Source organism: Segatella copri (assembly GCF_009494395.1).
In the GTDB taxonomy this organism is placed as follows: Bacteria; Bacteroidota; Bacteroidia; order Bacteroidales; family Bacteroidaceae; genus Prevotella.
The window spans coordinates 1-45898 of record NZ_VZCB01000022.1; the positions used below are offsets into that span (position 1 = coordinate 1).

Sequence of the window (45898 nt, forward strand, 5' to 3'; positions counted from 1 at the left end):
CTCATAACCTTTTCATTTTTAGTGTATTTGGTGAATGGTAAAAAATAGGTAAAAAATAAATTAATAATGTTCTTGCGTCTTTCCCTACAATTTTGTACTTTTGCAGCGGAAATTAAAACAAACAACAACTAAAAAGTTGAGATTATGAAGAAATTGTTTTTAATGTCAGCCTTTGCGCTGATGGGAGTTGTGGCTAATGCTGCTGAGCATGTTGGAACAGTTGTAACTACGTCTTGTGGAAAACAAATCATGACAGTAGCACCTGAGTTTTTCTCTAAATCAGAGGAATTCGTTGACTATATAGAAGATTTGAACGAAACTTATTGCGGAGAAAGAAAAGGTGCTCATGCTGAAGCACGTATAAATAATGTAAAATAGAGGTTTGCTTATGGATAAAATAATTGTATTTTTGTGTATTTCCGTTATTGACAAATGCTCAAACTATATCTGGACCTTTGGCAAATGAGCCTGCAAAGCTAGGTACGAAAAAAATAGTTGATTCTAGTATTATAGAATGTATCTACAACTATCGCGTCATCGACCATAGCTTAGGTGATATGAGAGAGTATCATGCTATCTTAGAATTAGGTGATTCATTTTTTAAATATGAAAGTTATGGCTCATATAGATTGGACTCTGCTCTTGTTGGCAAGCAACAAATGACTCTTGGAGAATATTTTGATTTCTACAATAAGTATAGTCCCGACTTTAAAGAATTCTTGCTAGAAAATGTAAATGCGAATAAATTATCTTATTATGGTAAGGTCTCAATAGATAAATTTATGTATCATGAGGAGGTTCCTCATATAGATTGGGCTTTATCCGATAGTACGAAAGAAATATGTGGCTATTTATGTCATCAAGCAACAGCTACTTTCCGTGGACGTAATTGGATAGCTTGGTATTGTGATATACCTAAAAGTGTAGGACCTTGGAAGCTAAATGGATTGCCAGGGTTAATTCTTGCGGCGGAAACAGAAGATAAAGAGCATACTTTTTCTGCGATTTCTGTTCGCAAATCAAGTTCACCAATTACTGTCAACGACAAAGAGTATTTCAAGACTACTCGTGAGCACTTTAATCAAGCTTTGGCTGATTATAAGTCTAATCCAGCAAAGTCTTGGAAAAATTCTCCTTTAGCTCCTAAAGATATGAATGGAAAACCTATGCCTATGCCAAAAAGGAAATTGTTCTATAGTCCTTTGGAAAAGGAATAGCAGCAAGGCAGTTTAATAAAAAGTTGCGTATTTTCTAATAAGAATAAGTATGTAGGAAACATATAAAAGAGATATACAATGGAAAAGAAAATGATGAAACAAATGATGATGGCGTTGCTTTTGGCGATGATGCCTTTTGCAGCAAGCGCACAGGAAACTCCTGTCGTACAGGAACAAGCAGATAGTTTGCTGTCTCCTAGTATAATGGTGAATCGACATTTCTATGTCAAGGATTTGCCTTTGGATGTATCGAAGGTGAAGTATATGTCAGCCATCAAGTATGGAGAAAATGGCAACTTGATGGTTTTTACGATGTATCCCAACTTTACTATGCCTAAGGAATGGGAAAAATATGAGATACCTCGCAGTAGAGTGAAATCTCTATCAGAGATAGAAGACCGAATAGAGACTTATCAGCAGATGTTGTCTTTGACGAGGCATAACGAGAATGCTGACGCATTGAGTGGCAAACCGTTGCCAGGTTCCTTTGCTTTGCACGATTTGAACGGAAAACTTTGGACAGAACAGTCGCTCAAGGGACATAAGGTAGTAATCAACGCATGGTATTCAGGCTGTGGACCTTGTTTGCGAGAAATGCCTATCCTTTCGGAGTGGAAGAATAAGTATCCTAATGTGATATTTCTCTCTGTAAACTTCGAGAAAGCTGATAAGGTAAGGAAGATAACGGAGGCACGTGGCTTCAATTGGACTCATCTTTATGGTGATAATTATTTCGTGAAATTTGTTGGCTCAGGCGGTTTTCCTCTCTTCATCGTCCTAGGTGAGGATGGCTTGATACGTTATATGGTGAATGGTACCAATGAGAAGATACGTCAGGATATTTTGAACGTTATTAATAAGTAGTAAAAGCCAAAGGGGGCATGAACACAAAATGCCTCCTTTGGCTTTTACTACTTATTCTATACTGCTAAGATTATTCTTCATCATCCTTGTTGTCTGCCACAACCTGCGGACCTCTTACTTTGTCCTTCAGGCTCAGACCCTTCTTGATTTCGATGTTCACACCATCGCTCAATCCGGTGGTTACTTGCTTGCGCTCGTAGGTCTTCTTCTCGCCGCTGCCCTTTACGATATAGACAAAGGTGCTGTCGCCGCTGAATTCGATGGCACTCTCCGGAACGGTGAGAACCTTCAGAGCCTTGGATAATACTATCTCAGCATTGGCACTGTAGCCGGAACGGATCTTGCCGCCCTTTACTGAGCGGACGGCAGCCTTTACCTCAAACTGGTTGGCACCATTGTTCTCTACAGCCTTTGGAGAAATGTACTCCAGGTCGGCATCAAACTTCAGGTCCTGCATCGCTCCGATGGTAATCTTCATCGGCATTCCCACTACCAGATTACCCACTTCGGTCTCGTCGATGTTGCCACGGAAGATGAGGTCGTTCATGTTTGCCACACTGGCGATGGTGGTTCCATCATTGAAGGTGTTGGCAAGAATCACGGAGTTACCTACCTTGACAGGAATATCGAGGATAATTCCCGAAATGGTAGAACGGATGAGGGTGGAAGAGGCGCTGGCATTGCTCTTGGAAACACCATCACGAACTACTTCGAGCGCATCCAGGGCGGCAACCTTCTCCTCCTTTGCCTGCTGTAACGACTGTTTCACTTTGTCAAACTCATCGGCGCTGACCAGCTGCTTCTTGTAGAGTTGTTCCTCGCGACCATAGTTTACCTGTGCCTGCTTCAGGTTAATTTCGGCAAGGCGCACACGAGCCTGCGCCGAACTGAGCTGTCCCATATCCGGAATCACCTTTACCTTGGCGATTACCTCGCCTGCCTGCACGAAATCGCCTGCCTGCTTGCAGATTTCGGTGATGATACCGCTGATCTGAGGCTTTACGTTCACCTCGTTGCGAGGCTCAATCTTACCCGTAATCACCGTGGTCTTCAACACATCGCCCATCTTTGGGGTAAACTCGGTATATTCCACAGGTTTAGGCTGTGATTTCTCATAAAGGAACACGAAGGTTCCGATGAAAATCAAGGCGACTATCGCCGCAACTATCAACTTTGAATACTTCTTATACATTGAACTTTGAATTTTGAACGTTGAACTTTATGATTACCTGATGAACTCTGAGATATTGACTTGAAGCATTTCATAAAGTTCAATGTTCAAATCTCAAAGTTCAAAGTTATTTATTCGTCTCTCATTGCATCTACTGGCTTGATGCTCATGGCTCGCCACGCTGGGGCAAGTCCGGCTAGGCCGCCTAGAATGCAGATGAGGATGGCTGAAGAGATGGCTGTCCAGAAATCTACCTGGAAATGGGCGGTGAGAATGCCATCCGTGGTGTTCGCCATCTCCAGCATCTGCAGGATGGCTACTCCGAAGATGATGCCGCTCATGCCTGCCACCAGGGTGAGAAGAATACTCTCTGAGATGATTTGCGAGAGAATCATCTTCGGTGTGGCTCCGATGGCTCGGCGAATGCCTATCTCGGTGGTTCGCTCCTTCACTGTTACCATCATGATGTTGGAAACTCCGATGGCACCGGCGAGAAGGGTGCCGATACCTACCAGCCAGATGAGGAAGTTGACGCCCTTAAACAGGTTGTCGAGCATCTGGAAGAGCACCTCCGTATTGAATACCATGATTCCTTTTTCATCCGAAGGGTCGATGTTGTGGGCCCTGGCTATGGTTTCACGCATTCGCTGGGCGATGCTGCTCATCACCACGCCCGGCTTACCGGTGGTGGCGATGATGTCGATGGCGGTTCCGCGGTTGTAGGCGGTGCGGAGCACGGATTGCGGAATGGTGATGGTTTCGTCGGCTCTACCGCCGAAGTTGATGCCATTTCCCGAGCGGTAATCTACACCCACCACCGTGTAATAGGTGGAATCCACTCGTACACTCTTGCCGCACGGGTCACCGCCGCCGGGGAAGAGGGTCTTGTAAATCTGTTTGCCGATGACGCAAACCTTGCGCTGGCGGCGCACATCCATCTCGTTGATGTATCTGCCGTAAAACATTTTAGGTGCGGAAACCTGGGCGTAATCGGGATTCACGCCCTGCGTGCTGCCGCTGAATTTCTTGTCGCCAAACACCACCGACTTGTTGCCTCCGAAGAGCAGCGGGGTAATGACATCGAGTTCGGGCACCCTGTGGCGCAGTCGCTCCAGGTCTTTCTCTTCCATCTGCCAGGATCGTCCCTTGTTGAATCCCTTGTAGGGTTTGGTGGTGTTCTGTGCCCAGATGATGGCGGTGTTGGTGGCAAAGCCTGTGAAGTTGTTCTGCAGTATCTCCTTCAGTCCCTGGCCGCCACCCATCAGGGCGATGAGCATAAACACGCCCCAGAACACGCCGAAGCCCGTGAGCAGACTGCGGCTCTTGTTCCTCGTGATGGTGTCGAGTATCTCTTTATATGTATCTAAATCTAATCGCATAATAATAATTTATAGTTTATTCTGCTCTCAGCGCCTCTATCGGTCGGATTCTTGCTGCCTTGATGGCTGGGATGAGTCCGGCGATGGTGCCTGCGATGACGATGGCGATGGTGGCGCCGATGCAGGTGCCGAGGCCCACCGTAGGGTTCACAAACATGGCGGCTTTAAACAGTCCGGTATCTATGGTGGTGTGACCGATAGTTGCGTCCATGATTTCGTTTGCTGCCACGCCGCAGACCATTCCGATGTAGCCGAAGAACGAGGTGATGATGATGCTCTCGGTGATGATGAGCTTCAGTATCGACCAAGGTTTGGCACCGATGGCTTTTCTTACGCCAAACTCTCGGGTTCGCTCCTTCACGGTGATGAGCATGATGTTGCTTACGCCCACGATGCCGCTCAGCAGGGTGAACAGACCTACTATCCAGAGTGCAGTCTGCATGATGCCGATTCCTTGGTTCATCTGGATATTGTCCATGTATCGGTTCCAGAGCCAGATGGTGCGGTCGTCATCAGGGGCTGCCTGATGGTTATTGTTGATGCTGGCACGATAGTTCTTCTCAAACTGCTCGTTATCCTCCTGGGTCTTCAGGTTCTTGATGGTGAACTCCAGGCTTCCTGCATCATCGCCCTTGGCATAGATGGTCTTGATGGTGGAGTAGGCGATGAAGGCTTCGGTATTGTTGCGCGATTCATCATCCTTGTAAATTCCTACCACCTGGAAGTTGAGGTTGCTGATCTTTACGTTCTTGCCCACCAGCGAACGGTAGTCTTTGCAGAGTTCCTTGGCCTGGCTTCGGCTCAGCACCACATTCTTGCGCTGGTCCTTCATATCGATTTCGTTGATGAATCGTCCGGCAATCAGCTCCGTCTTGTCGATTTTGGGATGTGTAGGAGCCACACCCACCAATGACTGGCTTGCCACATAATTATCGCCGTAGTTGATGTTCACGTTATACTGTTCCAATCTTCCACCCACATCATCCACGTACTGGCCGTAGGTCTCGTTGCTGATGAGGATGTCCCTGTCGTTGAGCGTGATGCTTCTGCCTTCCTTCAGTCCCTTGTAAGCCTTGGAGGTTTCGCCTGGGAATACTCGCATGGAGTTGGCTAGGAATCGGGTGCTTTGCTGCAACTGGGCATTAATCAGTCCGTTGCCGGCGCCCAGCAGGAATATCAGCATGAAGATTCCCCAGGCAACGGCAAATCCCGTGAGCGAAGTGCGGAGCTTGTTTCGCTTCGACGTGCTCCATACCTCTGAGAGGAGTGAAGAGTGTAGAGTGAAGAGTGAAGAATTCATATGCATTGTGTATTGTTTTAAAAATTAATAACCCCGAAGAGATGTCAGAGAAAGACAATTGGATTCTTCACTCTTCACTCTTCGTTCTTCACTTACTTTACGTAGTCTTTCGATACGAGATGATGGTCTCTGTTGTCTTCGATGCTTCCGATGAGTCCGTCCTTGATATGGATAACCTTATCGGTCTCGTTGGCAACACCGCTTTCGTGGGTTACCACCACGATGGTCATTCCCTCTTTCTGGTGCAGTTCCTTCAGCAGGTCCATCACTTCCACGCTCGTTTTGGAATCGAGAGCTCCGGTAGGCTCATCGGCAAGGATGATTTCCGGTTTGGTGATGAGGGCACGGGCGATGGCTACACGCTGCTTCTGTCCTCCCGACATCTCGTTAGGATAATGGTTGGCCCATTGCTTCAAGCCCAGTTTGTCGAGATATTCCATCGCCAGTTCGTGGCGCTTCTTGCGGCTCACGCCCTGGTAGAAGAGTGGAAGCTCCACGTTTTCCACCGCTGTCTTGAATGAGATGAGGTTGAACGACTGGAAGATGAAGCCGATCATCTTGTTGCGGTATTCGGCAGCACGGGTTTCCGAGAGGTCTTTGATGAGCACATCATTGAGTCGGTATTCACCCGTATCGTAGTTGTCGAGAATACCCAATATATTTAATAAGGTGGATTTTCCCGAGCCGGAAGCACCCATGATGCTGACGAACTCGCCACGTTCGATGTCGAGGTCGATGCCCTTCAGCACATGGAGTGGCTGAGCACCCTGGTAGGTCTTGTTGACGTCTTTTAGATGAATTAATGACATATAATACGTTTGTTTATTGCTATGAATTTTAAACGTTAGACGCTTGCAACCTTCTGAAAGTTGCAAGCGTAACTCTTTTTTTAAAACGTTATTACATACACCTTATTATATATAAGGCAAAGACAGAAGCTATAAATATATATTTGAGGATGAATAGTGTCATCATATCTTTATCTTTTTGAGATTCTTCTCCAACTCTTCCTTCACTTCATCGATGGAGATGTCGAGAAGCTGCATTTGTCGGGCGAGTTCTGGGAGTTTTTCTTTCATAAACTCCTTTTTGCGGGTCTTCTTGATCTGCTTCTTGGCTCCCGCGGAAACAAAGTAGCCCAGACCTCGCTTGTTGTAGATAATCTCATCGGTGGCAAGCAGGTCGTATGCCTTCACGGCTGTGTTGGCATTTACCTCCAGCAGCACGGCGTATTCCCTGACGCTCGGTATTCGTTCGTCCTCCTTGTACTTGCCTGCCAGGATTTCATCGCTCAATCGCTCGGCTATCTGTATGTATATTGCTTTATCGTTACTGAAAATCATAATACTTTTGCTTTAAAGTTTTATCATTCTTATCGATATTTTCTTTTCATACTTCTTTTCTTCTCCTAGATGTTGATCCACTTGTTGCAGATTACCTGCATGCGGGTGAAGAGCTTGTAGGATGCCCAGAGGCTGAAGGCTGCCAAAGCAAGGAAAACGACCGACCAGAAGATTGCCATGCAGAGAGAAGTGCCTGGATTATCATAGTTAAGATGCTTGAAGAAATCGAAAGCTCCCCATTCTTCAAGTTCGCTGCCACAATAACCTATAATCATGAAAATGATAATGCCAGATACGGCTGTCAGGATGATTGGCTGTTTGCGGAAAAATGTGCCGCCTAGCAGGCAGAAGGAGTAAATCATGGTGAGAAAGCTCCATCCGAGTATGGCTGCATCTATTTTATATTGCCATGCTAAGATACTGATAGGGTTGTTACAGGTGGTATCTATTGCGGCTTCGTATATTTGTCTTAGAGAACTTCCGATGATGCTTGCATGGTAACCGGGAGTCATGAAGAAGCTCAATACAAACTGCACGAAGTCGGCTATAAGCGTAGCAATCACCATGATGAGGATACTGCCAACACTCATCATCAGGAAACGAGCTGCATATTTTTCCAGATTGTTGGCTGGCAACATCAGAAAGTTCTCTCGTTGCAGCTTGGTCTTCGTATTGCTAAAGATGTTGCAGGCAGATACAAAGAAAAACGCTATTAAAATAGTGGCAAGGAATCCTGTCATGCTATCTTCGTAGTAATTACCCAAATCTCCTCCTACAATGTAATGGCTATGAGGGAAGGTATAAAGCATGGAAATGGAAAGCATGATGATGCCGATAGCCAATCCTGCAATACTGTAGAAATAGCTTTTCCAGTTGGTAAGCAAATCCCAACGCAGCACCATTCCGAATCTATGTAAATCAAAAGTCTTGTTCATAATCGTTGTTATTTAAAGATGATTTTATATTTTTCTAATTCTCGATAATCTTGATGAACTTGATCTGAGCTTGATGAATAGCTCTTATTCGGCAAGCTTTCCGCCAATCACTGCATTGAACAGCAATTCCAGGTTCATCTGTGTTTCCTGCTCACCCTCCTGTCGCTTGCAGATGGCGGCATTGCCCTGCAGGGTTGGCTCGGCGTAGAGCACGGTGTCGTCCATTTCCTGTGGGTTGCGATATTCGAAGGTGTATTTCCCGCAGATGTCTGAAACCGATGCATCGAGCAGGAGCTGGCTCTGGTTCATGATGATGATGTGGTCGAGCAGTGACTCTACATCGTGCACCTGATGAGTGGAGATGATGAGGGTGCGGTCTTCCGTCATATTATTGGCGATGACCTTACGGAACTGGCTCTTCGATGGGATGTCGAGACCATTGGTTGGCTCGTCCATCAGAAGAAAGCGGGTACCCGTGGCGAGTGCGAAACTCATGAATACCTTCTTCTTCTGTCCCATCGAGAGTTCGTTCAACTTGAGAGAGAGTGGTAAATCAAAATCCTTGAGGCAACGGTCCAGCACTTCCTGCGAGAAGTTAGGATAGAACTCCTGGTTCATCTTCACGTAGGTGGCGAGGGAAACGTTGGGCAGTTCAAACTCTTCGGGCACCATGAAGATGTCCTTCAGCATCTCGGCTTTGCGATCTTGTGCCGAAATGCCATCCACGAGAACGGTACCTTGTTGCTGGCGGAGCAATCCGCTGATGAGGTAGAGCAGAGTGCTCTTGCCTGTACCGTTCTTACCGAGCAAGCCATAAATGTTGTTCTCCTTGAGTTCCAAAGAGAAATCTCTAAATACAAGGTGCTTGCTACCTGGGTATCTGAAATCAATGTCTTTAATCTGTATCATAATCTTTAATGTTTTAGTGTACTACTTCAATAGAACACTGCAAAGGTATGCTTTTTTTCAATAAGTTCCAAACTTTTGGGTAATTATTTTCATACTTTAACGTAATGTTAACATTATCACCTTATTATATTAAGAAAGCGGATTGTAATGCTAAGTAGATGGTTATAAAAATATGCAAAAGAAAAGGCCCGATATAGATGAAATATCTACATCGGGACCTGAAGTTTTGGGAATAGTTTTTGCTATATATACTGTTTATTAATGTGCTTCTAGCCAGTTCTTTCCCCAGCCGGCATCGGCAATTAGAGGTACGCTGAGCTTGTAAGCATTCTGCATTTCTTCTACAACAATCTTCTCTACTTTCTCTTTTTCCTCAGGGAAGACAGAGAAGTTGAGTTCATCGTGTACTTGGATTATCATCTTGCTCTTGATGCCTTCAGTCTTGAATCGGTTAAAGATTCTGATCATGGCCACTTTGATGATGTCTGCTTCTGAACCTTGGATAGGAGCATTGATGGCATTGCGCTCTGCGAAGCCTCTTACTGTACCGTTCTTGCTGTTGATATCTGGCAGATAACGTCGTCTATGGAAGAGAGTTTCGGCATAGCCTTTCTCTCTTGCCATTTCCTTAGATTTCTCCATATATGCCTGAACACCGGGGAAGGTACGGAAGTAATCTTCGATGATTTGCTTCGCCTCCTTGTTTTCGATGTTCATGCGCTGGGCGAGTCCGTAGGTGGTAATACCATAGATAATTCCGAAGTTGGCGGTTTTTGCCTTCTTGCGCTGTGTGTCTGTGACATCTTTGATGTCCTCATGCCAGATTTTGGCAGCAGTAGCTGCGTGGATATCGGAACCTTCCCGGAATGCTTCTACCATGTTTGGATCTTCACTCAAATGCGCCATGATACGAAGCTCTATCTGAGAGTAGTCTGCAGAAAAGAATAGACAACCTGGCTCTGGAATGAAGCATCGGCGTATCTCCTTTCCGTCATCATCACGTACTGGAATATTCTGTAGGTTTGGATCGCTTGAAGAAAGGCGGCCAGTTGCAGTAATTGCCTGGTTGAAGGAAGCGTGAATATGTCCTGTACGAGGATTGATAAGCTTTGGAAGAGCATCTACGTAGGTGCCGAGAAGTTTCTTTAAACCTCTGTAATTCAGAATCTCATCAATGATAGGACTCTTGCTGCGCAATTGTTGAAGTACTTCTTCGCTTGTCACATACTGTCCCGTTTTCGTCTTCTTTGGCTTCTCTACAATCTTCATCTTTCCGAAGAGGATTTCTCCTACTTGGCGAGGAGAACCAATATTGAAGGATTCGCCAGCCAACTCATAGATATGGTGTTCTATTTCTGAGAGTCGGTTGGTTAAATTATTAGACGTTTCCTTTAATGTATCCGTGTCGATGCATACTCCGTTCATCTCCATGTGGGCAAGAACCGGTACCAGTGGCATTTCTACATTCCAGAACAGGTCTTCACAATCTATCTCCTTGAGTTTTGGTTCCAATACATTTTTCAATCTCAGTGTGATATCTGCATCTTCAGCTGCATACTCGTAAACTTCGGATGGAGCGAGGTCGCGCATTGATTTCTGATTCTTTCCCTTTGGGCCAATCAACTCTTCGATGTGGACAGTTTGGTAATGAAGGAAAACCTCTGCCAGATAATCCATGTTGTGATAGAGTTCTGGTTGGATGATGTAGTGGGCGAGCATCGTGTCGAACATCTTTCCCTGGATCTCTACTCCGTAGTTCATCAAGACCTCGTAGTCGTACTTGATGTTTTGTCCCACTTTCAAGATTTCAGGGTTTTCATAGAGTGGTTTAAAGATGTTTACGATTTTTAAGGCTTCTTCACGATTTGCTGGGATCGCTACATAGAAAGCCTCTTTCTCTTTGACAGCAAAGCTTAATCCTACCAATTCTGCATCGATTGCAACCGTTGATGTAGTCTCTGTATCTAGACTGAGAATTTGCTTTGTAATTAAATAGTCATAAAGAGATTTCGCATCTTCCTCTGTTTCAATGAGTTTATATGAATGCTCAACCGTTTTAATGGTGTCAAAACTCGTGTTTTTTTGCTCTTCTTGACCATCTGCTGGCTGTGCGCCAAATAAATCGAGCTCTCCTGTAGGTTTTGTTTGCACCTTTTGAGGTTTTTTAAGAACTCGGTTGGCGAACGACTTAAACTCTAGTTCTGTGAAGATTTCATCCAACTTGGCGTTGTCTGGCTCTACCAATTTCAAGTCTTCCATTTTCAAGTCCACAGGAACGTCTGTTCTGATAGTTGCTAGGAACTTTGAGATTTTGATATCTTCAATAGCTCCTTCTACTTTTTCTCGGAGTTTGCCTTTTACTTTAGATGAATTTTCAATCAAGCCTTCTACACTACCAAACTCATTGATGAGTTTGACAGCTGTCTTTTCTCCAACACCTGGGCAGCCAGGGAAGTTATCTGCAGAGTCTCCCATTAAAGCAAGGAGGTCAATTACCTGGAGTGGGGAAGCGATGCTGTATTTTTCTTCAATCTCTTCCACTCCTAATTTTTCATAGCCACCTCCATGTCTTGGTCGGAACATGTATACGTTGTCTCGAACCAGCTGACCATAGTCTTTATCTGGTGTCAGCATATAGGTTTCAATACCTTTTTCTCCTGCTTGAATTGCTACAGTTCCAATGATGTCATCTGCCTCGAAACCGTCTACCTGTAGGATTGGAATATGGTAGGCTTCCAGGATATTTTTGATGATAGGGACTGAGATTTTGATGTCTTCAGGAGTTTCTTCTCGCTGAGCTTTATATCCAGGAAAAGCCTCATGTCGGAATGTCTTTCCATGGTCGAAAGCTACCGCTATGTGGGTAGGTTTCTCCTTGGTAAGTATCTCATTGAGGGTATTGCAAAATCCCATGACACACGAAGTATTGAGTCCCTTCGAATTGATACGAGGAGACTTCATAAAGGCGTAATACGACCTATAAATGAGCGCATAAGCGTCTAAAAGGAACAATTTATCCATAATATTCATTTTTGTGGTGTAAAATTACTAAAAAAATGCGATATTTCAAGAAGAATTGATTAATTTTGTATCAAAATTTAGAAATTAAGTAGATTTACTCATATTAAATGGACTATTTATCACTTATCAAGCAGCCTATTGAGGCTGAATTGGCAGATTTCATAGATTTGTTCAACAAATCTTTGATGCATAGTGACGGGCTTCTTTCTCAAGTGCTCGATCACATACGTCAGCGTGCAGGAAAGCGTATGCGACCTATGCTCATCTTGTTGATGGCCCGTAATTTTGGTAAAATTTCTACCGTCACACAGCATTCTGCTGTAGGATTGGAGCTGCTTCACACAGCTTCTCTTGTGCATGATGATGTTGTAGATGAGAGTGGGGAGCGCCGTGGCCAAGCTAGCGTCAATGCCACATATAATAATAAGGTTGCAGTGTTAGTAGGTGATTTTATTCTCTCTACTGCCTTGCTTCATGTTTCTTATTCTCATTCTGAGGAGATTGTTCGACATCTTGCTGAGTTGGGACGTATCTTGTCAAATGGAGAGATACTTCAGTTAAACAGTATCAGTAATGAAGAAATCTCGGAAGATATTTATTATCAGGTTATTAAACAGAAGACGGCTGCTCTCTTTGAGGCTTGTGCCGGTATCGGTGCCATGTCAGCAAATGCTTCAGAATTGCAGATAGAAGCGGCTAAGCGCTTTGGTCAGAACCTGGGTATTATCTTCCAGATTCGTGATGATATTTTTGATTATTACGATTCTAAGGAGATAGGTAAACCTACTGGTAATGATATGACAGAAGGTAAACTCACTCTTCCTGTTATCTATGCTTTGAAAGCTACTGGTGATGAGGAGATGATAAAGTTGGCAAGAAAGGTTAAAGCGCATGCGGTTTCCCAAGATGAAATAGCTCAGTTAGTTGCTTTCACAAAGGAGAATGGTGGTATTGAATATGCAGACAGGCGCATGTGGGATTTTCATGCTGAGGCTATGGATTTCCTTGATAATTATGTTGAAGACAAGGATGTATATAATGCCTTGAAGGCTTATCTTGATTTTGTGATTGAGCGCAAAGCATAATTCGCTTGTTGACTCTTATAAAAATAGTCGCCCTGAGAAGACAAAAGTATTGCCTATGAATGCTTTTGCCATTTCAGGGCGATTTTATTATTAATCTTATACTTAGGGTTTTACTCCTATTCTAAGTACTTTTATTCTTTCTTGGCGTATCTTTAAAAGTACTTGATTTCCTTACCTACGATTTCGCTCAAAAGGAGGTTTGTCAAGCGTGATGTTCCCAGTCGTAACCACTGGTTGGTCAACCATTTCTCGCCTAAGACTTCCTTTACGATGGTATAGTATACCACTGCATCGTGAACGGTGTTAATGCCACCTGCAGGCTTGAAACCAATCTGGATGCCCGTCTTCTCGTAGTATGCCTTGATTGCCTGGCACATAACGTAGGCAGCCTCTGGAGTAGCTGAAATCTTCTCCTTACCGGTTGAAGTCTTGATGTAGTCTGAACCTGCATACATTGCAAGAACTGAAGCCTTCATAATGTTGCTACAGTTCTTCAGGTCGCCAGTTTCCAGGATGCACTTCATCTTGTGCTCTCCACATGTCTCTTTGAGCTCCTGAATATCATCGCAGAGGCCTTCGTAATCTTCGCTGAAGAACTTACCGACAGGCATTACGATATCTACCTCTGTAGCACCATCCTTGATAGCCATGGCTGTCTCGGCAATCTTTACCTCGATGAATGTCTGTGAAGATGGGAAATTGCCGCTTACTACTGCGATTTCTACGCCATCTACCTCCAAACTCTGACTGATAAGACCTGCAAAGTTAGGGTAGGTGCATACGGTTGCTACATGAGGAAGTTCTGGGTAATCCTTTGCAAACTGGTTTACCTTTTCAATCATTGCCAGGATGCTTTCTTCTGTATCTTCTGTGTGAAGAGAAGTAAGCTCGATACTACCGAAGAGGAACTTCTTCACCTCCATAGTCTCATTCTCAGCTACCTTCTCATCAAGAATCTTCTTCACTTCTGCTGCGATTTCCTCATCATTGAGGTCGCAATTATACTGTTTCAATACAGATAAATACTTGTCGTCCGACTCGCTATACTGTCCCTGCTGTGCAAGAACCTGTTCTTTAATACTGCTCATACTTTATGTTACTTTTTTAATTATTAAAGTTAAGTTATTTATATGATTCCCTTCATTTCGGGTGTTTTATTCCTTTCAATTTCGGGTTGTTTATTCCTTCAATTTCGGGTTATTCTTATGTCTTTCCGAATCCCTTTGGGTCTTTTTGTCGATGCTTTTCTGAAGTTCTTCTGTAAGATCTATCCCCGTTTGATTGGCAAGACAGATGAGAACCCAGAGAACGTCTGCCATTTCCTCGCCGAGGTTAGGCTTTTCGCCCTTCTTGAAGCTCTGGTCGCCGTATGTTCGGGCGATGACACGAGCCAGTTCTCCTACTTCTTCCGTGAGACAAGCCATATTGGTAAGTTCGCTGAAATAGCGAACGCCATATTCCTTAATCCACTTATCTACTGCTTCCTGTGCTTCTTTTATAGTCATAACAGATGATCTTTAATTATGAAATAAGTCAAACATAGCCATAATCCAGTCATGAATATAGCGGCAATGGTGTTATAGATACCGATTTTTCCATTCTCCCTTTTGTCGCTGATGAACTCCATATTCAAGCCAATGGCAACGAGGGTTTCACCAACATATTCTGCCCATGGATTGTTTAAGAACCTTTGAGAAAAGGTAAACGTTATGATCATTCCTATAGCCAGGAACCAACTTTTATATTTTAAAATCTTTTCCATCTATTCTCGAATGTTTGTTTTTTACTCCTTATTATGGGTGTCCATCAAGATGGTAACAGGACCATCATTCAGTAATTCTACCTTCATGTCGGCACCAAATTCGCCTGTTCCTACTGGCTTTCCGAGTGCATCGGATAGCTTTTTGCAGAACTCTTCATAGAGTGGGACACTGATTTCGTGCTTGGCAGCTCTTAGCCAGCTAGGGCGATTACCCTTCTTGTAGCTGGCGAAAAGGGTGAACTGGCTAATCACCAGAACCTCGCCGTTTACATCCATGATAGAGCGGTTCATCACATGATTCTCGTCGTCGAAAACACGAAGGCCTATGACCTTTCTAACCAACCAATCTACGTCTTCAGATGTGTCGCTTTCCTCAATGCCAAGAAGGATAAGATAGCCTTGTTTGATGGCTGATTTTACTTCTCCTTCAATGGTAACAGAGGCATGGCCGACACGTTGTATTACTATTCTCATATTACTACTTTGAAATTTGAATGTTGAACATTGAACTTTATGAATAGCATTTTGCGGAATTCAGGGTTCTGTTCAATCCTTATTATATTATTATCTTATAGATTCAACTGCAAATATACGACTTTTATTTCATATTCTCGCCTTTTTCGGCGAAATATTTCGCAAGAATTTCGGCTTTATGAGGGCCTAATACCTCGGTAAGTTGTTCCAGCGATGCTTCTTTTATCTTTTTCACGCTCTTAAACTTGCTCAGGAGCGCCTCTTTTGCCTTAGGACCGATGCCTTTGATATCGTCTAGTTCCGAATGCAGAGCGTGCTTGCTTCGCTTTTCGCGATGGAAGGTGATGGCGTATCTATGTACCTCGTCCTGTATCTGCGTCAATACCTTGAAAAGCTCGCTTTCTGGTGGTAGAGCGATGGTTTGTGGCGGAAAACCGTAGAGAAGTTCGTTGGTGCGATGGCGGTCATCCTTGGCAAGACCTGCGATAGGGATTTCCAGGTGCAGTTCGTCTTCTATCACCTCTCTTACCACCTCCATCTGCCCCTTGCCACCATCGGTGATGATGAGGTCTGGCAGGGGAGTTTCTTCCTCTATCATGCGGCTGTATCTTCGTCTTACCACCTCCTGCATCGAAGCATAATCATCCGGTCCTTCCACCGTCTTGATGTTGTATTTTCTATAGTCCTTTCTTGATGGTTTCATACCTTTATATACTATACATCCAGCTACGGCATCCGTGCCCGATATGTTGGAATTATCGAAGCATTCTATCTGATAAGGCAGTTTTGGCAGTTTTAGTTTTACCTGCAATTCCTTCATCAATCGGGTTTGCTTCTGTTCCGGATTGAGCTTTTCTGCCTGCTTCAAACGGTCGAATTTATACTGCTTGCAGTTCATTTCCGATAGCTCCAGAAGGTGCTTTTTGTCGCCTCTCTGCGGCACGAAGAAGGTGGCGTCTTTTAGTTTCCATTCCATCTCGAAAGGCACGATAATCTCTTTCGAAGTGGAGTGGAAACGCTCTCTGATTTCAGGTATGGCGGTAATCAGAAGCTCCTCGTCGCTCTCCTCCAGCTTGCGTTTATATTCGTAGGTGAAGCTCTGGTTGATGGTGCCGTTTTTCACGTGAATATAGTTGATGAAGGCGTTCTTGTTGGCGTCATCATTCACGATGGTGAAGACATCTACGTCGGTAATGGTATGGCTTACCACCTCGCTTTTTGCCTCAAATTCGTCCAACAACTGATACTTCTTTTTGTATTCTTCGGCAACCTCAAAGCGGAGAAGTTCGGCATTTTTCATCATCAAGTCATAGAGATATTTGCCAACTTCCCGGGTGTTTCCCTTCAGAATTTCACGTGCTTGGCGCATGTTTTCCTGATATTCCTCGTAGCTTTGTTTGTTGATGCAAGGTGCTCCGCAGTTATGAATATGATACTCTAAACAGGGTTTATATTTGCCTTCAGCAACGCCTTGTTTTGTGATGGGAAAGCGGCATGTGCGTGGTTTGTAGAGCTTTTTGATGACCTCTAAAACTGCATACATGCTGCCTATATGAGGGTAAGGACCGAAGAATGTTCCCACCTTTTTATTGATATGGCGAGTCTTGAAAATGCGAGGAAAATACTCGTTTGTAACGCATATAGAGGGGTAGGTTTTGCCGTCTTTCAGCAAAACATTATACCTTGGATTATACTTTTTAATAAGGCTGTTTTCCAGCAAAAGTGCATCTTCTTCGGTATTGACGACGGTGTATGAGATGTCGAAAATCTTAGAAACAAGTACCTTTGTCTTGTATCTATCTACCTCTTTATGGAAGTAGGATGACACTCTTCTCTTCAGATTTTTCGCCTTTCCCACGTATATAATCGTATGGTTTTCGTCGTAATATTGATAGCTTCCTGGCTTCTCCGGCATGCTTAAAACTATACTTTTTAGCCTTGCTAATCTTTCCTCATTTTCTTGTTTCGTCATATCTCTAAGGAGTTTTTAAGGGTAAAAGAGCGTTGCTGTTCCACGTGAAACTGCAACGCTCGTGTGTTGTTAAAGTACATTTTTGCTGCCTTAAACAGCATGTTAAATGCTTTTACAACTGTAATAGAGTAGATACTTCTACGTCGTCATCGAAGATTTTTCTGCCTTCGAAATTCTCGTTTACAAGCTCGATAATGAAGTTTGCATATACTTTTTTCGGGTGGAATTTCTTCACCAGATTGCATGCAGCCTTCATGGTTCCGCCGGTAGCGAGAAGGTCGTCGTGGAGGAGGATTACATCGTTCTCATTGATGGCATCTTCGTGGATTTCGATAGTGTCCATACCGTATTCCTTTGCGTAACTTTCCTGTACGGTTTTGCAAGGAAGTTTACCTGGCTTGCGGCATAAAACTACGCCTGCACCGAGTCGGATAGCTAGGGCAGAAGACATTACGAAACCGCGTGATTCGATACCTACGATTTTGGTAATTCCCTTATCTTTGTAGATCTCGTACATCTCGTCACAAATCTCTTTGAGAGAATCTGGATTCTTGAAAAGGGTGCTGACATCGCGGAAGTTTACACCCTTGATTGGCCAATCTGGAATGCAACGCAGATTGTCTAATAATAGCTGATTATTCATTACTTTTTTGTTTATTTATTAATACTTATTCTCTTTCTTTTTTATCTTGTTTCCTATCGTATGAAACGGGTTGTGGCTTCTTGGTCTTGTACCTCCATTTTGCCCGTTAATACGTACTGTTCTTATTCCTTTTCTTCGGTTTTATCCTCTTTTGTTTTATGAAACATAAAGTTTTACTTTAACTATAAAATACTTGATGTAACCATGTTTAATTGGCTAGATATCAAGTATTTTATGTATATTGCGTTTCACGTGGAACAATTGAGTCTGGCGCAGCTTTCTCCGTATGACTGATTATCTTCCTAGCAGTACCAGCAGTACGTTGATGTCGCTTGGAGAAACTCCTGGAATTCGACTTGCCTGAGCTAAGGTTTCCGGATCGATTCGTTCAAGCTTTTGGCGGCCTTCTGTGGAGATTTCCAGTATCTCGGAATACTTGAAGCGTCCTTTGATTTTGATGTTCTCCAGTCGGTGCATCTTGTCTGCGATGAGTCGTTCTCGATCGATGTATCCTTTGTACTTCATTTTGATTTCTGCCGCTTCTGCAATCTCTTCTTTTCGATTGGCTGGCGCATCCATCGCTGCCTTCAGGTCGGGAATAATCTCCGATAGATTTTGAAGGTTCAAGTGTGGACGAGCAACGAGGTCGATAAGTTTGCAGCCTGCTCGAAGTGGTGTTGTGCCTAGAGCCTCAAGTTTTGGATTGATCTCGTCTTTCTTGATAGGATAGTTTGCGCAGAAGTCAATGATTCTTTCGATGGCATTTTTCTTCTCCATCCACCAGTCGTAGCGGTCGCGTTTGGCAATGCCCAGCTCGTATGCTTTCTCGGTGAGTCGGGAGTCGGCATCGTCTTGTCGGAGTAGGATGCGATATTCGGCTCTTGAGGTGAACATTCTGTAAGGCTCGTCAACTCCCTTTGTTGTGAGGTCATCGATGAGTACGCCGATGTAACTTTCGTCTCGTTTCATTTCGAAAGTCTTGTCGCCAGTACAATGTAGGGCTGCGTTGATTCCAGCAACGGTGCCTTGGCCTCCAGCTTCCTCGTAACCGGTGGTTCCGTTCACCTGTCCGGCAAAGAAGAGACCCTTGATGATTTTCGACTCCAGCGAATGCTTGAGTTGGGTAGGGTCGAAGTAATCGTACTCGATGGCGTAACCTGGTCGGTAAATCTTGGCGTCTCTCAATGCTGGAATTTCATGGAGTGCCTTCAGCTGGATGTCCATCGGCATACTTGATGAAAATCCGTTCAGATACATTTCATTCGTGTCTTCGCCTTCTGGTTCCAGAAATAACGGATGCTGTTCCTTGTCTGGGAAGGTGACGAGCTTGGTCTCGATGCTTGGACAATAGCGAGGACCGGTGCTTTGAATCTGACCATTATATAAAGGAGAGTCATCGAGTCCGCTTTTCAGAATGTCGTGAACCTTCTTGTTGGTGTAACATGTCCAGCAAGGAAGTTGCTTCAGTATGCGATGATCGCACATGTATGAAAATTGATGGAAGTCGCTGTCGCCAGGTTGCTCTTCCATATCTTCAAAGTGAACGCTGCGCTTGTCGATGCGGACCGGTGTTCCTGTTTTCATTCTTGCAGTGGTGATTCCCCATCGGGTGATGCTTTCGGTGAAATGATGAACGGCAGGTTCTGCACATCTTCCACCTTCCACCATCTTTCTTCCCACGTGCATCAGTCCGTTGAGGAAAGTGCCGGCAGTAATGATGATGCTCTTGCCGTAGAACTCAGCGCCCCAGATGGTGCGCACACCGATGGCTTCTCCGTCGGCAACGAGCAACTCGTCGGCCTGGTCTTGCCAGATGTCGAGGTTGTCGGTGTGGTCGAGTATGGTTCTCCACTCCCAGATGAATTTACCTCGGTCGCATTGTGCTCTAGGACTCCATACGGCTGGTCCCTTGCCGATGTTCAGCATTCTGAACTGGATGGCGGTCTTGTCAGTGACAATACCCATCTGTCCGCCCAGTGCGTCAATCTCTCGTACAATCTGTCCCTTTGCAATGCCTCCGATGGCAGGATTGCAACTCATCTGACCAATCTTGTTCATGTCCATCGTTATCAAGCAGGTCTTGGCTCCCATGTTTGCGGAGGCAGCTGCAGCCTCGCATCCGGCGTGGCCACCACCGATAACGAGAACGTCATAATTGAATCTCATAATCTATATTTTTTCTAATTTTCGGCAAAAGTAAGAAATAAAATCGAAATTTTAGCAAAAATACTTTGATAAATCATTAAAATATAGTAATTTTGCAGCAGACTTGCGAAAATATACCTAGAAATGAGGATTGCAGAATGCCTAAAAATAGGTATTGCAGGGACGAAAAATGTGGAATATAAATTAGTTTCAAACAGTTAAATAATTAAAATTCAATCATTTATGTGGTTAATCAATTCATCTATTGGTAGAAAGGTAGTGATGTCAGTAACTGGTATCGCTCTTATTCTATTCTTGACATTCCACGGTTGCATGAATGTTGTTGCTCTCTTCTCAGGAGATGCTTACAACATGATTTGCGAATTGTTGGGTGCTAACTGGTACGCCGTAGTTGCAACTTTGGGTTTGGCAGCTTTGGCAGTTTGTCACATCGTTTACGCTTTCATCCTGACAGCACAGAACCGTCGTGCTCGCGGTAACCAGCGTTACGAGGTAACAGCAAAGCCAGAGAAAGTAGAGTGGGCTAGCCAGAACATGTTGGTGCTCGGTATCATCATCGTTCTCGGTTTGTTGCTTCACCTCTTTAACTTCTGGTACAACATGATGTTTGCAGAGCTTTTGGGTACAAGCTTCGGTCACAGCCCAGCAGACGGCTTCGCATTCATTCAGGACACCTTCGCTAACCCAGTATTCGTAGTTCTCTACATCATCTGGTTGGTAGCTCTTTGGTTCCACCTCACTCACGGTTTCTGGAGTGCTATTCAGACTCTCGGTTGGAGCGGTAAGACTTGGTTCTGCCGTTGGAAGATGATTGGTATGATTTACTCTACCATCCTGCTTCTCCTCTTCATCGTAGTTGTATTGGCATTCGCTTTCGGTTGCGCTCCATCTTTGTGCTGCGCATAATTCGTGTAATCATTTAAGTATTAAAAAAGATTATGGCAAAAACATTAAATTCTAGAATACCTGAAGGACCAGTTGCTGAGAAGTGGACCAACTATAAGGCTCATCAGCGTTTGGTTAACCCAAAGAATAAGTTAAAGCTCGACGTTATCGTTGTAGGTACAGGTTTGGCAGGTGCTTCTGCTGCTGCTTCTCTCGGCGAGATGGGCTTCAATATTTTGAACTTCTGCATCCAGGACTCTCCACGTCGTGCTCACTCTATCGCAGCACAGGGTGGTATCAATGCAGCTAAGAATTATCAGAATGATGGTGACTCTGTTTACCGTCTGTTCTACGATACTGTAAAGGGTGGTGACTACCGTGCTCGTGAGGCTAACGTTTACCGTTTGGCTGAGGTGAGCAACGACATCATCGACCAGTGTGTAGCTCAGGGCGTTCCTTTCGCTCGTGAGTACGGTGGTATGCTGGCTAACCGTTCTTTCGGTGGTGCTCAGGTATCTCGTACATTCTATGCTAAGGGTCAGACAGGTCAGCAGCTCCTCCTCGGTGCTTACTCTTCTTTGAGCCGCATGGTTGAGGCAGGTAAGGTTAAGCTCTTCACCCGTTACGAGATGGAGGATATTGTGATCGTTGACGGTCACGCTCGTGGTATCATCGCTAAGAATTTGATCACAGGTAAGTTGGAGCGTTTCTCTGCCAACGCCGTAGTTATCGCTACCGGTGGTTATGGTAACGCTTACTTCCTTTCTACAAACGCTATGGGTTGTAACTGTACAGCAGCTATCCAGTGCTACCGCAAGGGTGCTGACTTCGCTAACCCATCTTACGTTCAGATTCACCCTACATGTATCCCTGTTCACGGTACAAACCAGAGTAAGTTGACTTTGATGTCAGAGTCACTCCGTAACGATGGTCGTATCTGGGTTCCTAAGAAGATTGAGGATGCCAAGGCATTGCAGGCTGGTACAAAGAAGGGTTCTGATATTCCTGAGGAAGACCGCGACTACTACTTGGAGCGCCGTTACCCAGCATTCGGTAACCTGGTTCCTCGTGACGTGGCTTCTCGTGCAGCTAAGGAGCGTTGCGACAAGGGCTTCGGTGTCAACAACACAGGTCTTGCCGTATTCCTCGACTTCTCTGAGTCTATCAACCGTCTCGGTATCGACGTTATCCTTCAGCGTTATGGCAACCTCTTCGATATGTATGAGGAGATTACCGACGTTAACCCAGGTGAGTTGGCTAACGAGATCAACGGCGTGAAGTACTACAACCCAATGATGATCTTCCCTGCTATCCACTATACAATGGGTGGTATCTGGGTTGACTACGAGTTGATGACCACTATCCCTGGTCTCTTCGCTATTGGTGAGTGTAACTTCTCTGACCACGGTGCTAACCGTCTTGGTGCATCTGCTTTGATGCAGGGTTTGGCTGACGGTTACTTCGTATTGCCATACACTATCCAGAACTACTTGGCCGACCAGGCATTGTGGCCAAAGCTCTCTACCGATCTCCCAGAGTTCGCAGAGGCAGAGGCAGGTGTTCAGAAGGAAATCGACCGTCTGATGGGTATTCATGGCAAGCGCTCTGTAGATTCTATCCACAAGGAGTTGGGTCACATCCTTTGGGAGCACGTAGGTATGGGTCGTACCAAGGAAGGTCTTGAGGAAGGCTTGAAGAAGATGAAGGCTCTCCGCGAGGAATTCAACAAGAACCTCTTCATCCCTGGCAAGAAGGAAGGCTTGAACGTAGAGTTGGATAAGGCTATCCACTTGCGTGACTTCATCTTGATGGGCGAGTTGATCGCTTACGACGCATTGCACCGTAACGAGAGCTGTGGTGGTCACTTCCGTGAGGAGTACCAGACAGAGGAAGGCGAGGCTAAGCGTGATGATGCAAACTTCTTCTACGTAGGTTGCTGGGAGTATCAGGGCAACGATACAACTGCTCCAGTGCTCAACAAGGAACCTCTCGAGTATGAGGCAATTAAGGTACAGACAAGAAATTACAAGAATTAAAAAGCGAACAAGACAATGGCAAGAAATATAAGTTTCACAGTTAAGTATTGGAAGCAGGACGGCCCTACAGCACAGGGTCACTTCGATACACACGAGATGAAGAACATCCCAGATGATACCTCATTCCTCGAGATGCTCGACATCTTGAACGAGGAGCTCATCGAGTCAGGTCAGGAGCCTTTCGTCTTCGACCACGACTGCCGCGAGGGTATCTGCGGTATGTGCTCTCTCTATATTAATGGTACACCACACGGTAAGACAGAGCGTGGTGCTACAACATGTCAGCTCTACATGCGTCGTTTCAACGATGGTGACGTTATCACCGTTGAGCCTTGGCGTTCTGCAGGTTTCCCTATCATCAAGGACTGTATGGTAGACCGTTCAGCATTCGACAAGATCATCCAGGCAGGTGGTTACACCAGCATCCGTACAGGTCAGGCTCAGGATGCCAACGCTATCCTGATTCCTAAGGAGAATGCAGACGAGGCAATGGATTGCGCTACATGTATCGGTTGCGGTGCTTGTGTTGCTGCATGTAAGAATGGTTCTGCAATGCTCTTCGTCAGCTCAAAGGTTAGTCAGTTGGCACTTCTCCCACAGGGTCGTGTAGAGGCTGCTGCCCGTGCTAAGAAGATGATTGCACGTATGGATGAGCTCGGATTCGGTAACTGTACAAACACTCGTGCTTGCGAGGCTGTTTGTCCTAAGAACGAGTCTATCGCTAACATCGCCCGCTTGAACCGTGAGTTCTTGAAGGCTAAGTTGGCTGACTAATCCACCGTATCTCTTAAGACACCGGAATTTTCTCTCTGCATCTTTACGGATGCGAGAGAATTTTCTCAAAAACCCTTCACTCTTCACCTTTTGAGTGTAAGCGATTGAAGGATAGGCAGTTGGGTGGGTGAAGAGTTGAATTGACTCTTCACCCACCCTTCACCTTTTTATAGGACTGGAGCTTTTTGGGCTCTTTGGCTCTGTAGCTATTCCATTGTGAGTCAGCGATTTACATTTATAGGTGAAGAGTAGTGAAGAGTAGTGAAGAGTCAGCGCCACTCTTCACCTCACAAATCCCCTGTGTTTATCGGGATTTCAGGCTAAATGGTGAAGAGTGAAGAGTGAAAACGAGAGTAGGCTTTTTACGACGGAAACGTAAGCTGCCTCCGCATTTATACCTTGCATCATTCAAAAAGCAGTAACAGCTGATAAAACTAATGCTGCATCCTGAAGGTTAAGGAGTACGTTGCTCGGCAGTAAGGCTACATCCCGATTTGGTTTAGGCCTCATTCCAATTATTGCCTAGTTATGGCATCTTTTTGCCCTTTAGGAGGGCAATTTATTGCCATTGCTAGGCAATAATCCTTATGTCGTGAGAGAGCTGCAGAATACAGTAACTATCATAGTTAGATGCAGTAAATAGTAATAAATAAAGTATTATTCTATAAAGATATAAAAAGAGCATAAATGATGAACCAAGCGACTCAAGACTTTATTCGCCAGCATCAGGACGATGATGTCCGCCAGCTGGCTTTTCTCGGAAGCAAGTATCCGGAAGTAGATATGCCTTTCGCTCTCGATCAGATTCGCGGGCGAAAGATGGCTCGCGTCAAGTTGCCTCGTTGGGCAAGTCTCGAAGGCATCATCTATCCTCCTCATATTTCTATGGAGCAATGCTCCTCTGAATCTACTGCGCTTTACAAGGCAGAACTGGCTGCGAGATTGCTCGGCTTGCCAGTATCTTCATCTTCTGCAGAAAAAGAAAATGAGAGCGCAAATGAAAATGAGGTTGCAAAAGCTTCCGATTCTCATTTTTCCAAAATTCGCGAATTTGCGGGCGATAGGGCGGTTGATTCAGAATTCGCCAAAAATGGAGCCACTTCTGAAAATCAACAGATATTAACAAAACCAGGTGAGGATGTTAACGAAACAAAAGAAGATGTCTGCAAAGCAGATTTTTCAGAAGAAATCGGGTTTGTAGATTTGACTGGTGGCTTTGGAGTAGATTTCTCTTATATTGCAGCCCGGTTGGGAGTGAAGTCGATGTATGTGGAGCGTCAGGCACATCTCTGCGAGGCAGCGAAAGAGAACTTCGGGCGATTGGGCTTGAAGAACGCCATCGTGAAGAATGGGGATGGAATTGAGGTTCTTCATTCTTTTCATCCAAAGAAAAAAGATGTAGCATCAGCTGATGATTCTTTAGGCATCACTTATGACCAACCTCTGTCATTACTTAAGACCAACCTTGGTCTTAAGATAATCTTCATTGATCCTGCCCGTAGAGACGATGCGGGCAACAAGGTGGTATCTTTGAAGGATTGCACGCCCGATGTCACCGTTTTGCAGGAAGAGATGCTTTTGAAGGCTGATTACGTCATCGTCAAACTCTCTCCGATGCTCGACTGGCACCGTGCTATTAGCGAATTAAGCCACGTAAGAGAGGTTCATATCATCTCCGTGAACAATGAGTGCAAGGAGCTTCTTTTAGTGCTCTCAGCGCGAAATATGGGCAATCTCCGCATTTATTGTCTCAATGATGCCCAGTCCTTCGTCTGCGAAAAATCGGATATGGAGTCTTCTTCCGTCAAGATTGCCCCATCCACGCTTGAAGAGATGCAGTATCTTTACGAGCCGAATGCGTCGTTGATGAAAGCCGGCTGTTTCGGTGTTCTTTCCGGGCGCTATGATGCAAGGATGCTTTCCAAGAACAGTCATCTTTTCGTGAGCCGTGAACCTATCACCGCCTTCCCCGGCAGAAGTTTCCGCATCATTGCCGTATCCTCCTTTAATAAAAAGGAGTTGAAGCGTCATCTGTCAGGAATCACCAAGGCAAACATCGCTACCCGCAATTTCCCACTTTCCGTGGCAGAATTGCGCAAGCGTCTGAAGCTGAAGGATGGTGGCGAAACCTATATTTTCGCCACCACTTTGAGCGATGAGAGCCATGTGCTGGTGATTACGAATAAAAAATAGCAGAATGTGATAAATTAAACAAACTATAAAGTTATGAACAAATTAAGAACTATCTATCTGTCGTTCATGTTTATCCTGGCGATGAACATGGCGAGTGTGTTAAGTATGAAGGCGGAGAATTATCCGTATCGCTGTGACTATCTTTGGCTTACCGTGCCCGATCATGCCGACTGGCTCTATAAGACGGGCGAGCAGGCTAAGGTGGAAGTAAGTTTCTATAAGTATGGAATTCCCCGTGACGGCGAGGTGAACTATGAAATTGGCGATGACATGCTGAAGGCAGACAAGCAGGGAAGCTTCAGGTTGAAGAATGGGCGCGCCATAGTGAACATAGGAACCCGAAAGACTCCGGGCTTCCGAGATTTGAGATTATTCTATAAGCTCGATGGCAAAACCTACCAGCATCATATAAAAGTAGGATTCTCGGTAGATAAGATTCAACCTTATACCCAGGAGCCTAAGGATTTTGATGCATTCTGGCAGCAGGCAAAGGACGAACTGAAGAACGTTCCTTTGAGCTATACCAAGGAACTCGCCAAGGAATATTGTACAGATAAGATAGACTGTTATCTTGTTAAGCTTCAGATAGATAAGAAAGGCCATGCGATGTATGGCTATCTCTTCTATCCAAAGAATGCCAAGCAGGGTAGCCATCCTGTGGTTCTCACACCTCCAGGAGCCGGCATCAAAACCATCAAGGAACCTATGCGCAATAAGTATTATGCCGAGAATGGATTTATCCGCTTCGAGATAGAGATTCATGGTCTCGATCCACGTCTCCCAGCCGAAACTTTTCTGGAGATAAGCCAGGGATTCAACGATGCAAACGGCGGTTATCTTGCCAATGGATTGGAAGATAAGAACCGCTATTATATGAAGCATGTTTATCAGGGATTGGTGCGCTGCATCGACTTCCTGACCTCTCTGCCAGAGTGGGATGGTAAGAATGTGGCTGTGCAGGGCGGAAGTCAGGGTGGAGCCTTGGCTATTATCGCAGCTGGTTTAGACAAGCGCGTTACCCAGTGCGTGGCTAATCATCCTGCGCTCAGCGATATGGCTGCTTATGCCGAGAAGGGAAGAACGGGCGGTTATCCTCACTTCAATAAATATCATGAGATATTGAAGAACAAGGATTGTTTCAATACGATGGCTTATTATGACGTGGTAAACTTTGCCCGCAAGGTAACGGTTCCAACCTATCTTACCTGGGGATACAACGACAATACCTGTCCGCCAACCACCAGCTACGCCGTGTGGAATACCCTGAAATGCGAGAAGGAATCGTTGCTTACACCAATCAACGAGCATTGGACAACCACCGACACCAATCGCAAGCAGATGGAGTGGATTAAGAAGCATCTCATCAAGTAAAGACGCATCCTATCAAGAAGCATCTTTTAAAGAGGCTCTCATCAAGTGATGATTCCGCCAAAACCACCACTAATCGGGTGATATAAGCCACTTTGTGGCTCGTAATCATTCTTGAACCCCTAAAAAACTGAAAATAAAGATAGCAATATTTGGTCATTTGGCGAAATATTGCTATTTTTGCATCCTATAATATTGCAAACTAGTTTGAAATCATGTCATTAATAGAAATTAAAAAGGTCGAAAGCAAGAAGGATTTGAAGACGTTCATTGACTTTCATTACGACCTCTACGAAGGCAACGAATATGATGTGCCTAATCTTTTCAGCGACGACATGAATACTCTGAGCAAGGACAAGAACGCAGCGTTCGAGTTCTGCGAAGCTGAGTATTATCTTGCCTATAAGGACGGCAAGTTGGCAGGTCGCGTCGCTGCCATTATCAATCATAAGGCAAACAATAAATGGGGTAGGAAATCGGTCCGTTTCGGCTGGATTGATTTCATTGACGACCGCGAGGTTTCCAAGGCTCTTCTCAATGCAGTAGAAAAATATGGTAAGGAGAAGGGAATGGAAGATATTGTAGGTCCGCTGGGTTTTACCGATATGGATCCAGAAGGCATGCTTACCTGGGGCTTTGACCAGCTCGGCACAATGCCTACCATTTATAATTATTCATATTATCCGGAGCACATAGAGGCCCTGGAGGGTTTTACCATTGATAATAAGTATGTAGAGTATAAACTGATGGTGCCAGATACCATCCCGGATAAATATGCCAAGATTGCGGCGATGATAGAGAAAAGATACAATCTCCATGTCCGCAAACTTACCCGTAAGGATATTTATCAGGGCGGATTCGGACAGAAGATTTTCGACCTCATCAATGATACATACAAACATCTCTATGGTTATTCCGAACTTTCACAGAAGCAGATAGACCAGTACATCAAGATGTATCTGTCCTTGCTCGATCTGAACTTTGTGACAGCCATAGAAGACTGGACTACCGAGGATCATAAGATGATAGGTATCGGCATTACGATGCCTTCCCTTTCCAGAGCCCTGCAGAAGTGCCATAGGGGCAGGCTGTTTCCTTTTGGCTGGTGGCATCTGTTGCGTGCCATCAAGTTCCATAAGACCAAGATTGTCGACCTCCTGCTTATCGGTATCCAGCCGGAATACCGTGCAAAGGGTGCCAATGCGCTGCTCTTTGCCGACCTGATTCCTATCTATCAGAAGTATGGAATCGAGTGGGGAGAAACACAGGTGGAAATGGAAGATAATGCTGCCGTACAGGGACAATGGGGCGTCTTGGATCCAGTCCTTCACAAGCGCCGCAACTGCTATATTAAGAGTATCAAGTAAATAGTAATTGTTGTGTTGACAATTATCTGATAAACAGAATATTGCAACATCATTTGCTATGTTATAAGAAAATAAATAAGAATAACTAAGGAGGAAATCATGGCTGAAGATAAAAACTTAAATAATAACGATTTGAATGCCGCTGATGAGCTTGCCAAAGCCTCTCAGGAGCAGCAGCCGGTAGAATATACCGACGACAACATCCGACACTTGAGCGATATGGAGCATGTGCGTACCCGTCCGGGTATGTACATCGGTCGTCTGGGTGACGGTAATCTGCCGGAAGACGGAATCTACGTGCTCCTCAAGGAGGTGGTAGATAACTCTATCGACGAGTTCAAGATGGGCGCTGGAGCCAGATTGGAGATTGATATCGAAGACCATCTGCGGGTCAGCGTGCGCGACTATGGTCGTGGTATTCCTCAGGGAAAGCTCGTAGAGGCAGTAAGCGTGCTGAACACCGGAGGTAAGTATGACAGCAAGGCGTTCAAGAAGAGTGTCGGACTGAACGGTGTGGGTGTGAAGGCGGTGAATGCCCTCAGCTCTCACTTCGAGGTAAAGTCATTCCGTGACGGCAAGGTGCGCCATCTGAAGTTTGAGAAAGGTATTCTGAAAAGCGACAAGACCGAAGATACGGAGGACGAGAATGGTACCTTCATCTTCTTCGAACCGGATAATACCCTGTTCAAGAACTATTCTTTCCACGATGATTTCGTGGAGACGATGCTCCGCAACTATACTTATCTGAACACCGGACTCACCATCATGCACAATGGTCGCCGCATCCTCAGCCGTCATGGTTTGAAGGATTTGCTGACCGACAACATGACCAATGAAGGTCTCTATGAGATTGTTCACATGAAGGGCGAAGACATCGAGATCGCCTTTACCCATACCAATCAGTATGGCGAGGAGTACTATTCCTTCGTGAATGGTCAGCACACCACCCAGGGCGGTACTCATCAGAGCGCCTTCAAGGAGCATATTGCCAGAACCATCAAGGAATTCTACGGCAAGTATGAGTATGGCGACATCCGAAACGGACTGGTGGCTGCCATTGCACTGAACGTAGAGGAGCCGGTGTTCGAGAGTCAGACGAAGATTAAGCTCGGAAGTACCACAATGTCTCCGAACGGAGGCGAAACCATCAATAAGTATGTGGGCGATTTCCTGAAGAAGGAAGTAGATAACTATCTCCATATCCACAAGGATGTGGCTGAGATTCTGGAGAATAAGATCAAGGAGAGCGAGCGTGAGCGCAAGGCGATGGCTGGCGTTACCAAACTGGCGCGTGAGCGTGCCAAGAAGGCGAACCTTCACAACCGCAAGCTGCGCGATTGCCGCATCCACTTCAGCGATGCCAAGAACGAGCTGAAGGAGGCAAGTTCCATCTTCATCACCGAGGGTGATTCTGCCAGCGGAAGCATCACCAAGAGCCGCGACGTGAACACCCAGGCGGTATTCTCGCTGCGAGGAAAGCCATTAAACTGCTATGGTCTGACCAAGAAGGTGGTTTACGAGAACGAGGAGTTCAACCTGCTGCAGGCTGCCCTGGATATAGAAGACGGTTTGGACGGATTGAGATATAATAAGGTGATTGTGGCTACCGATGCCGATGTGGATGGAATGCACATCCGCCTGCTCATCATCACCTTCTTCCTGCAATTCTTCCCAGATCTCATCAAGAAGGGCCACGTGTATGTGCTCCAAACCCCATTGTTCCGAGTGCGCAACAAGCGAACCAAAATCAAGAACAAGCAGGCTGTAGCGGATGCTGATGCCAAGCTGGGACCTAAGGAGAAGAAAGGCGACTTCATTACGCATTACTGCTACAGCGATGAGGAGCGCCAGCAGGCCATCAAGGCGCTGGGTCCTGACCCGGAAATCACCCGATTCAAGGGATTGGGAGAGATTTCGCCAGAAGAGTTTGCCCATTTCATCGGTCCGGATATGCGATTGGAGCAGGTAACGCTGCACAAGACCGACCAGGTGCAGAAACTCTTGGAGTATTACATGGGTAAGAATACGATGGAACGTCAGAACTTCATCATCGACAACCTGGTGATTGAAGAGGATATTCCGGAGGAAGACTCAGCACCGTTGGATTAAATGAAGTGAAGAGTGAAGAACGAAGAGTGAAGAATTCAAGTGCTTTCGGGGGGTAACCATTGAAAAAAGCGCTGTTAACTGTTAACCTGTTAACTCTTGAAGGATTTCTCTCTTTCATAAACTTTAGTTTTAAGAAATGAAGAAATATCTATTTATTGCGCTCATGGCATTCCTGGCAGTAACTTCTGCCAATGCCCAGCTGCGCATCAAGATGGGCAAGAACAGCCCGATAGAGAAGTTGGGTAGGGCGGAAATCGCCATTACCAACCTCTATGTGGATAGTGTGGATGAGAACAAGCTCGTAGAGGACGCCATCCGAGGCATGCTCGAGAAGCTGGACCCTCATTCTTCTTACGCCACGGCCAAGGAAACCAAGGCGATGAACGAGCCGCTGAATGGAAGCTTTGATGGCATTGGCGTGCAGTTTAACATGGTAGATGATACCTTGCTCGTCATCCAGCCCGTAGTGAATGGGCCTTCCGAGAAGGTTGGAATCATTGCTGGCGACCGTATCGTGGCGGTAAATGATACTGCCATTTCGGGCGTGAAGATGAGCAAGGAGGAAATCATGAAACGCCTTCGCGGTCCTAAGGGAACAACGGTGAATCTTACCATCGTGCGCCGGGGCATCAAGGATAAGCTCACCTTCAAGGTGAAACGTGACAAGATTCCTGTAACCACGATGGATGCGGCTTATATGATTCGCCCGGGCATCGGATACATCCGTCTGGGAAGCTTCGGCCTTACCAGTCATAAGGAAGTGACGATAGCGATGGATTCGCTGAAAAAGAAGGGAATGAAAGACCTTATCTTCGACCTCGAGGATAATGGTGGCGGTTACTTGCAGGCTGCGGCTCAGATAGCCAATGAATTCCTTCAGAAGGGCGATCTCATCGTTTATACCAGCGGTCGTGCAGCTCCCCGTCAGGAGTATAAGGCGCAGGCTAACGGCAGATGGCGCAAGGGAAAGGTGGTAGTGCTTACCAATGAGTTTACAGCTTCTGCCGCAGAGATTGTTTCCGGAGCCATCCAGGATCAGGACCGTGGAGTAGTGGTAGGTCGCAGAACCTTCGGCAAGGGATTGGTGCAGCGTCCACTCACCTTCGATGATGGCAGCGAGATTCGTCTCACCATCGCCCATTATTATACGCCTAGCGGCAGATGCATCCAGAAGCCGTATAAGAAGGGAGACAGACTGGATTATGCGATGGATCTCGACAACCGTTACAAGCATGGCGAGTTCACCAACCAGGACAGCATCCATCTTTCAGATAGCTTGAAGTATTATACTTTGCGCAAGCATCGTGTGGTTTATGGTGGCGGCGGAATCATGCCTGATTATTTCGTTCCGCTGGATACTACCAAGTACACCAAGATGCACCGTCAGCTGGCAGCCAAGAGCATTGTCATCAACCACAGTCTGAAGTTTATCGATGCTCACCGCAAGGAGCTGAAGAGCCAGTATAAGGATTTCAACAAGTTCCTGGCAAGCTACGAGGTTCCTTCTTCGCTCATTGAAGGCATTATCGCAGAGGGCAAGAAGGAGAAGATAGAACCTAAGGATGAGGCTGAATTGGCTCAGACGAAGAAATACCTGGCTGTGCAGCTGAAAGCCCTTGTAGCGCGAGATATCTGGGATATGAGCCAATACTTCCAGGTTTGGAACGAGACCAATGAGATAGTTCAGCGAGCCGTGCAGCTGCTGACCACGGGAAAGTAACTATAGAAAAAACGGCTGTTAACTGTTAACCTGTTAACCCGTGAGGTAATGATATAAGAAAAGGTCGTGAGGTTTCTGATAGAATTTCACGGCCTTTTTTGTGTATTTATCTTCCAAGAACGCAAGTCCGCTAGGCGTCCCGGCGGATTTGCAATCCGCCGTCAAAAAATGTTCGACCTCTTAACCCCGGGGGATTTGTAATCCCCCAACAAAAGAAAAAGCATACTCCTTTGCTGCGGATTTCAAATCCGCAGAGCCTCAATAGGTTAGGACATTTTTTAACGCCGGATTTCAAATCCGCCGGGTCGCCTAACGGTTTCAATCCGGCGGGTCGTCTGGCGGATTTGCGTTCATGAATCCTTTCCGAATTCATTTACTTCTTCTCATGCATGCGATCCCATTTCAGATAGATTCCGGCAAGGATGGTGCCCGAAATACTGTGCCAGGCACAGCTGATGGCGCAAGGCAATACGGCAAGAGGCTGGGCGGCAAAGAAATTGCCGGCAAGTACTGTAGCAAGACCGGCATTCTGCATTCCCACCTCAATACTGATGGTACGCTTCTTGGCGGTATTGAATCCGGCAAGTTTTCCGGCGAGCCAACCGAGACAGTAACCCAGCGTGTTGTGGCAGAAAACCACTGCAAAAGTCCAGAGGAAAAGTGATAAGCCACGAGCCACCAAGTCATCGTGAACCGTAGAAATCACACCTCCCACGATGATTGCCAGACACGTAACGCTGATGCCCGGCATCAGACTCTGAATGGTAGGGAAGCAATCCTTCTTGCCATAGATATAATTCAAGGCGCAGCCGATGGCCACAGGGATAATCGTAACTATCAGAATGTTGATGAACATTCCCACAGCATCTACATGGATAATCTCGCCAGCCGTAATCTTCATCAGCAGCGGAGTCATCACTGGTGCAAGAATTGTAGAGGCGCAGGTCATTCCCACAGAAAAAGCCACATCGCCATGGCAGAGATAACTCATGATGTTGCTCGAAACGCCGCCCGGACAGCAACCTACCAGCAGGATTCCGAGTGCCAGGGCTGGGTCAAGATGCCACACATGCACCAGGGTGTAAGCCACACCCGGCATGATGATGAACTGGGCGCAGGCACCGATAAAGACATCCAGCGGGCGCTGAGCCAGAATCTTGAAGTCGTTGGTGGTCAAGGTCAGACCCATGGTGAGCATGATGATGCCGAGAATGACGGTTTGAGTAGTTCCGCGCACCCAGTCGAAGGTATGTGGGAAGAAGAATGTGAACACTGCAACACCTATCACGAAGATAGATGTGTAATTGGCCAGCAGCTTGCTGAGCCCTTGAAATAACTTAAGCATAATTCTATTTCTTTTAAAATCCTGATATTTCTCTCTTATTATATAATCTCTCTTACTATCCTCCTTCTTTCCTCTCTTTCAATATTGGGTGCAAAAGTACGTCTTTTCTACTGAATAAACAAATTATTTAATAATTAAATATCAAATTATAACATTTTTCTTGGTTTGAGCTTACAAATCTGCACGAATCATCTTGGATTGTGCAATATCTGAGGCAAAATAATTCGGCTTTTCTTCTTTAATTCCGCAACAAATGTGTAACTTTGCACCCATATTATCGATAATAGTCATAGAATGAACGAAGATTTTGATATAAGACAAGAGACGGTTTCGCCTGCTGAAAAGGAATTCGAGAAGGCGCTGCGCCCACTGAAGTTCTCCGACTTCAGCGGACAGAATGGCGTGGTGGATAATCTCGAAGTCTTTGTTGAGGCAGCCAAGTATCGTGGCGAACCGCTCGACCATACCCTCTTGCACGGTCCTCCCGGATTGGGTAAGACTACGCTGAGCAACATCATCGCCAACGAACTGGGCGTAGGATTCAAGATTACATCAGGCCCTGTGCTCGATAAGCCGGGCGACCTGGCAGGTATCCTTACCTCCCTGGAGCCTAACGATGTGCTCTTCATCGATGAAATCCACCGCCTTTCGCCAGTGGTAGAGGAGTATCTCTATTCGGCGATGGAGGATTACCGCATCGACATCATGATAGACAAGGGTCCTTCGGCACGAAGCATTCAGATAGATCTGAATCCGTTTACCCTCGTTGGAGCCACTACCCGCAGCGGTCTTCTCACGGCTCCTCTCCGTGCCCGTTTCGGAATCAATCTGCATCTGGAATACTACGACCCTGAGACGCTTCAGAAGATTATCAAGCGAAGTGCCATGCTCCTGCAGGTGCCTATAGAAGATGAGGCGGCAGTGGAAATCTCCCGCCGTTCGCGTGGAACCCCTCGTATTGCCAACTCGCTGCTCAGAAGAGTCAGGGATTTCGCTCAGGTGAAGGGCAACGGAACCATCACCTTCGAGATTGCTCAGGTGGCTCTCAAGGCGCTGAATATCGACCAGTATGGCTTGGACGAGATTGACAACAAGATTCTCACCACCATCATCGACAAGTTCCGTGGAGGTCCGGTGGGCGTAAGCACCATCGCCACGGCTATCGGTGAAGATGGCGGCACCGTAGAGGAGGTTTACGAGCCATTCCTCATCATGGAAGGCTTCATCAAGCGTACACCTCGAGGCAGAATGGCCACCAAGCTTGCCTATGAGCATCTGGGCAGGAATCCGTATGCAAGCAACATCATGCAGGGCGACCTGTTTGAATAAAGTTCAAAGTAATGAAGATAGGAATATTTACGGGTACATTCGACCCATTTACGATAGGACATCAGAACATCGCCGAGCGTGCCTTGCCCATGTTCGACAAGCTCGTGATAGCAGTGGCGATGAGCAAGCTGAAACATGCGCAGGAGGAAATCTCGAAGCGTGTGGAGGATATCAAGGCCGTTTTTCCGAAGGAATGTGCAGAGCTGGTAGATGCGAAGGATGCATCCAAGGGCTACCGCCTGGAGGTGGTTGCTTACGATGACCTCACCATCGACCTGGCGCATCGCCTGGGAGCTAAGTTCCTGGTTCGTGGCGTCCGCTCTGCCAAGGATTTCGAGTACGAGCGAGAGCAGGCTGACATCAACAAGCAGTTGGGCGGCGTAGAAACCATCCTGCTGTTTTCCGACCCAAGATACAGCAGCATCAGCTCAACGCTGGTGAGGGAGCTGAGATTCTTTGGAAGAGAAGTAGATGAATTTTTACCAAAAATAAAATAAAAATAGGAGGAAGAAGCGTATGATAACATACAATGTAGATGGCGTGAAAATGCCAAAGATCAAGAAGCGCGACACCAGTGCCTGGATTCGCAAGGTAGCTGCCTCTCATGGCCGCAAGGTGGGAGAGATAGGCTATATGTTTGTAGATGACGAGAAGATTCTCGAAGTGAACAACGAGTATCTGGGTCATGATTACTATACCGATGTCATCACCTTCGATTATGATGAGGATGATGTGATTAACGGCGACATCGTGATTTCGCTCGATACCGTGCGCACCAATGCCGAGCAGTTTGGCAAGACCTACGATGATGAGCTTCACCGCGTCATCATCCACGGCATCCTGCACCTCTGCGGCATCAATGATAAGGGGCCGGGAGAGCGTGAAATCATGGAGGAGAACGAGAACAAGGCACTCGCCCTGCTCGAAGGTGCTTCTATATTGAAGAAGTAAGAAGTTCTGATTATGGTAGGTTGTTTAAGGCAACAATAGATGATATTGTTAAATATTTTTAAGCAATGGGGAATAAAGAGTGGATTGCTTTTGCAAATGAGAAAAAATGTAATCACGCAAAGAGCTTGATAAAGAGTGGATTTATTAGTTGGGTAAATACAGCTAATTTTGAAGTAGGAGATATAGTATATTTGTTTATGTCAAATACTAGAAACGTTAGATTTAAAACTCAAGTTGTTGCCGATAATTGTAAGCGTGAGGATTCTGAATATTGGCTTGAGCAAGCTCCTACGGATATTACTTTTAGATTAAAGTTGGTTGCAGAATATTCTGGAGACCAATTGAATGAAAGTGTATTGATTAAGCATGGTTTTAAAGGTGGTAGATCACTTCAAACTCCAAGCTATAAGAATGAAAATTTGATGGATTATATAAAGTCAATCTTTTAAAAGTAAAAGGGAGAAACTAACAGGTGTCTGTTGGATTCTCCCTTTGTCATTATGTTAGCTTTCTAAACTTTTGATTCTCTCCCTACATTCTTTCAGAATCCCAGTTAGTTCTTCCACGGTCGTGGCTCTCAGCATGGCGATTCTCGTCTGGCGGAAATCAGGAATGCCCTTGAAGATAGGGGAGGCGGCTAGGTGGCGACGGGTGTGGAGAATGCCTCTGTACTCATCGATGCGCTCTACGTTGATGCGGAGCTGCTCCTCCAGGAGGTCAATCTTCTCATCTACGGTTAATGGGGCAGCACCCGTATTATCCAGATAATCACGAATTTCCTTGAAAATCCATGGCCTTCCGAAGGTGGCTCTGCCAATCATCACCGCATCTACGCCGTAGCGATCAAAAGCAAGCTTGGCTTCTTCCGGGGTCGTAATGTCGCCGTTGCCGATGATAGGAATATGGATGCGGGGGTTGTTCTTCACCTCACCGATGAGGCTCCAGTCAGCTTCGCCCGTATACATCTGGCTTCGGGTTCTGCCGTGGATGGTGAGCGCCTGGATTCCGCAATCCTGTAGCTGCTCGGCAAGCTCGGTGATGATGAGGTTCTCGCAATCCCAACCCAGTCGGGTTTTCACGGTTACGGGCACATTCACCGCCTTCACCACTTCTCTTGTAATATCCAGCATCAGCGGAATATTGCGGAGCATTCCGGCTCCCGCACCCTTTCCGGCAACCTTCTTCACCGGGCAACCGAAGTTAATATCAATCACATCCGGCTTCGCCTGTTCCACGATCTTGGCAGCTTCCACCATATCCTCGGTGGTGCGACCGTAAATCTGAATGCCCACAGGGCGCTCCTCATCGCTTATCGTAAGCTTGCTGACAGTACTCTTGATGCTTCGCACCAAGGCTTCCGCCGATACGAACTCAGTATAAACCATGGCAGCTCCGAATCGCTTGCAGAGCATGCGAAAGCCAATATCTGTTACGTCTTCCATCGGAGCGAGGAAGAGGGGCTGAGGCCCAAATTCTATATTACCTATTTTCATCGTTTTATGAGGAGTTAAAGGAGTTAAGGAGTTAAAGGAGTTAAGACAAATGCTTCGAAAATGATAATCCTTGATATTCCTTCTCCAAAATTTCGGCTGCAAAGTTACACTTTTTTTATGAGAAATTGCCATGATATACAAAAAAACATGAGTATCTCATAACTGTTGTCTTAACTCCTTAACTCCCTTTAACTCCTTAACTCCTCCTTTGATTCACTTCAAAAGATGATACATTCCTCCTGCCAGGGTGCGGATGATTCCCTTCATTTCCATCTGGAAGAGGAGGGAGGTGAGGCGGGAGATGTCGATATTCGACTTCACGCTGATGATGTTGATTTGCAGGTCGTTGGTCTTGGAGAGGATTTGGACGATGAGCTCCTCCTCGGGCGATAGTTCCGGGAAGAGGCAGCGCTCGATGCCCTGCTGCTTGGCTCTCATCAGGGTTGCGTCATCCTGCCAGCGCATGTCCTTCACAAAGTCCTCGGCGCTGGTGATGAGGGTGGCGCCGTTGTCCCTTATCAGGTTGTTGCAGCCTTCGCTGTAGTGGTCGCCTATCCTCCCCGGGAAGGCGAAGACGTCACGGCCGTAGGATTGCGAAATGCCGCAGGTGATGAGACCGCCGCCATGAGAGGCGCTCTCTATCAGGATGCAGGCATCCGACATTCCCGCCACGATGCGGTTGCGGCGCACGAAGTTAATCTTATCGGCGTTTGTCTGGGTAAGGAATTCGGTGAGCAATCCGCCTTGCTCTATCATTCTCGCTGCCGTATCCCTGTGTTGGCGGGGATAGAGGTCATCGAGGCCATGAGCCAGTACGCCCACGGTTTCGTAGCCGCAGGCGAGCGCCTGTCGGTGTGCCATGATGTCTACGCCATAGGCCAGGCCGCTCACGATGAGCACACGAGGGGAGAGCTGCTTCAGGTCGGAGATAAAGCGGCGGATGAGGTCTTCGCCGTACGGGGTGCAGTGGCGGGTTCCGATGATGTTGATGACCCGCTGCTGGTTGAGGTTGGCGTTGCCTTTATAGAAGAGCATCAGAGGGGCGTCGTCGCAATCCTTGAGTCGCTGGGGATATCGGTCGTCGTTCATCGTTATCGGCTCTATGCCGTATCGGATGTCGTATTCCAGTTCTACTTCTGCGCGTTTGCGCGCCTCATCGCAGTTCTTGAGGGCGTTCACGAGCTTATCCGAGGCATCTGGGAGAAGGCTTCGGATGTCGTTTCTATGCTCCATGATGAGCGTGGCGGAGCCTGTTCTTCTGTATAGCTCCAGTATCCCTGCAAGGCTGAAGTAGTTGAGCCTTGTCAGGAGGATGGTGTTTAATATTTCCTGTTGGTCAGCCATAAGCTTTATCTTTTTATGGGGTTATAGATGGGAGGAAGGAGGGGGAAGCAGGAGGGAGCAGGAGGGACCGAGCGATGGAATCGCTCGGAACGGGAGCGCGAGGGGGCTACGCTTGCTCCTTTATTTCTGCACCACAGTTCCGAGCGATTCCATCGCTCGGTCCTTCCCTGGTCTTCCCTGGTCTTTCCTGGTCTTCCCCCGGTCCTTCTTTTTCTTTCCCCTTTACCTCTTCAGGTATTCGTAACCGATGCGGCAGCGGAGGCATTCCTTCTTGTCGCAGTATTCCTTCTTCAGCTGGATGAGGGCCTGGCTGTCGCCGGCGTTTTCCACCACCAGGCCGCATTGCTGCCACATCCTTACTATGTGGTTGTTCTCGGCCTTCAGTTCCTCCAGGAAGTCGAAGGCGCGGTCGCAGAATTTCTCTTCTCCGCGGTGCCTGCCGTAGGCGAAGAGGATGGGGACTACCGTGTTGATGATGAGCAGATTGAGCGAGAAGGGGGAGATGTGCTTCTCGTTCTTTACACTCGTGCTGCCAAAGGTGTAATGGGTTTCCCAATACTCCGTGACGCTGGTAGAAAGCACCTTCTTCGCCTCCTTCACCGTGGTGGCCTCCAGCAGCTGGCTGAGGCTGGCACGGCGGTTGTAATAAAGATTGGCAAGCTGCGAGATGCGGATATGAGGGAAGTTCTGAGGGCGAAGTCTCAGGAATCGCCACAGCTTGTAATCCATCGGCTGCATCGAGAACTTATGCGAGAGATAGAGATATTCATTCCTCAATCTTGCGAAATAGCCGTCGTTCAGGGCGTCTTTCTGATAGCGTTCGGGGATGGTGTTGAGCTCCAGCAGTCCCGCCTGACCCATGAAAATGGCTTCTATCTGGAAGAGGTCGTCCCGGTGATGGTCCACGGCTCTGAGCGGCAGGTTCAGAGCCCACTGTTCGAAGGCTTCGCCATTGATTCCGAAGCCGAAATTGCGCGCCAGGGTCACGAAATAGGCGTTCTCCCAATCACCGTTGCATTGTCGGACGCGCTCTTCTATCGCCTCTGTTTTCTGCGAGAGCCGTTCGGTTTGCAGGGCGCTCATCCACGAGTGGATGGTGAGCCTGGTGAGCGATGGAATGATTTGATAGCAAGGAGGATATTGGTCGATGGTTAAGAGTTCCTGATAGTGTTTCAGTACGTGTTCGGGGATGTTGAGCTGCATCTGCACAAGGGGTTCGCCCTTCGAGTTTTTGGCATCGAGGTCGATGATGCCGCAGACGTGCAGTATCACGTTGTCGTATCTCTCATCCTTGTCGTGGGCATGAAGATACCAGTCGCTCGCCTTGTCGTGAATCTCCACGTTGCCCACCCATAGGGTTCCGTTGATTTTCAGCTTGGCGTTGAAGAAGTCGGGCCCTGCATTGCGGTTGTGGAGTCCGGGGTCGATAACTTCCACCTGCCGCTGGTCGGTGGTGGTGAGAGGGGAGAGTGGGAAGAGTTTGTGCTTCCACACGTAGTGAAGTAGTTGCTCCATATTGTTTCGGCTTTTATGGTTTATAGGATTGCCTCTTTCGGAACGCAAGTTCTTTTGCTTGACCTTGATGGATGCAAGTTCTTCGCTCGTGTGCGGAAGGGGAGTATTGAAAAATCAGCTGTTAACTGTTAACCTGTTAACCCTGAGGAGAGAAGTATTTCTCGAATGCCTTGTCGTAATCCTCGCTGTTGCCCAGCTTTCCGTTGATGAGGCAGACGAGTTCTACGGTTGCCTTGAGGCAGAGCTTCTCGTCGCTGGCACGGAAGATGTCCTGATGGAAGACATATCTTACGCCCTGCTTCTCCAGCCACAGACGCGAGAGGAATTCATCATCGCATTGCAGCGGAACCTTGTACTGCAGGTTCATTCTCGCCACCACGGCATCCACGCCCTTGTTGTGCATTTCGGCAAAGCTGAGGCCGCATTCCTTCAGGAAGAGATGGCGGGTATGCTCCATGTAGTGCAGATAGTTGGCGTTGTTCACAATGCCCTCAATATCGCACTCGTAATCCCTCACTTCCATCTTTGTCTCGAATATGTATTTGCTCATCATTTTCTCTTTTTTAGTTACTAAATGAGGCTAAAAGCCTTAAATCACTGCAAAAATAACCAAAATTTTCTATTTATTATTATAATAACAAGGATTTTTCAAGGTTTTTCAAAGAAAAAATTGTATTTTTGCCGAAACGTTTGGTTTGAGGAGGCAAAGAATGACGATGCAAAAACGCAATGGCAAGCTTTCTCCTTCTCCCTGCCATACGGAAATATCAGTTAGAGTAAAACAAATAAAATTTAGATAAAGATGAAAATTGCTTTGATCGGCTACGGAAAGATGGGACACATGATCGAGGAGATCGCCCTGCAGCGTGGCCACGAAATCGTATGTAAGATTGACGTGAATAACCCTGAGGATATCGACAGTCCGGAGTTCTGCTCTGCCGATGTTGCCATCGAGTTTACCAACCCTACTGCCGCTTACGGCAACTATCTGAAGGCTTTCTCCCACAACGTGAAGGTGGTTTCAGGTTCTACAGGTTGGATGAAAGACCATAAGGAAGACGTGGAGAAACTCTGCGCCGACGGTAAGCAGACCCTTTTCTGGGCGTCTAACTTCAGCATCGGTGTAGCCATCTTCTCTGCCGTAAACCGCTATCTGGCTAAGATCATGAACGGTTTCCCACAGTACTCCGTATGCATGCAGGAAACCCACCACGTGCACAAACTTGATGCGCCATCAGGCACAGCCATCACACTGGCCGAGGAAATTATCGACAACATCGACAGAAAGAAAGATTGGAAGCGTGGCGTAACTTATTGGACAGAGGATGGTCATCACGATGAGGGCGATGCAAACATCACCGATGAGGATTTGGTCATCAACTGCGTACGCGATGGCGAGGTTCCAGGAATCCATGCCGTGATGTACGACAGCGATGCTGATATGATTACCATCGAGCACAGTGCCCACTCACGCAAGGGATTTGCTCTCGGAGCTGTTCTCGCTGCTGAGTTCACAGCCACCCATTCCGGCTTGCTCACAACCTCAGATTTGTTTAAGTTCTAATAAATCTAATAAATATGATTGACAAGCAGAAACAAAAACTCAATATGAAGGTGCAGTGGGCGAAGTTCGCAGTAGTTCTCGCCCTCTATCTTCTCTTCCTGGTTTGGGTAGAGAGCTGGCTGGGACTCATCGTGGTTCCGTTCATCTTCGATGTCTACATCACCAAGAAGATTCACTGGCAGTGGTGGAAGGATGAAGAAGGCCCTGTGCGCTTCATCATGAGCTGGGTAGATGCGCTCGTGTTCGCGCTCGTAGCGGTTTATTTCATCAACCTCTTCTTCTTCCAGAACTACGTCATTCCGTCTTCCTCTCTCGAAAAGAGTCTCCTCACGGGCGATTATCTCTTCGTGAGCAAGGTAAGCTACGGACCTCGCATCCCTCAGACTCCGCTCACCATGCCTTTAACCCAGCACACCATGCCGCTGGTCAACGTGAAGAGCTACATTGAGTGGCCTCACTGGGATTACCGCCGCGTGAAGGGATTGGGCAACGTGAAGCTCAACGACATCGTTGTGTTCAACTATCCTGCCGGCGACACCCTCTGCAACGAGGAGCGCTATCAGGCGAACGATTACTATCAGATGGTTTACTCCATCGGCGACCAGATACTGGAGCAGAACGGCCAGCAGCAGGATGTCCGCGTGCTGAACCCATTGCAGCAGCGCCACTACTTCGAGAAAGTGTATGCTGCCGGTAGAAACTACATCCTGAACATGCCGGGCGAATATGGCGACATCATCAGCCGTCCTACCGACCGCCGCGAGAACTACGTGAAGCGCTGCGTGGGTTTGCCTGGTCAGACCCTGCAGATCAAGAACCGCATCGTTTATCTTGACGGCAAGGCAAACAAGGAGCCTGATAACGTGCAATATACCTACAAGATGAAGCTCAAGGGCGAGTTCCCTATCGACCTTGCCGATGAGCTGGGAATCACCAACGAAGACCTGCTGATGTATAATCAGAGCGGCGTGATTCCACTCACCAAGAAGGCTTATCTGGCCCTGAAGGCGAACAAGAACCTCGTGGAGAGCATCTCCATCAACACCGATGCAAGATACGGCGACCTGTATCCGCTCAACGCCTACACCGGCTGGACATGCGATAATTACGGTCCTGTATGGATTCCGAAGAAGGGCAAGAGCATCGCTCTGACGCTGAAGAACCTGCCTGTTTACGAGCGTTGCATCAAGGTTTACGAGGGCAACGACCTGAAGGTAGACAGCCAAGGCAACATCTTCATCAACGGTAAGTTGGCGAAGAGCTACACCTTCAAGCTCGACTATTACTGGATGATGGGTGACAACCGCCACAACTCAGCCGACAGCCGCTACTGGGGCTTCGTGCCTGAGGATCACATCGTGGGCAAGCCTATCTTCATCTGGTGGAGCCACAGTCCTGATCATCCAGGCTTCTCAGGCATCCGCTGGAACCGCCTGTTCAACTTCGTAGATAACATCAAGTAAGAAAGATAGATTTGAAAATCGCAGTTAAATTCCTAATAGCTTTAGGTTTATCGCTGCTCCTGGTGTGGGTGGTGCGAACCTTTGCCTTCACTGTCTTCACGGTGCCCGCCGGAGGTCTTCCTCCGCAGCTGAAAGCAGGCACTCGGGTGATAGTGAATAGGATTGACTGCGATTTTTTCAATCGCGGCGATGTGGTTGTCTTCACCGATTCCGTGTTTGCTCCGGCTAAGAATCAAACCAAGGTCAAAGGTCAGAGACAGGCTGGAAATCAAGTTCAGCCTAACCCCCGGAAATTCGTCTCAGAGGCTTATTTCATCGGTAGGGTAGAGAAGCTTCCGGGTGATACGATTCTCATCGATACGGTGAAGTATATCATTCCTACGGTCTGCTGTAAGCGCTGCGGCTGCAAGGATTGCCGCTTCTATCTCCTGAAGACCCCAACCGGGCAGCAGGTGGTGCATAAGCATCAGATGATAGGCAAGGCTTACAAGCTGTTCTAAACGTAAAGAGTAATCATAAAGTTCAAAGTTCAAAGTTCAAAGTAAAGAAAGTTCAAATCTCAAAGTTCAAAGTAAATTGAAAGCCCTTCTTTCCTCCACATATTTCGGTCCCATCCAGTGGTATCAGAAGCTGAACCGCTACGATGAATGCCTGATAGAGCGCCACGAGAGCTTTATCAAGCAAACCTATCGCAACCGTATGATCATCCCGACCACCAACGGTCCTCTCTCGCTCACCATCCCCACCAATCACGACATCTCCCTGTCGATGAAGGACATCCGCATCTCCGACCACGCCAACTGGCGCCACGTCCACTGGAATGCGCTCCTTTCCGCCTACGGCGAGAGCCCCTTCTTCGAGTATTACCAGGACGACATCCGCCCCTTCTACGAGAAGAAATACGAGTTTCTCTTCGATTTCAACATGGAGACTACCGAGAAGATGATAGAGCTTCTCGACATCCGTCCCAAGATTTCAATCACCGAAGCCTATATTCAGAGTAAAGAACTGAAAGAAGAGGATGAAATCAAGGATTTCCGCGATGCTATTCGCCCAAAGAAGCCGCTTCCTGACGCTGAATTCGCTCCCAAGCGCTATTATCAGGTCTACGGGCAGAAGCACGGTTTCCAGCCGAATATGAGCATCCTGGACCTCCTTTTCAATGAAGGCAACGAGGCGATATTCTACCTATAAATCATTAAGGTAGAGTATCGCCTCGCAGCTTTCTTATAATTCAATGAGCCTGGTTCCGTAATTAGAAGTAGTAGGCCAGCTTTGCGCGCAAGCCATTGTGATCGATTCCGTATTTATATTTGCTGCCGTCCCAGCCTGCCGGCTGCTTGTAAGCGGAGGACATGCCGCCAAGATTCATGCCAGCCGACCAGTGCTTGCTGAGCATGTATTCGCATCCCATTTCCGCATAGACGCCAAAGCCATCTACGGTGGCGAAATCGTCGTCTGTGCAGGCGTAGCCAAGGCTCAGCAGCAGATTCCAGATGAAGCGCTTGTTGGTCTTGTAGGCCATTTTGTAACCCGCACCGACGAAATAGTTCATGATTACATCGTTGACGTCATTGCCGCCGTTTCTAGGGATTTTCACCTTGGTTCTGCTGCCCATGCCATTAATGGAGAAGCCGATATAAAAAGGACGGCGGGTGTTCTTCAGTTTCCACAGATGGGCGTATTCCATGGTCACGTCGAAGCCGGTAGGCGTTCTGCCCAGTTTATCGCCGTTGGCCGTAAGAATTTCGTTGCTGAGCCATGAATATCCGCTGCTTACGCTGATGCTGTTGGCTGGCAGATAGCGCTTCTCGTTGTCTGCATCTTCTACCACAACCTTCTTCTCCTGCTCTTGCGCGCAGGCCTTCTGTGAAGGAATTCCACTCAGAAATAGCGCAAATGAGGCGCATGCAGCCAATTTTGCTGCTGATTTTGAATTCATACGTTTTAAAATTTATTGTTAATAATTTGGCAGCAAAGGTATAAAAAAAAAAACGGAATTCCATAGAAATATATGGGGAAATAATGGGGAATGTAATGTTAACAAATATAACTCGCTCTAAATTGGACTTTGATTGAATATCAAGAACTTGGGCGTTTGCCTATATTATATAGGTAACAATATGGAAACGAGCGGACTTCTGCTCGTTTCTGTATTTTGCAATATACAAAGAACGCCTTAATTCGGGGACAAAGATACG

General features: G+C 46.6%; 41 protein-coding genes. 20 read left to right on the plus strand and 21 right to left on the minus strand.

The features are described from left to right. Nucleotides 1-144: 144 nt before the first annotated feature. From F7D73_RS02715 to F7D73_RS02725, 3 genes are all read left to right on the plus strand, one after another. Nucleotides 145-378 carry a hypothetical protein gene (locus F7D73_RS02715; RefSeq protein ID WP_153122178.1) on the plus strand — a complete coding sequence of 78 codons (234 nt, stop codon included), beginning with the start codon at nucleotides 145-147 and terminating at the stop codon, nucleotides 376-378. A 23-nt stretch (nucleotides 379-401) separates the two neighbouring features. Continuing rightward, on the plus strand, nucleotides 402-1217 hold the full coding sequence (locus tag F7D73_RS02720) for a GLPGLI family protein (RefSeq protein WP_153122179.1): 816 nt from the start codon (nucleotides 402-404) through the stop codon (nucleotides 1215-1217). A gap of 78 nt (nucleotides 1218-1295) precedes the next feature. Further along, nucleotides 1296-2081: a TlpA family protein disulfide reductase gene (locus F7D73_RS02725; RefSeq protein ID WP_119249880.1), complete on the plus strand. Its 786-nt coding sequence runs from the start codon at nucleotides 1296-1298 to the stop codon at nucleotides 2079-2081. A 70-nt stretch (nucleotides 2082-2151) separates the two neighbouring features. On the opposite strand, the gene F7D73_RS02730 is transcribed toward F7D73_RS02725, so the two are convergent. The 8 genes from F7D73_RS02730 to polA form a co-directional block, all read right to left on the minus strand. After that, nucleotides 2152-3273, minus strand: a complete 1122-nt coding sequence (locus F7D73_RS02730) for an efflux RND transporter periplasmic adaptor subunit (RefSeq protein WP_153122180.1) — start codon at nucleotides 3271-3273, stop codon at nucleotides 2152-2154. Nucleotides 3274-3383: 110 nt separating this feature from the next. Further along, nucleotides 3384-4631: an ABC transporter permease gene (locus tag F7D73_RS02735; protein ID WP_153089743.1), complete on the minus strand. Its 1248-nt coding sequence runs from the start codon at nucleotides 4629-4631 to the stop codon at nucleotides 3384-3386. Nucleotides 4632-4647: 16 nt separating this feature from the next. Further along, nucleotides 4648-5937, minus strand: a complete 1290-nt coding sequence (locus F7D73_RS02740) for an ABC transporter permease (RefSeq protein ID WP_228117612.1) — start codon at nucleotides 5935-5937, stop codon at nucleotides 4648-4650. Between the two features lie 86 nt (nucleotides 5938-6023). Continuing rightward, complete coding sequence (locus tag F7D73_RS02745) at nucleotides 6024-6740, minus strand: ABC transporter ATP-binding protein (protein ID WP_117695647.1); 717 nt, start codon at nucleotides 6738-6740, stop codon at nucleotides 6024-6026. A 162-nt stretch (nucleotides 6741-6902) separates the two neighbouring features. Continuing rightward, complete coding sequence (locus tag F7D73_RS02750; protein ID WP_153122181.1) at nucleotides 6903-7274, minus strand: GntR family transcriptional regulator; 372 nt, start codon at nucleotides 7272-7274, stop codon at nucleotides 6903-6905. A 65-nt stretch (nucleotides 7275-7339) separates the two neighbouring features. Further along, on the minus strand, nucleotides 7340-8209 hold the full coding sequence (locus F7D73_RS02755) for a hypothetical protein (protein ID WP_153122182.1): 870 nt from the start codon (nucleotides 8207-8209) through the stop codon (nucleotides 7340-7342). An 84-nt stretch (nucleotides 8210-8293) separates the two neighbouring features. Beyond that, nucleotides 8294-9118, minus strand: coding sequence for an ABC transporter ATP-binding protein (locus F7D73_RS02760; RefSeq protein ID WP_153122183.1), 825 nt, complete (start codon nucleotides 9116-9118; stop codon nucleotides 8294-8296). Between the two features lie 258 nt (nucleotides 9119-9376). Then, nucleotides 9377-12139 carry a DNA polymerase I gene (gene polA, locus F7D73_RS02765; protein ID WP_153122184.1) on the minus strand — a complete coding sequence of 921 codons (2763 nt, stop codon included), beginning with the start codon at nucleotides 12137-12139 and terminating at the stop codon, nucleotides 9377-9379. A 107-nt stretch (nucleotides 12140-12246) separates the two neighbouring features. Here polA and F7D73_RS02770 point away from each other — a divergent pair, with 107 nt between their 5' ends. Next, nucleotides 12247-13224: a polyprenyl synthetase family protein gene (locus tag F7D73_RS02770; RefSeq protein WP_153122185.1), complete on the plus strand. Its 978-nt coding sequence runs from the start codon at nucleotides 12247-12249 to the stop codon at nucleotides 13222-13224. A 152-nt stretch (nucleotides 13225-13376) separates the two neighbouring features. Here the strand turns inward: F7D73_RS02770 and deoC are convergent, their stop codons facing one another. The 7 genes from deoC to mnmG form a co-directional block, all read right to left on the minus strand. Then, nucleotides 13377-14312, minus strand: a complete 936-nt coding sequence (gene deoC / locus F7D73_RS02775) for a deoxyribose-phosphate aldolase (protein WP_153122186.1) — start codon at nucleotides 14310-14312, stop codon at nucleotides 13377-13379. A gap of 90 nt (nucleotides 14313-14402) precedes the next feature. Continuing rightward, complete coding sequence (locus F7D73_RS02780; RefSeq protein ID WP_153122187.1) at nucleotides 14403-14729, minus strand: nucleotide pyrophosphohydrolase; 327 nt, start codon at nucleotides 14727-14729, stop codon at nucleotides 14403-14405. Continuing rightward, complete coding sequence (locus F7D73_RS02785; RefSeq protein WP_153122188.1) at nucleotides 14726-14986, minus strand: hypothetical protein; 261 nt, start codon at nucleotides 14984-14986, stop codon at nucleotides 14726-14728. The genes F7D73_RS02780 and F7D73_RS02785 overlap by 4 nt, the downstream gene beginning before the upstream one ends. A gap of 21 nt (nucleotides 14987-15007) precedes the next feature. Beyond that, nucleotides 15008-15460, minus strand: a complete 453-nt coding sequence (gene dtd / locus F7D73_RS02790; protein ID WP_153122189.1) for a D-aminoacyl-tRNA deacylase — start codon at nucleotides 15458-15460, stop codon at nucleotides 15008-15010. Nucleotides 15461-15584: 124 nt separating this feature from the next. After that, the gene (gene uvrC / locus F7D73_RS02795) at nucleotides 15585-17432 is read right to left on the minus strand and encodes an excinuclease ABC subunit UvrC (protein WP_153122190.1); all 1848 of its coding nucleotides are present in this window, start codon (nucleotides 17430-17432) and stop codon (nucleotides 15585-15587) included. A 112-nt stretch (nucleotides 17433-17544) separates the two neighbouring features. Then, nucleotides 17545-18075 carry an adenine phosphoribosyltransferase gene (locus tag F7D73_RS02800; protein ID WP_153122191.1) on the minus strand — a complete coding sequence of 177 codons (531 nt, stop codon included), beginning with the start codon at nucleotides 18073-18075 and terminating at the stop codon, nucleotides 17545-17547. A 294-nt stretch (nucleotides 18076-18369) separates the two neighbouring features. Further along, nucleotides 18370-20241 carry a tRNA uridine-5-carboxymethylaminomethyl(34) synthesis enzyme MnmG gene (gene mnmG / locus F7D73_RS02805; RefSeq protein ID WP_153122192.1) on the minus strand — a complete coding sequence of 624 codons (1872 nt, stop codon included), beginning with the start codon at nucleotides 20239-20241 and terminating at the stop codon, nucleotides 18370-18372. A 222-nt stretch (nucleotides 20242-20463) separates the two neighbouring features. Here mnmG and F7D73_RS02810 point away from each other — a divergent pair, with 222 nt between their 5' ends. The 8 genes from F7D73_RS02810 to F7D73_RS02845 all read left to right on the plus strand — a co-directional run bounded on the left by F7D73_RS02810 (nucleotide 20464) and on the right by F7D73_RS02845 (nucleotide 32693). Continuing rightward, nucleotides 20464-21147, plus strand: coding sequence for a succinate dehydrogenase/fumarate reductase cytochrome b subunit (locus F7D73_RS02810; protein ID WP_153122193.1), 684 nt, complete (start codon nucleotides 20464-20466; stop codon nucleotides 21145-21147). Between the two features lie 32 nt (nucleotides 21148-21179). After that, on the plus strand, nucleotides 21180-23162 hold the full coding sequence (locus F7D73_RS02815; protein ID WP_153122194.1) for a fumarate reductase/succinate dehydrogenase flavoprotein subunit: 1983 nt from the start codon (nucleotides 21180-21182) through the stop codon (nucleotides 23160-23162). 15 nt (nucleotides 23163-23177) lie between these two features. Then, nucleotides 23178-23936, plus strand: a complete 759-nt coding sequence (locus F7D73_RS02820) for a succinate dehydrogenase/fumarate reductase iron-sulfur subunit (protein ID WP_022120108.1) — start codon at nucleotides 23178-23180, stop codon at nucleotides 23934-23936. Nucleotides 23937-24623: 687 nt separating this feature from the next. Next, complete coding sequence (locus F7D73_RS02825; RefSeq protein WP_153122195.1) at nucleotides 24624-26129, plus strand: THUMP-like domain-containing protein; 1506 nt, start codon at nucleotides 24624-24626, stop codon at nucleotides 26127-26129. Between the two features lie 33 nt (nucleotides 26130-26162). Then, the gene (locus F7D73_RS02830; protein WP_437182284.1) at nucleotides 26163-27500 is read left to right on the plus strand and encodes an acetylxylan esterase; all 1338 of its coding nucleotides are present in this window, start codon (nucleotides 26163-26165) and stop codon (nucleotides 27498-27500) included. A 212-nt stretch (nucleotides 27501-27712) separates the two neighbouring features. Then, a complete protein-coding gene (locus F7D73_RS02835; RefSeq protein ID WP_153122196.1) occupies nucleotides 27713-28864 on the plus strand; it encodes an N-acetyltransferase in 1152 nt (383 codons plus the stop codon). 219 nt (nucleotides 28865-29083) lie between these two features. Next, nucleotides 29084-30973, plus strand: coding sequence for a DNA topoisomerase IV subunit B (locus F7D73_RS02840; RefSeq protein ID WP_228117613.1), 1890 nt, complete (start codon nucleotides 29084-29086; stop codon nucleotides 30971-30973). Between the two features lie 136 nt (nucleotides 30974-31109). Next, nucleotides 31110-32693, plus strand: a complete 1584-nt coding sequence (locus tag F7D73_RS02845) for a S41 family peptidase (protein ID WP_153122197.1) — start codon at nucleotides 31110-31112, stop codon at nucleotides 32691-32693. A gap of 373 nt (nucleotides 32694-33066) precedes the next feature. Here the strand turns inward: F7D73_RS02845 and F7D73_RS02850 are convergent, their stop codons facing one another. After that, nucleotides 33067-34038: a bile acid:sodium symporter family protein gene (locus tag F7D73_RS02850; RefSeq protein WP_153122198.1), complete on the minus strand. Its 972-nt coding sequence runs from the start codon at nucleotides 34036-34038 to the stop codon at nucleotides 33067-33069. Between the two features lie 294 nt (nucleotides 34039-34332). Between F7D73_RS02850 and ruvB the strand changes: the two genes are divergently transcribed. From ruvB to F7D73_RS02870, 4 genes are all read left to right on the plus strand, one after another. Further along, the gene (gene ruvB / locus F7D73_RS02855; RefSeq protein WP_153122199.1) at nucleotides 34333-35367 is read left to right on the plus strand and encodes a Holliday junction branch migration DNA helicase RuvB; all 1035 of its coding nucleotides are present in this window, start codon (nucleotides 34333-34335) and stop codon (nucleotides 35365-35367) included. Between the two features lie 11 nt (nucleotides 35368-35378). Then, nucleotides 35379-35864 (plus strand): pantetheine-phosphate adenylyltransferase, encoded by a 486-nt coding sequence (gene coaD, locus F7D73_RS02860; protein ID WP_153122200.1) that lies wholly within the window; start codon nucleotides 35379-35381, stop codon nucleotides 35862-35864. Nucleotides 35865-35883: 19 nt separating this feature from the next. After that, nucleotides 35884-36318 (plus strand): rRNA maturation RNase YbeY, encoded by a 435-nt coding sequence (gene ybeY / locus F7D73_RS02865; RefSeq protein WP_006848933.1) that lies wholly within the window; start codon nucleotides 35884-35886, stop codon nucleotides 36316-36318. A gap of 65 nt (nucleotides 36319-36383) precedes the next feature. Then, nucleotides 36384-36767 (plus strand): hypothetical protein, encoded by a 384-nt coding sequence (locus F7D73_RS02870; RefSeq protein WP_022111304.1) that lies wholly within the window; start codon nucleotides 36384-36386, stop codon nucleotides 36765-36767. A gap of 54 nt (nucleotides 36768-36821) precedes the next feature. Here the strand turns inward: F7D73_RS02870 and dusB are convergent, their stop codons facing one another. The 4 genes from dusB to F7D73_RS02890 form a co-directional block, all read right to left on the minus strand. After that, on the minus strand, nucleotides 36822-37811 hold the full coding sequence (gene dusB, locus F7D73_RS02875; RefSeq protein WP_153122201.1) for a tRNA dihydrouridine synthase DusB: 990 nt from the start codon (nucleotides 37809-37811) through the stop codon (nucleotides 36822-36824). A gap of 213 nt (nucleotides 37812-38024) precedes the next feature. Then, on the minus strand, nucleotides 38025-39155 hold the full coding sequence (gene dprA, locus F7D73_RS02880; RefSeq protein ID WP_153122202.1) for a DNA-processing protein DprA: 1131 nt from the start codon (nucleotides 39153-39155) through the stop codon (nucleotides 38025-38027). A gap of 222 nt (nucleotides 39156-39377) precedes the next feature. Then, nucleotides 39378-40670, minus strand: a complete 1293-nt coding sequence (locus F7D73_RS02885) for a DUF2851 family protein (RefSeq protein ID WP_153122203.1) — start codon at nucleotides 40668-40670, stop codon at nucleotides 39378-39380. A gap of 136 nt (nucleotides 40671-40806) precedes the next feature. Further along, complete coding sequence (locus F7D73_RS02890; protein ID WP_153122212.1) at nucleotides 40807-41220, minus strand: acyl-CoA thioesterase; 414 nt, start codon at nucleotides 41218-41220, stop codon at nucleotides 40807-40809. 252 nt (nucleotides 41221-41472) lie between these two features. On the opposite strand from F7D73_RS02890, the gene dapB reads away from it, so the two are divergent. From dapB to F7D73_RS02910, 4 genes are all read left to right on the plus strand, one after another. Next, complete coding sequence (dapB, locus tag F7D73_RS02895) at nucleotides 41473-42234, plus strand: 4-hydroxy-tetrahydrodipicolinate reductase (RefSeq protein WP_153122204.1); 762 nt, start codon at nucleotides 41473-41475, stop codon at nucleotides 42232-42234. 14 nt (nucleotides 42235-42248) lie between these two features. Then, nucleotides 42249-43697 carry a signal peptidase I gene (gene lepB / locus F7D73_RS02900; protein ID WP_153122205.1) on the plus strand — a complete coding sequence of 483 codons (1449 nt, stop codon included), beginning with the start codon at nucleotides 42249-42251 and terminating at the stop codon, nucleotides 43695-43697. 11 nt (nucleotides 43698-43708) lie between these two features. Next, nucleotides 43709-44197, plus strand: coding sequence for a S26 family signal peptidase (locus F7D73_RS02905; RefSeq protein WP_153122206.1), 489 nt, complete (start codon nucleotides 43709-43711; stop codon nucleotides 44195-44197). A 76-nt stretch (nucleotides 44198-44273) separates the two neighbouring features. After that, the gene (locus F7D73_RS02910; protein WP_153122207.1) at nucleotides 44274-44891 is read left to right on the plus strand and encodes a WbqC family protein; all 618 of its coding nucleotides are present in this window, start codon (nucleotides 44274-44276) and stop codon (nucleotides 44889-44891) included. Between the two features lie 61 nt (nucleotides 44892-44952). Here F7D73_RS02910 and F7D73_RS02915 read toward each other — a convergent pair whose 3' ends face one another. Continuing rightward, complete coding sequence (locus F7D73_RS02915) at nucleotides 44953-45639, minus strand: hypothetical protein (RefSeq protein ID WP_153122208.1); 687 nt, start codon at nucleotides 45637-45639, stop codon at nucleotides 44953-44955. Between the last annotated feature and the right edge of the window lie 259 nt (nucleotides 45640-45898).

Excerpts from the sequence above, each read along its gene's own strand:
- F7D73_RS02715 (WP_153122178.1), top strand. The coding sequence starts at position 145 with ATGAAGAAATTGTTTTTAATGTCAGCCTTTGCGCTGATGGGAGTTGTG.
- F7D73_RS02725 (WP_119249880.1), top strand. The coding sequence starts at position 1,296 with ATGGAAAAGAAAATGATGAAACAAATGATGATGGCGTTGCTTTTGGCG.
- F7D73_RS02730 (WP_153122180.1), bottom strand. The coding sequence starts at position 3,273 with ATGTATAAGAAGTATTCAAAGTTGATAGTTGCGGCGATAGTCGCCTTG.
- F7D73_RS02735 (WP_153089743.1), bottom strand. The coding sequence starts at position 4,631 with ATGCGATTAGATTTAGATACATATAAAGAGATACTCGACACCATCACG.
- F7D73_RS02740 (WP_228117612.1), bottom strand. The coding sequence starts at position 5,937 with ATGCATATGAATTCTTCACTCTTCACTCTACACTCTTCACTCCTCTCA.
- F7D73_RS02745 (WP_117695647.1), bottom strand. The coding sequence starts at position 6,740 with ATGTCATTAATTCATCTAAAAGACGTCAACAAGACCTACCAGGGTGCT.
- F7D73_RS02750 (WP_153122181.1), bottom strand. The coding sequence starts at position 7,274 with ATGATTTTCAGTAACGATAAAGCAATATACATACAGATAGCCGAGCGA.
- F7D73_RS02755 (WP_153122182.1), bottom strand. The coding sequence starts at position 8,209 with ATGAACAAGACTTTTGATTTACATAGATTCGGAATGGTGCTGCGTTGG.
- F7D73_RS02760 (WP_153122183.1), bottom strand. The coding sequence starts at position 9,118 with ATGATACAGATTAAAGACATTGATTTCAGATACCCAGGTAGCAAGCAC.
- polA (WP_153122184.1), bottom strand. The coding sequence starts at position 12,139 with ATGGATAAATTGTTCCTTTTAGACGCTTATGCGCTCATTTATAGGTCG.
- F7D73_RS02770 (WP_153122185.1), top strand. The coding sequence starts at position 12,247 with ATGGACTATTTATCACTTATCAAGCAGCCTATTGAGGCTGAATTGGCA.
- deoC (WP_153122186.1), bottom strand. The coding sequence starts at position 14,312 with ATGAGCAGTATTAAAGAACAGGTTCTTGCACAGCAGGGACAGTATAGC.
- F7D73_RS02780 (WP_153122187.1), bottom strand. The coding sequence starts at position 14,729 with ATGACTATAAAAGAAGCACAGGAAGCAGTAGATAAGTGGATTAAGGAA.
- F7D73_RS02785 (WP_153122188.1), bottom strand. The coding sequence starts at position 14,986 with ATGGAAAAGATTTTAAAATATAAAAGTTGGTTCCTGGCTATAGGAATG.
- dtd (WP_153122189.1), bottom strand. The coding sequence starts at position 15,460 with ATGAGAATAGTAATACAACGTGTCGGCCATGCCTCTGTTACCATTGAA.
- uvrC (WP_153122190.1), bottom strand. The coding sequence starts at position 17,432 with ATGACGAAACAAGAAAATGAGGAAAGATTAGCAAGGCTAAAAAGTATA.
- F7D73_RS02800 (WP_153122191.1), bottom strand. The coding sequence starts at position 18,075 with ATGAATAATCAGCTATTATTAGACAATCTGCGTTGCATTCCAGATTGG.
- mnmG (WP_153122192.1), bottom strand. The coding sequence starts at position 20,241 with ATGAGATTCAATTATGACGTTCTCGTTATCGGTGGTGGCCACGCCGGA.
- F7D73_RS02810 (WP_153122193.1), top strand. The coding sequence starts at position 20,464 with ATGTGGTTAATCAATTCATCTATTGGTAGAAAGGTAGTGATGTCAGTA.
- F7D73_RS02815 (WP_153122194.1), top strand. The coding sequence starts at position 21,180 with ATGGCAAAAACATTAAATTCTAGAATACCTGAAGGACCAGTTGCTGAG.
- F7D73_RS02820 (WP_022120108.1), top strand. The coding sequence starts at position 23,178 with ATGGCAAGAAATATAAGTTTCACAGTTAAGTATTGGAAGCAGGACGGC.
- F7D73_RS02825 (WP_153122195.1), top strand. The coding sequence starts at position 24,624 with ATGATGAACCAAGCGACTCAAGACTTTATTCGCCAGCATCAGGACGAT.
- F7D73_RS02830 (WP_437182284.1), top strand. The coding sequence starts at position 26,163 with ATGAACAAATTAAGAACTATCTATCTGTCGTTCATGTTTATCCTGGCG.
- F7D73_RS02835 (WP_153122196.1), top strand. The coding sequence starts at position 27,713 with ATGTCATTAATAGAAATTAAAAAGGTCGAAAGCAAGAAGGATTTGAAG.
- F7D73_RS02840 (WP_228117613.1), top strand. The coding sequence starts at position 29,084 with ATGGAGCATGTGCGTACCCGTCCGGGTATGTACATCGGTCGTCTGGGT.
- F7D73_RS02845 (WP_153122197.1), top strand. The coding sequence starts at position 31,110 with ATGAAGAAATATCTATTTATTGCGCTCATGGCATTCCTGGCAGTAACT.
- F7D73_RS02850 (WP_153122198.1), bottom strand. The coding sequence starts at position 34,038 with ATGCTTAAGTTATTTCAAGGGCTCAGCAAGCTGCTGGCCAATTACACA.
- ruvB (WP_153122199.1), top strand. The coding sequence starts at position 34,333 with ATGAACGAAGATTTTGATATAAGACAAGAGACGGTTTCGCCTGCTGAA.
- coaD (WP_153122200.1), top strand. The coding sequence starts at position 35,379 with ATGAAGATAGGAATATTTACGGGTACATTCGACCCATTTACGATAGGA.
- ybeY (WP_006848933.1), top strand. The coding sequence starts at position 35,884 with ATGATAACATACAATGTAGATGGCGTGAAAATGCCAAAGATCAAGAAG.
- F7D73_RS02870 (WP_022111304.1), top strand. The coding sequence starts at position 36,384 with ATGGGGAATAAAGAGTGGATTGCTTTTGCAAATGAGAAAAAATGTAAT.
- dusB (WP_153122201.1), bottom strand. The coding sequence starts at position 37,811 with ATGAAAATAGGTAATATAGAATTTGGGCCTCAGCCCCTCTTCCTCGCT.
- dprA (WP_153122202.1), bottom strand. The coding sequence starts at position 39,155 with ATGGCTGACCAACAGGAAATATTAAACACCATCCTCCTGACAAGGCTC.
- F7D73_RS02885 (WP_153122203.1), bottom strand. The coding sequence starts at position 40,670 with ATGGAGCAACTACTTCACTACGTGTGGAAGCACAAACTCTTCCCACTC.
- F7D73_RS02890 (WP_153122212.1), bottom strand. The coding sequence starts at position 41,220 with ATGAGCAAATACATATTCGAGACAAAGATGGAAGTGAGGGATTACGAG.
- dapB (WP_153122204.1), top strand. The coding sequence starts at position 41,473 with ATGAAAATTGCTTTGATCGGCTACGGAAAGATGGGACACATGATCGAG.
- lepB (WP_153122205.1), top strand. The coding sequence starts at position 42,249 with ATGATTGACAAGCAGAAACAAAAACTCAATATGAAGGTGCAGTGGGCG.
- F7D73_RS02915 (WP_153122208.1), bottom strand. The coding sequence starts at position 45,639 with ATGAATTCAAAATCAGCAGCAAAATTGGCTGCATGCGCCTCATTTGCG.